The sequence below is a fragment of the Nonomuraea sp. NPDC051191 genome, from assembly GCF_044455665.1.
In the GTDB taxonomy this organism is placed as follows: domain Bacteria; phylum Actinomycetota; class Actinomycetes; order Streptosporangiales; family Streptosporangiaceae; genus Nonomuraea.
Genome location: NZ_JBITEZ010000010.1, coordinates 281174 through 336950 on the forward strand (window position 1 = coordinate 281174; position 55777 = coordinate 336950).

The 55777-nt window shown below is 72.6% G+C and carries 51 protein-coding genes and 1 riboswitch (1 of these 52 only partly in view); of the genes, 29 read left to right on the forward strand and 22 right to left on the reverse strand.

Features of this window, described 5'->3' with window-relative positions:
- Window positions 1-132: 132 nt before the first annotated feature.
- Complete coding sequence (locus ACIA8R_RS28960; protein WP_357704796.1) at window positions 133-477, forward strand: DUF6285 domain-containing protein; 345 nt, start codon at window positions 133-135, stop codon at window positions 475-477.
- A gap of 3 nt (window positions 478-480) precedes the next feature.
- On the opposite strand, the gene mctP is transcribed toward ACIA8R_RS28960, so the two are convergent.
- From mctP to ACIA8R_RS28980, 4 genes are all read right to left on the reverse strand, one after another.
- Window positions 481-2076 carry a monocarboxylate uptake permease MctP gene (mctP, locus tag ACIA8R_RS28965; protein WP_357704798.1) on the reverse strand — a complete coding sequence of 532 codons (1596 nt, stop codon included), beginning with the start codon at window positions 2074-2076 and terminating at the stop codon, window positions 481-483.
- Window positions 2073-2285 (reverse strand): DUF3311 domain-containing protein, encoded by a 213-nt coding sequence (locus ACIA8R_RS28970; RefSeq protein ID WP_357704800.1) that lies wholly within the window; start codon window positions 2283-2285, stop codon window positions 2073-2075. Before ACIA8R_RS28970 ends, mctP begins: the two co-directional genes overlap by 4 nt.
- Window positions 2286-2516: 231 nt before the next feature.
- Entirely contained in the window at window positions 2517-3146 is a 630-nt protein-coding gene (locus ACIA8R_RS28975) for a carboxymuconolactone decarboxylase family protein (RefSeq protein ID WP_357704802.1), read from the reverse strand.
- Window positions 3146-3706, reverse strand: coding sequence for a VOC family protein (locus ACIA8R_RS28980; RefSeq protein ID WP_397041353.1), 561 nt, complete (start codon window positions 3704-3706; stop codon window positions 3146-3148). The genes ACIA8R_RS28975 and ACIA8R_RS28980 overlap by 1 nt, the downstream gene beginning before the upstream one ends.
- Window positions 3707-3754: 48 nt before the next feature.
- Here ACIA8R_RS28980 and ACIA8R_RS28985 point away from each other — a divergent pair, with 48 nt between their 5' ends.
- Window positions 3755-4675, forward strand: coding sequence for an SDR family oxidoreductase (locus ACIA8R_RS28985; protein WP_397041354.1), 921 nt, complete (start codon window positions 3755-3757; stop codon window positions 4673-4675).
- A gap of 74 nt (window positions 4676-4749) precedes the next feature.
- Here the strand turns inward: ACIA8R_RS28985 and ACIA8R_RS28990 are convergent, their stop codons facing one another.
- Window positions 4750-5694 (reverse strand): WYL domain-containing protein, encoded by a 945-nt coding sequence (locus ACIA8R_RS28990; RefSeq protein WP_364088344.1) that lies wholly within the window; start codon window positions 5692-5694, stop codon window positions 4750-4752.
- Entirely contained in the window at window positions 5676-7277 is a 1602-nt protein-coding gene (locus ACIA8R_RS28995) for a CocE/NonD family hydrolase (protein ID WP_364088347.1), read from the reverse strand. Before ACIA8R_RS28995 ends, ACIA8R_RS28990 begins: the two co-directional genes overlap by 19 nt.
- 88 nt (window positions 7278-7365) lie before the next feature.
- On the opposite strand from ACIA8R_RS28995, the gene ACIA8R_RS29000 reads away from it, so the two are divergent.
- On the forward strand, window positions 7366-8166 hold the full coding sequence (locus ACIA8R_RS29000; RefSeq protein WP_357704812.1) for an SGNH/GDSL hydrolase family protein: 801 nt from the start codon (window positions 7366-7368) through the stop codon (window positions 8164-8166).
- An 85-nt stretch (window positions 8167-8251) separates the two neighbouring features.
- Here ACIA8R_RS29000 and ACIA8R_RS29005 read toward each other — a convergent pair whose 3' ends face one another.
- Entirely contained in the window at window positions 8252-11749 is a 3498-nt protein-coding gene (locus ACIA8R_RS29005; RefSeq protein WP_397041355.1) for a S8 family serine peptidase, read from the reverse strand.
- Between the two features lie 138 nt (window positions 11750-11887).
- Window positions 11888-13327, reverse strand: a complete 1440-nt coding sequence (locus ACIA8R_RS29010) for a glycosyltransferase family 39 protein (protein WP_397041356.1) — start codon at window positions 13325-13327, stop codon at window positions 11888-11890.
- Window positions 13328-13566: 239 nt separating this feature from the next.
- On the opposite strand from ACIA8R_RS29010, the gene ACIA8R_RS29015 reads away from it, so the two are divergent.
- From ACIA8R_RS29015 to thyX, 4 genes are all read left to right on the forward strand, one after another.
- Window positions 13567-15693: an anthranilate synthase component I gene (locus ACIA8R_RS29015; RefSeq protein WP_397041357.1), complete on the forward strand. Its 2127-nt coding sequence runs from the start codon at window positions 13567-13569 to the stop codon at window positions 15691-15693.
- Between the two features lie 90 nt (window positions 15694-15783).
- Entirely contained in the window at window positions 15784-16929 is a 1146-nt protein-coding gene (locus tag ACIA8R_RS29020; protein ID WP_357704820.1) for an amidohydrolase family protein, read from the forward strand.
- A 180-nt stretch (window positions 16930-17109) separates the two neighbouring features.
- Entirely contained in the window at window positions 17110-19749 is a 2640-nt protein-coding gene (locus tag ACIA8R_RS29025) for a M4 family metallopeptidase (RefSeq protein WP_397041358.1), read from the forward strand.
- A gap of 133 nt (window positions 19750-19882) precedes the next feature.
- A complete protein-coding gene (gene thyX, locus ACIA8R_RS29030) occupies window positions 19883-20665 on the forward strand; it encodes an FAD-dependent thymidylate synthase (protein ID WP_352350875.1) in 783 nt (260 codons plus the stop codon).
- Between the two features lie 4 nt (window positions 20666-20669).
- Here the strand turns inward: thyX and ACIA8R_RS29035 are convergent, their stop codons facing one another.
- Window positions 20670-20990, reverse strand: coding sequence for a hypothetical protein (locus ACIA8R_RS29035; protein WP_357975558.1), 321 nt, complete (start codon window positions 20988-20990; stop codon window positions 20670-20672).
- Window positions 20991-20993: 3 nt separating this feature from the next.
- The gene (locus ACIA8R_RS29040; protein WP_364088365.1) at window positions 20994-22073 is read right to left on the reverse strand and encodes an exo-alpha-sialidase; all 1080 of its coding nucleotides are present in this window, start codon (window positions 22071-22073) and stop codon (window positions 20994-20996) included.
- Between the two features lie 214 nt (window positions 22074-22287).
- Here ACIA8R_RS29040 and ACIA8R_RS29045 point away from each other — a divergent pair, with 214 nt between their 5' ends.
- Window positions 22288-23058: a helix-turn-helix transcriptional regulator gene (locus ACIA8R_RS29045; RefSeq protein ID WP_364088367.1), complete on the forward strand. Its 771-nt coding sequence runs from the start codon at window positions 22288-22290 to the stop codon at window positions 23056-23058.
- Here the strand turns inward: ACIA8R_RS29045 and ACIA8R_RS29050 are convergent.
- On the reverse strand, window positions 23055-24173 hold the full coding sequence (locus ACIA8R_RS29050) for a globin domain-containing protein (RefSeq protein ID WP_357704829.1): 1119 nt from the start codon (window positions 24171-24173) through the stop codon (window positions 23055-23057). The genes ACIA8R_RS29045 and ACIA8R_RS29050 overlap by 4 nt on opposite strands.
- Window positions 24174-24514: 341 nt before the next feature.
- Between ACIA8R_RS29050 and ACIA8R_RS29055 the strand changes: the two genes are divergently transcribed.
- From ACIA8R_RS29055 to ACIA8R_RS29070, 4 genes are read left to right on the forward strand one after another with little or no spacing between them, the layout of a single operon-like run.
- Window positions 24515-25201 (forward strand): gamma-glutamyl-gamma-aminobutyrate hydrolase family protein, encoded by a 687-nt coding sequence (locus ACIA8R_RS29055; RefSeq protein ID WP_397041359.1) that lies wholly within the window; start codon window positions 24515-24517, stop codon window positions 25199-25201.
- Between the two features lie 9 nt (window positions 25202-25210).
- Window positions 25211-26125 (forward strand): alpha/beta hydrolase, encoded by a 915-nt coding sequence (locus tag ACIA8R_RS29060; RefSeq protein WP_364088372.1) that lies wholly within the window; start codon window positions 25211-25213, stop codon window positions 26123-26125.
- On the forward strand, window positions 26122-26901 hold the full coding sequence (locus ACIA8R_RS29065; RefSeq protein ID WP_397041360.1) for an enoyl-CoA hydratase/isomerase family protein: 780 nt from the start codon (window positions 26122-26124) through the stop codon (window positions 26899-26901). Before ACIA8R_RS29060 ends, ACIA8R_RS29065 begins: the two co-directional genes overlap by 4 nt.
- 43 nt (window positions 26902-26944) lie before the next feature.
- Window positions 26945-27496: a hemerythrin domain-containing protein gene (locus tag ACIA8R_RS29070; protein ID WP_397041361.1), complete on the forward strand. Its 552-nt coding sequence runs from the start codon at window positions 26945-26947 to the stop codon at window positions 27494-27496.
- A gap of 6 nt (window positions 27497-27502) precedes the next feature.
- Here the strand turns inward: ACIA8R_RS29070 and ACIA8R_RS29075 are convergent, their stop codons facing one another.
- Together ACIA8R_RS29075 and ACIA8R_RS29080 are read right to left on the reverse strand one after the other, a co-directional pair.
- Window positions 27503-28684, reverse strand: a complete 1182-nt coding sequence (locus ACIA8R_RS29075; protein ID WP_397041362.1) for an acyl-CoA dehydrogenase family protein — start codon at window positions 28682-28684, stop codon at window positions 27503-27505.
- A 26-nt stretch (window positions 28685-28710) separates the two neighbouring features.
- Window positions 28711-29301 (reverse strand): SAM-dependent methyltransferase, encoded by a 591-nt coding sequence (locus ACIA8R_RS29080; protein ID WP_357704841.1) that lies wholly within the window; start codon window positions 29299-29301, stop codon window positions 28711-28713.
- A gap of 128 nt (window positions 29302-29429) precedes the next feature.
- On the opposite strand from ACIA8R_RS29080, the gene ACIA8R_RS29085 reads away from it, so the two are divergent.
- The 5 genes from ACIA8R_RS29085 (at window position 29430) to ACIA8R_RS29105 (ending at window position 33542) form a co-directional block, all read left to right on the forward strand.
- Window positions 29430-31022, forward strand: coding sequence for a histidine kinase (locus tag ACIA8R_RS29085; protein ID WP_364088382.1), 1593 nt, complete (start codon window positions 29430-29432; stop codon window positions 31020-31022).
- Window positions 31019-31717 (forward strand): response regulator transcription factor, encoded by a 699-nt coding sequence (locus ACIA8R_RS29090; protein WP_364088384.1) that lies wholly within the window; start codon window positions 31019-31021, stop codon window positions 31715-31717. Before ACIA8R_RS29085 ends, ACIA8R_RS29090 begins: the two co-directional genes overlap by 4 nt.
- Window positions 31718-31779: 62 nt before the next feature.
- Window positions 31780-32199, forward strand: a complete 420-nt coding sequence (locus tag ACIA8R_RS29095) for a hypothetical protein (RefSeq protein ID WP_364088386.1) — start codon at window positions 31780-31782, stop codon at window positions 32197-32199.
- 10 nt (window positions 32200-32209) lie between these two features.
- Window positions 32210-32800 carry a phosphoribosylanthranilate isomerase gene (locus tag ACIA8R_RS29100; protein ID WP_397041363.1) on the forward strand — a complete coding sequence of 197 codons (591 nt, stop codon included), beginning with the start codon at window positions 32210-32212 and terminating at the stop codon, window positions 32798-32800.
- Window positions 32793-33542, forward strand: coding sequence for a GNAT family N-acetyltransferase (locus ACIA8R_RS29105; protein ID WP_397041364.1), 750 nt, complete (start codon window positions 32793-32795; stop codon window positions 33540-33542). The genes ACIA8R_RS29100 and ACIA8R_RS29105 overlap by 8 nt, the downstream gene beginning before the upstream one ends.
- Window positions 33543-33567: 25 nt before the next feature.
- Here ACIA8R_RS29105 and ACIA8R_RS29110 read toward each other — a convergent pair whose 3' ends face one another.
- The gene (locus tag ACIA8R_RS29110) at window positions 33568-35202 is read right to left on the reverse strand and encodes a hypothetical protein (protein WP_397041365.1); all 1635 of its coding nucleotides are present in this window, start codon (window positions 35200-35202) and stop codon (window positions 33568-33570) included.
- Window positions 35203-35369: 167 nt separating this feature from the next.
- On the opposite strand from ACIA8R_RS29110, the gene ACIA8R_RS29115 reads away from it, so the two are divergent.
- The 8 genes from ACIA8R_RS29115 to ACIA8R_RS29150 all read left to right on the forward strand — a co-directional run bounded on the left by ACIA8R_RS29115 (window position 35370) and on the right by ACIA8R_RS29150 (window position 45326).
- Window positions 35370-35951, forward strand: a complete 582-nt coding sequence (locus ACIA8R_RS29115) for a CDP-alcohol phosphatidyltransferase family protein (RefSeq protein WP_364088394.1) — start codon at window positions 35370-35372, stop codon at window positions 35949-35951.
- Window positions 35952-35955: 4 nt separating this feature from the next.
- Window positions 35956-38460 (forward strand): mannose-1-phosphate guanyltransferase, encoded by a 2505-nt coding sequence (locus tag ACIA8R_RS29120; protein WP_357704857.1) that lies wholly within the window; start codon window positions 35956-35958, stop codon window positions 38458-38460.
- 262 nt (window positions 38461-38722) lie between these two features.
- The gene (locus tag ACIA8R_RS29125) at window positions 38723-39235 is read left to right on the forward strand and encodes an FHA domain-containing protein (RefSeq protein WP_357704859.1); all 513 of its coding nucleotides are present in this window, start codon (window positions 38723-38725) and stop codon (window positions 39233-39235) included.
- Between the two features lie 23 nt (window positions 39236-39258).
- Window positions 39259-39885 carry a MerR family transcriptional regulator gene (locus ACIA8R_RS29130; protein WP_357704861.1) on the forward strand — a complete coding sequence of 209 codons (627 nt, stop codon included), beginning with the start codon at window positions 39259-39261 and terminating at the stop codon, window positions 39883-39885.
- Window positions 39886-40017: 132 nt separating this feature from the next.
- Window positions 40018-40488: a bifunctional nuclease family protein gene (locus ACIA8R_RS29135; protein ID WP_090771501.1), complete on the forward strand. Its 471-nt coding sequence runs from the start codon at window positions 40018-40020 to the stop codon at window positions 40486-40488.
- A gap of 147 nt (window positions 40489-40635) precedes the next feature.
- Window positions 40636-41256: a MerR family transcriptional regulator gene (locus ACIA8R_RS29140; RefSeq protein WP_357704863.1), complete on the forward strand. Its 621-nt coding sequence runs from the start codon at window positions 40636-40638 to the stop codon at window positions 41254-41256.
- Between the two features lie 48 nt (window positions 41257-41304).
- A riboswitch (glycine riboswitch) is annotated at window positions 41305-41401 on the forward strand.
- 166 nt (window positions 41402-41567) lie between these two features.
- Window positions 41568-44399: an aminomethyl-transferring glycine dehydrogenase gene (gene gcvP, locus ACIA8R_RS29145; RefSeq protein WP_397041366.1), complete on the forward strand. Its 2832-nt coding sequence runs from the start codon at window positions 41568-41570 to the stop codon at window positions 44397-44399.
- Window positions 44400-44525: 126 nt separating this feature from the next.
- The gene (locus ACIA8R_RS29150) at window positions 44526-45326 is read left to right on the forward strand and encodes a hypothetical protein (protein ID WP_357704867.1); all 801 of its coding nucleotides are present in this window, start codon (window positions 44526-44528) and stop codon (window positions 45324-45326) included.
- 21 nt (window positions 45327-45347) lie between these two features.
- Here the strand turns inward: ACIA8R_RS29150 and ACIA8R_RS29155 are convergent, their stop codons facing one another.
- The gene (locus tag ACIA8R_RS29155) at window positions 45348-45704 is read right to left on the reverse strand and encodes a hypothetical protein (RefSeq protein WP_364088401.1); all 357 of its coding nucleotides are present in this window, start codon (window positions 45702-45704) and stop codon (window positions 45348-45350) included.
- An 82-nt stretch (window positions 45705-45786) separates the two neighbouring features.
- Between ACIA8R_RS29155 and ACIA8R_RS29160 the strand changes: the two genes are divergently transcribed.
- Entirely contained in the window at window positions 45787-46422 is a 636-nt protein-coding gene (locus tag ACIA8R_RS29160; protein WP_357704871.1) for an alpha/beta family hydrolase, read from the forward strand.
- Here the strand turns inward: ACIA8R_RS29160 and ACIA8R_RS29165 are convergent.
- Window positions 46379-46576 carry a DUF5999 family protein gene (locus ACIA8R_RS29165; RefSeq protein ID WP_125637444.1) on the reverse strand — a complete coding sequence of 66 codons (198 nt, stop codon included), beginning with the start codon at window positions 46574-46576 and terminating at the stop codon, window positions 46379-46381. The two genes, ACIA8R_RS29160 and ACIA8R_RS29165, sit on opposite strands and share 44 nt — an antisense overlap.
- A gap of 198 nt (window positions 46577-46774) precedes the next feature.
- On the reverse strand, window positions 46775-47335 hold the full coding sequence (locus ACIA8R_RS29170) for a TetR/AcrR family transcriptional regulator C-terminal domain-containing protein (RefSeq protein ID WP_397041367.1): 561 nt from the start codon (window positions 47333-47335) through the stop codon (window positions 46775-46777).
- A gap of 130 nt (window positions 47336-47465) precedes the next feature.
- On the opposite strand from ACIA8R_RS29170, the gene ACIA8R_RS29175 reads away from it, so the two are divergent.
- Complete coding sequence (locus tag ACIA8R_RS29175) at window positions 47466-47843, forward strand: hypothetical protein (RefSeq protein WP_397041368.1); 378 nt, start codon at window positions 47466-47468, stop codon at window positions 47841-47843.
- 162 nt (window positions 47844-48005) lie between these two features.
- On the opposite strand, the gene ACIA8R_RS29180 is transcribed toward ACIA8R_RS29175, so the two are convergent.
- The 3 genes from ACIA8R_RS29180 to ACIA8R_RS29190 form a co-directional block, all read right to left on the reverse strand.
- Window positions 48006-49331, reverse strand: a complete 1326-nt coding sequence (locus ACIA8R_RS29180) for an RNA polymerase sigma factor (RefSeq protein ID WP_364088408.1) — start codon at window positions 49329-49331, stop codon at window positions 48006-48008.
- A gap of 173 nt (window positions 49332-49504) precedes the next feature.
- Window positions 49505-49819 (reverse strand): hypothetical protein, encoded by a 315-nt coding sequence (locus ACIA8R_RS29185; protein ID WP_357704879.1) that lies wholly within the window; start codon window positions 49817-49819, stop codon window positions 49505-49507.
- Window positions 49820-49863: 44 nt separating this feature from the next.
- Complete coding sequence (locus ACIA8R_RS29190) at window positions 49864-51009, reverse strand: AMP-binding protein (protein ID WP_397041369.1); 1146 nt, start codon at window positions 51007-51009, stop codon at window positions 49864-49866.
- An 82-nt stretch (window positions 51010-51091) separates the two neighbouring features.
- Between ACIA8R_RS29190 and ACIA8R_RS29195 the strand changes: the two genes are divergently transcribed.
- Both ACIA8R_RS29195 and menD read left to right on the forward strand, forming a co-directional pair.
- Window positions 51092-51985 (forward strand): o-succinylbenzoate synthase, encoded by an 894-nt coding sequence (locus tag ACIA8R_RS29195; protein ID WP_397041479.1) that lies wholly within the window; start codon window positions 51092-51094, stop codon window positions 51983-51985.
- On the forward strand, window positions 51982-53643 hold the full coding sequence (gene menD / locus ACIA8R_RS29200) for a 2-succinyl-5-enolpyruvyl-6-hydroxy-3-cyclohexene-1-carboxylic-acid synthase (RefSeq protein ID WP_397041370.1): 1662 nt from the start codon (window positions 51982-51984) through the stop codon (window positions 53641-53643). Before ACIA8R_RS29195 ends, menD begins: the two co-directional genes overlap by 4 nt.
- Here menD and ACIA8R_RS29205 read toward each other — a convergent pair.
- Together ACIA8R_RS29205 and ACIA8R_RS29210 are read right to left on the reverse strand one after the other, a co-directional pair.
- Entirely contained in the window at window positions 53633-54526 is an 894-nt protein-coding gene (locus ACIA8R_RS29205) for a 5'-3' exonuclease H3TH domain-containing protein (RefSeq protein WP_357704951.1), read from the reverse strand. The two genes, menD and ACIA8R_RS29205, sit on opposite strands and share 11 nt — an antisense overlap.
- A 10-nt stretch (window positions 54527-54536) precedes the next feature.
- Window positions 54537-55777: the 3' portion of a SpoIIE family protein phosphatase gene (locus ACIA8R_RS29210; protein ID WP_364088419.1), read on the reverse strand. Its footprint extends 7 nt past the window's final position; 1241 of the gene's 1248 nt are visible here — the last part of the coding sequence; the start codon falls outside the window, past its right edge; it ends in the stop codon at window positions 54537-54539.

Consider the following 55777-nt stretch of genomic DNA (forward strand, 5'->3'; position numbering starts at 1 on the left):
CGTCCCGGGGGTGGAGAAAGGTCATCCGGGCGCCGGGGCCTTGACAGGGAGGGCGGTGATCTTTATGCCTGGGCTCACGACAGGCCGTGCGCGGGCGTACGGCTCCGGAGCGAGGTGACGGGAGTGCCGCCGATGGCGCAGCCCCATGACGTGCCCACCGCCGCGCAGCTCGTCGCGGCCGTGCGCGAGTTCCTGCGCGACGACGTGCTGCCCGCGGCCGAGGGGCGGGTGCGCTTCCACACGCGGGTGGCGATCAACGTGCTGGCCATGGTGGAGCGGGAGATCGAGCTGGGCCCGGACCAGGCCGCCGAGCACGCCGCGCGGCTGGCGGCCCTGGGCGTGGCCGACGACGCCGAGCTGGCCGCCGCCGTCCGCGCGGGCCGCTTCGACGGCGACGACGCGCTCACCGCCGCGCTGGTCCAGGCCGTACGGGCCAAGCTGGAGGTGGCCGATCCCGGCTACCTCCAGCGGCCGTGAGCGTCAGTGCGACCCGGCCAGGTCCAGGTCCTTGACGTCCGGGTCGCCCTCGTCGGCGAAGTAGTCGCCGCGCCGGGTGGTGTCCGTGCCGTCGGCCACCTTGGCCGCCCGGAAGATCAGCGTGGCGAGCGCGGCCACGACCAGGTTGACGATGAGCGCGAGGAAGCCCGCGTAGATCGTCATCTTGGTGTCCAGGCCCAGGTTCGCCATGCTGAAGGCCGAGCCGCCGAAGTGCTCCTTGCCCTTGGCCGGGTTGGGGATGAGGTAGAGCATCCACATGCCCGCCGCCAGGCCCAGGGCCCAGCCCGCCATCAGGCCGCCCTTGTGGAACCAGCGCGTGTACAGGCCGAGCGCCACCGACGGCAGCGTCTGCAGGATGATCACGCCGCCGATGAGCTGGAGGTCGATCGAGAACTGCGGGTCCAGCAGGAGGATGCACAGCACCGCGCCGACCTTGACCACGAGCGAGACGACCTTGGAGACCTTGGCCTCCTGGGCGTCGGTGGCCTGCTTGTTGATGTACTCGCGGTAGATGTTGCGGGTGAACAGGTTCGCCGCCGCGATCGACATGATCGCCGCCGGCACCAGCGCGCCGATGCCGATGGCCGCGAACGCCACGCCGGCGAACCAGTCGGGGAAGAGCTGGTCGAACAGGTTCGGCACGATCGTGTTCGGGTCGCCGTCGACCGGCTTGGTGCCGGCCGCGATGGCCATGAAGCCCAGCAGCGCGATCAGGCCGAGCACGAAGCTGTAGGCCGGCAGCGCCGACATGTTGCGCTTGATGACGTTGCGGTTCTTGGAGGCCAGCACGCCGGTGAGGCTGTGCGGGTAGAGGAACAGCGCCAGGGCCGAGCCGAAGGCCAGCGTGACGTACTGGAGCTGGTTGGCGCCGTTGAGCAGGATGCCGTCGCCCGGCGCGGGGGTCTTGTCGAACTTGGCCTGGGCCATGTCGAAGATGTTGCCCCAGCCGCCCAGCTTGGCCGGGATGTAGATGACCGCGGCCAGGATCACGATGTAGATCAGCGCGTCCTTGACGAAGGCGATCAGCGCCGGCGCGCGCAGGCCCGACTGGTAGGTGTAGGCCGCCAGGATCGCGAACGCGATGATGATCGGCAGGTGCCCGGTGATGCCCATCGACTTCAGCACCGCCTCGATGCCGACGAGCTGCAGCGCGATGTACGGCATCGTGGCCACCAGCCCGGTGATGGCGATCAGCAGCGCCAGCGTCGGCGACCCGAAGCGCGCCCGGACGAAGTCGGCGGGCGTGACGAACCCGTGCACGTGCGAGACCGACCACATCCGCGCCAGCACCAGGAACACCAGCGGGTAGACCACCACGGTGTAGGGCAGCGCGTAGAAGCCGAGCGCGCCGGAGCTGAACACCAGCGCGGGCACGGCCACGAACGTGTAGGCGGTGTAGAGGTCGCCGCCGACCAGGAACCAGGTGACCCAGGAGCCGAAGCTGCGGCCGCCCAGGCCCCACTCGTTGAGGCTGGCCAGGTCGGTGGGCCGCCGCCAGCGGGCCGCGACGAAGCCCATGCCGCTGACCAGGACGAACAGCAGCGCGAAGACGACCAGCTCGGTCACGTGCCCGCTCATTTGGTCATCCTGTAGACGATGGTGGTGCAGCCGACGCCGATCACGATGAAGGCGAGCTGCAGCCAGTAGAACAGCGGGAAGCCGAGCAGGCGCGGCTCGTCGGAGTTGAACAGGAACGTCAGCAGCGGCAGCACGATCGGCACGACCAGCAGCCAGTTCCATGGGCTGCGGTCGGTACGCGGCGGCTGCCCGGATTCCCCGGTAGTCATCGACCCTCCGATTGGGGGGATCAGGGGCGGCTTGTTGACCGGCCCCTGACAACGTAGTCAATGGAGGGAGATTAGCTTTCCGGTGGTATTAAACCCAATGTCCGGAACATCACAGTTTGGCCTAAATGTCGAGATCAACTCTCGGCAGGCGAGACCAAAGCCCACCCCTCGCACCCGGCACGTTAAGTCGCCACCGCGTCGCGCGGAACCGGGCGATCGGCGAATGGTCGGCTACTCGCGATGAACGGTCACTTCGTCGGCGATGTCGCGCGTCCCGTAGCCCTCGGGGGCGGGCACCTCGGTGATCGGGTCGGGGCGGTCGTCGAACTCCAGCCGCAGCGCCCGGGCCATGGTGGCGTGCATCTCGTACAGGCAGACGATGTAGGTCAGCTCCAGGATCTGCTCGTCGGGCAGGTGGGCACGCAGCACGGCGAACACCTCGTCGTGCACCCGGCCGCCGTCCAGCACCAGCCCGTCGGTGTAGGCCAGCACCGCCCGTTCCAGCTCGCCGAACCGGTCGCTGACCTGCCAGGAGGCGACCGCCCGCACCTTCTCCTCCGGTACGCCGAGCGCCCTGAGCTGCTTGCAGTGCTGGGAGTAGACGAACTGGCTCTGCCGTGCCCAGCCCGCCCTGGTCTGCCCCAGCTCGCGCAGCACCGGGTCGAGCCGTGACTCGCGGTAGATCTGGAAGCCCTTGACGCAGTGGCGGAAGATCTTGGGGTCGAGGGCGAACACCGTCCACCAGTCGCCCGGCGAGCCGGTCGCGGTCCCCGTGCCGTCGGGGGACAGCAGCCGGTCGTGGAAGAACCGGACGACGGGGTCGGTCACCTCCTCGGGCGGCACCCGGCGCAGGCGCGGCATCAGACGGTCCTGTCGGCGGCCGTCTTGGGCTCGTGCCGGACGTCGCCGGGCCGCCCGTCCGGCCGTCCGTCCGGGTGGGTCCAGGCGGCGAACTCCACCAGGATCCCGTCGGGGTCCTTGAAGTAGATGGACCGGACGAACACGCCCTCGTGCATCTCGGCCGCCACGCCGAACTCGCTGTCGTCGTGGTTGAGCAGCACGCCCACGTCGATCCCCTTGGCCACCAGCCGGTCGCGGTACTCCTCGATGCGTTCGGGCGGCACGTCGAAGGCGATGTGGTTCATCGAGCCGACCGCCGACAGCAGCTCGCCCCGGTCCGGCAGGTTCCTGGGCGCGGAGACCCCGGGCACGCCCTCGGGGGCGTCGGGGAACCAGAAGAAGGCCAGCGCGTTGCCGCCGCCGCAGTCGAAGAAGAAGTGCTGGCCCCAGCCCAGGGGCAGCTCGATCGTCTTGATCAGCGGCATGCCCAGCACGCCGGAGTAGAAGTCGACGGTCTGCTTCATGTCCGAGCAGACCAGGGCGATGTGGTTGACCCCGCGGAGCTCGAATTCGCTGTTCATAGTAATCAACTACTTATCACAGCGTTCATGCGTAAAACATGACAGAGGATGGCGGGTATCCGGGACACGATCGTCAGCGTGATTGTTGTGGTGGCGGGCGCGACCCGCGGAACGGGACGAGGAATGGCGGTCGCCCTCGGGGCGGCCGGGGCGACGGTCTACTGCGCCGGACGCAGTACGCGGGAGCGGCGTTCGGAGATGAACCGTCCGGAGACGATCGAGGAGACCGCCGAGCTGGTGAGCTCGGCGGGCGGGACGGGCATCGCCGTCCCCGTCGACTTCCTGGACCCGGCGCAGGTGGCGGAGCTGGCCGCCCGCGTCGAGCGCGAGCAGGGCCGGCTGGACGTGCTGGTCAACGACGTGTGGGGCGGCGACCACCTGTGGCAGTGGGAGACCCCCGTCTGGAAGCAGGACCAGGACGACGGCCTGCGCCTGCTCAGGCTGGCCGTCGACACCCATCTCGTCAGCGCCCGGCACCTGCTGCCGCTGCTGATCCGGCACGAGGGCGGCCTGGTCGTGGAGATCACCGACGGCACCTGGGAGTTCAACCGGACCCGTTACCGCGGGAACGTCTACTACGACCTGGCCAAGGTGTCGGTCAACCGGCTGGCCTTCGCCTGGTCCCACGAACTGCGCCCGTACGGCGGGACGGCGGTGGCGGTCACGCCGGGGTTCCTGCGTTCGGAGGCGATGCTGGAGGGCTTCGGCGTCACCGAGGAGAACTGGCGCGAGGCCAAGGCGGACGGCGCGTGGATGGTCTCCGAGACCCCCGCCTACGCCGGCCGCGGCGTGGCCGCCCTGGCCCGGGACCCCGACCGGCGGCGGTGGTCGGGATCGTCGGTCACCAGCGGCGAGCTGGCCGAGGCGTACGGGATCACCGACGTGGACGGCAGCCGGCCGCAGGTGTGGCGCTACCTCGACGAGGTCGGCGAGAAGGGCGGCGACGGCACCTGGGAGAACTACCGCTGACGCGCACGGCGCCCCCGGACGGCGATCCCCCTCGGCGCCCGCGGGCGAGCGTCCGGGGGGTCGGCGCCCGCCGGTCAGCGTTCGTAGAGCGCGGCCGTGCGGGCGGCGGCGTCGGCGACCAGGGCGCGCAGCTCGGCGGGCGCCAGCACCTCGGCCTCCGGGCCGAAGCGCAGCACCTGCGTGTAGGCCACCTCCACCGACTCCACGGCCAGCCGCACGGTCCCGTCGGGCCGGAGCGAGGCCAGCGCGTCGTCCAGGGCGGCGGGGTCGGCGACGTACCGCAGCATGCGCCGGCCCGCCGGGGTCAGCCGCAACGTGATCACGTCCCTGAGCAGGGAGCGGCTGAACTCGGCCGCCTGCCCGGCCCAGAACGCGGCCAGGTCGAAGCCGGCCGCCCGCTCGAAGCGCGGCTCGCGCGCCCGGACGTCGCCCATCCGGTCCACCCGGAAGATCAGGAACCGCTCGCCCAGACGGGCCACCAGGTACCAGGCGCCCGCCTTCAGCACCAGCCCGTACGGGTCCAGCTCCCGCGTGCGCTCCTTGTAGACCACCGTGACCGGCAGGTCGTTCCACACGGCCCTGGCCAGCGGCGCCAGGGCCGGGGGCGGCGGCACGTCGGCGGTGTACCAGCCGGGCGCGTCCAGGTGGAAACGCTGCGCGGCCGTGGCAGGCGCGTCGCGCAGCGAGGGGGACAGCGCCGCGGCGGCCTTGAGCCGGGCCGTCGCGGCCACCTCCTGCAACCCCATCTCGCGCAGCGCCGCGGGCACCCCCGACAGGAACAGCGCCTCGGCCTCGGCCCGGTCCAGCCCGGTCAGCCGGGTGCGGTAGCCGTCCAGCAGCCGGTAGCCGCCGCCGCGCCCCCGGTCGGCGTAGACCGGCACGCCCGCCTCCGACAGCGCCAGCACGTCCCGGTGCACCGTGCGCTCGGAGACCTCCAGCTCCTTGGCCAGCTCGGCCGCCGTCATCCCGCCCCTGGCCTGCAACAGCAGGACCAGCGACATCAGCCGCGCGGCGCGCACAGCGGCAGCACCACGGCCGAGGGGCGGGCGGGGGAGTGGAACACCTCGACGTCGGCGGGCGTCATCGGGCCGCCCGCCGCGGCCACCGGCTCGCCGGTGCCCGGGTTGCGGGCGATCGTCGGGTACGCGCCGGCCGCCACGTGCACCCGGATCCGGTGGTCGCGGCGGAACCGGTGCCCGATCGGCCACAACTCCACCCGTACGCGGCGCACGCCGTCGCCGTCCCCGTCGCCGGTTGCCCGCGGGCCCAGCCGCCGCACCCCCTCGCACAGGTTGAGCGAGCGGCCGTCGGGGTGCACATCGCACACCCGGACCACCACGTCCACGTACGGCGTGCTGGAGCGGACGTACACGTCGGCGTGCACCGGGCCGATCATCTCCACGTCCGACTCCAGCGCCGCCGAGCTGTAGACCAGCACGTCGCGCCGGGCCTCCAGACGCCGCTGGTCGCGCGGCCTGGAGTCGGCCAGCAGCACGGGCCCGCCGATCGCCGGCGTGGGATGGGCGGGGTGGTAGCGGAACCGGTCGGTCCCGGCCTCCTCCGGCTCCCGCGTGGCCAGCCCACCGCCGGACCGCAGGTGCCAGCGCTGCTCCCGCATGCCCGGCACCGGCCAGTCGGGGTAGTCGCGCCACTCGCCGGCCCCGGTGACGAAGAGCCGCACCGGGTCCGGGCGCAGACCGGACGGGTCACCCATCAGGTGCGCGCGGAACCAGGCCAGCGCCTCGGCCTTCGAGGGCCGCCCGTGCCGGGAGTCGACGTGGTACCAGGGCCCGATCGTCAGGTACGGCCGCCGCCCGGCCGCCCGCATCGCCGCGTAGTCCTTGAGCTGCCAGGGCAGGAAGACGTCGTACCAGCCGCCGAGCATGGTGACCGCCGCCTCCACCTCGCCGACCTTGGAGGAGAAGTCCCGCTTGTGCCAGTACGGCACGGCCGGATCGGCGTGGTGGGCCAGCAGGTCCTGGAAGAACCGCAGCGGCCGGCCCGCCGAGGCCACGTCCAGCTCGGCCACCGGCCGCCCCGACAACACGGCCCGGCGGGTCACCCTGGGGGCGGTGAGCATCGCGGCCCCGCCGACGAAGCGGCGCGTCATGGTGTCGGTCAGCGTGGTCCAGCTCAGCGTCGACTCCAGCGCGAACGCGCCGCCCACGTACGCGGCGTCCCTGAACTGGGAGGCGGTGATCTGCGTGGCCATGGCCTTGAGCTCGGGCCCGGCCTCGGCGGCGACGGCCCACTGGGCGTAACCGAGGTAGGAGGGGCCGAACATGGCGAACGAGCCGCCGTACCAGGGCTGCTCGCGCAGCCAGGAGATGGTGGCCAGGCCGTCGTCGTGCTCGTCGCCGAGCGGGTCGAGGCTGCCGCCGGAGCCGAAGCCGCCCCGGCAGCTCTGGATCAGCACGTGGAAGCCGTTCCTGGCGAAGCCGCGGCCGTACATCCAGCCGAACAGGCCGCGCCGGCCGTAGGGCGACCGGATCAGCACCGCCGGGGCCGGCCGGCCGTGAGCCGGGGCGTAGTGGTCGGCCAGCAGCGTCACACCGTCGGGCATCGGGACGGGGATGTCCCGCCGGAGCCGCACGCGTCTCATGTCATAACCAGTAACAGATGGGTCCGGATAGGCGGTAGCCGGGGGTTACGGTCGCGTAAGGAGAATCTCCTTGGCAAACTATCCGGTCATGGGACGAATCACCTCGTATGTCGCCCTAGGGGACAGCTTCACCGAAGGACTGGAAGACCCGGCCGAGTACGGCTTCCGCGGCTGGGCCGACCGGCTGGCCGAGCACATCGCGGCCGACAACGCAGAGTCCGGCAACCTCGGGGCCCGGCAGCCCGGCCTGCGGTACGCCAACCTCGCCGTCCGCGGCCGGCTGATCGACCAGATCGTGGCGGAGCAGGTGCCGAAGGCGGTCGAGCTGGGCGCCGACCTGGTCTCGCTGTGCGCCGGGGGCAACGACATCCTGCGGCCGGGCAGCGGGCCCGCGTCCGTGGCCAGGCGGCTGGAACAGGGCGTCAGGACGCTGACCGAGGCGGGCAGCCGGGTGCTCATGTTCACCGGCTTCGACCTGCGGCACGTGCCGGTGATGCGGCTGGCGCACTCCAAGATCGAGGTCTACAACCTGCACATCCACGACATCGCCCGCCGCTACGACGCGCTGCTGGTCGACCTGTGGCCGATGCCGGTCCTGCGCGACCCGCGCGCCTGGAACGCCGACCGCCTGCACCTCAGCCCCGACGGCCACCGCCGGGTGGCGCTGCGGGCCGCCGAGGTGCTCGGCGTGCCGGTGGGCGAGGACTGGCGCGAGGCGTACCCGGTCAGGCGGCCGCCGGTCTGGACGGCCGCCCGCCGCGAGGACCTGCGCTGGGCCAGGACCTACCTCGGCCCGTGGATCGGCAGGCGCATCAACCGGCGCTCCTCGGGCGACGGGGTCCTCCCCAAGCGCCCCGACCTCGCCCCGCTGACGACCGCCGACCACTGACCACTGATCAGGGACGCCCGGCCGAGCCGCCTGAGCGCGGAGACCCGGGGACCCGCCGCACCAGGGACGGCGGGACCCCGGGCGGTCACGGGAGCGCCTTGTCCGGGCGCTCGGAGACGCGCACGCCGCTGACCAGCGTGGCCCCCTGCCGGGCGGCGAAGCGCACGTTGAGCTGACCGTCGGTCACCTTCACCGTGTACTGCCTGGCCACCGCCGTGTACGTGCCCGCCTCCAGCGCCAGGTCCAGCGCCGGGATCGCGAGCTGCCCCTCGACCAGCACGTCGAAGACCCGCTTGCCCATCTGCGTGCTCTTCACCTCGGCGAAGTCCAGCTCCACCGTGTACGTCCCGGCGGGCACGCCGTCGAACCGGTACTCCAGCATGCCCTCCCTGGCCGTCCTGAACAGCTCCTGGTCGGCGGTGCCCGCGATCGTCCTGGACGTGCTCGCCGTCTTGGTCGAGGTCGCCACGTAGCCGTACCCGCCCTGGGCGTAGCGGCGGTCGGGCGTCCAGGCGTCGCCGTCGGCGTCGGTCAGCGCCTTCGAGCCGCCGGCGTCGACGGCCACCTGGAACTTGGGCACCACCACGGTCACCTTGATCTCGATGGCCGGCTGCCGCCCGCTGGCGGACTTGACGACCAGCTTGCCGGTACGCGTCCCGCCGGGCGTCACCCCGGCGCCGGAGACCGTCACCTTCAGCGTCGCCTTCTGGCCCTTGGCCAGCTCGCCCGCCTGCGGCGTGACCGACATCCAGGCGGCGTCGCCGGTCACCGTGTAGGCGGTGGGCGAGCCCAGGTTCGTCAGCTCCAGCGTCCGCGTCCGGGTCGCCCCGGCCGGCATGACCGCGGTCACCTCGGCGGCCGAGGCGCTCACCCGTCCGGTGACCAGAGCGGTGTCGATCCTGGTCAGCGCGCCGGGCGTGACCGTGACGGGCTTGGTGAAGGTCCCGTAGTTCTCCTTGGCCACCACCACGTCGTGGTCGCCCGCCGGGACCTGCCCGAAGAACGACCCGTCCGCGCCGGTCGTGAACGACGCCGCGTCGCCCAGCTTCACCGACGCCCCGGCCAGCGGCTCGCCGTCGTTGGCGTCGGTGACCACGCCGGTCACCAGGCCGTGCCGGCTCGCGGTGAACGTCACGCCCCGGCCGGTGGCCAGCGCGGCCTCCTCGTAGGAGTACAGCAGCGCGTCGGTGCCGGCGGCGTTCTCGATGCCGACCGTGGCGCTGGAGCCCTGGTCGCGCTCGCTCTCGACGTCCTTGTACCGGAAGGAGACCGACCCGTCCTCGCCGAGCAGCGCCGCGAACGACACCCGCTCGCCGGCCTCGCTGTAGAAGGTGACGTTGCGCCACTCCACGACGTACTGGCGGTGCGGGGACGTGCCCACCACGCCGGTGTAGACGCCCGCCTCGGCGTCCACCTTCAGGTCGTCCCAGTACGGGTAGACCGCGTGGTTCGGCGTGCCGGTGCCCGGCAGGCGGCTGTTGCTGCCCGTGGTGACCCGGTCGGCGGCGAAGGTGACGAACCCGTTCGTGCTGATCCACGCCCTGGCCTGCCCGGCGCCGTAGAACGGGATCGCGAACGGCAGCGTCACCTGCACGGCCTCGTCGTCGCCGGTCAGCGCCAGCTTCTCGGTCCCGGCCACGTACGGCTGCGCCGCCGCCCGGCAGGTGTAGCCGAAGCCGTCGCCGCGCAGCGGCAGCTCGACGTCCCTGACCACGTCGCCGTCCACGGCCACCTGCGCGCTCGCCCCGCTGGAGCAGCGCGAGACCGGCGTGACCGTCAGCGTGTACGTCCCGCGCGGCAGCGTCATCGTGTACCGGCCGGAGGCGTCGGTGACCGCGCTCACCGGCGTGCCGCCGGCGGTCACGGTCGCGCCGGGCTCGGGGGCGCCGGCCGTGGTGACCGTGCCGGACAGCGTGCCGGACGGCTGCCGGGTGAGCGTCACGTCCCCGGTGGTGACCTGCTCGGCGGTGACGGTCGCGGTGGCGGTCCCGCGGTCGTAGCCGAACTTCGCGGCCGTGATCGTGTACTCGCCGGGCAGCAGGCGCGGGATCGTGTACGTGCCGTCCTGGCCGGTGACGACCGTGCGCGCGAGCGGCCCGGTGACCTGGAGCGTCACGCCCGGCACCGGCTCGCCGGCCGCCGTGACCGTGCCGCGCAGCTCGCCCAGCCCCTCGTCCGGGGCGGCCTGGACGGCGGCGTAGGCGTCCAGCCGGCCCTCGCCCCAGACGTTGTTGTCGGCCGCGGTGCCGCCGCAGCTCGTGTCGGCCACGTCGATCGCCGTGCGGTCCAGCAGCGGCCGGGTGGCGGCCACGTCGCCCTGCAATCGGGGCGCGGCCGACCAGATCAGCGCCACCGTGGCCGCCACGTGCGGCGAGGCCATCGAGGTGCCGGTGTAGGAGTCGTAGCCGCCGCCCGGAACCGAGGAGCGCACGTTCACGGCCGGGGCCGCGATGTTCGGCTTGATCTCGCCGTCCTGGCCCTCGCCCTTGCTCGACCTGCTGTACAGCGCGTTGTTGACGTCGAAGCCGCCCGCGCTGTAGCTGATCGCGTACTGGCCGGGCGAGCCGCTGGTCCGGCAGGCCGGGCCCTCGTTGCCGTTGGCGAAGGCGGGGAAGATGCCGGCGGCCACCCACGCCTGGACGGTCTCGACGTACCAGGGGTCGAACCCGTTGCCGCCCCAGGAGTTGTTGACGATGTCCGGCGCGAGGTCGGGCCGCGGGTTGCCGCCGGCGAGGTCGGTCGGGGCCAGCACCCACTGGCCCGCGGCCAGCAGCGAGGCGTCCGTGCAGGTGTTGACCTCGCAGCCCTTGGCGGCGATCCAGCGCACGCCGGGCGCCACGCCGATGCCGTTCGCGCCCGCCATCGTGCCCATGACGTGCGTGCCGTGGCCGTTGTTGTCGCACGGCGCGGCCGACGGGCAGATGCGCGCCGGGTCGAACCAGTTGTAGTCGTGGGTGTAGGAGCCGTCGGGGTTCCTGCCCCGGTAGCTCGCGGCCAGGTCCGGGTGGTCGTACTGGACGCCGGAGTCGATCGAGGCGACCACGATGCCCTCGCCCCGGTCGCCCAGCTCGCTCCACACGCGCGGGGCGCCGATCCGGTCGATGTTCCACTCGACCGCGCCCGCCTTGGCCTCGGCCCGGCCGGGCGCGGGCTTGGGCAGCGAGACGACGGTGACCGGGTCGATCCGGTCCACCTCGGGCAGTTCGCTGATCGCCGCGGCCAGCTTGGCGTCCGCGGTCACCCGTACGGCGTCGACGATCCAGTACGAGGTGTAGTCGGCCTTCTGGGAGTCCAGCAGCTTGACCAGCCCGGCCTGCGAGCTCTTCGCCCGCTCGGTCTTGGCCTCGTAGACCAGCTCGGCCTTGGCCCGCTTGGTGGCGGCCCGGCGGGCGGCGGCCAGGTCGGCGCTGCCCTTCATCCGGACCCAGAAGGTGGCCTTGCCGTCCTGGTCCAGGTCGGCCCGGACGGCCTGGGAGATCTTGCCGGGTTCGGGCGCCGCGTGCGCCGGGGCCTGGGGGACGGCCAGGGCGGCGGCGGTGACGATCCCGGTCAGGATCGCACGCCAGGTGAGGGTGTTGCGCACGTGCTCTCCTTCACGACGTTCACGACGGTGAGGAAGAGGTGATCTTTCCGCCTCTGTCGAGAAGGGTGAAGAGATCCTGTCGGGAAAGCAAGGGCGCTGATCCTAACAAGCTCGGAAAAATCCCGAAATGTAATGTGGTCAGCTGAAGTGTCGCCACATCGGCCAGGTGGTGGACCATGGCTGCCGGGGGTCGCGGCACAACCACACCGGCATGCCCTGCTCCTCGTTGTCGACGTCCACGCCGTTGTCCACGCGGGCCTTCTCCTCGCAGGAGCCGAACAGCGCGCGGGCCCGGCCGCCCGCGTTCACCAGGATCGCCACGGTCCCGTCGTCCGGCGGCGGGCCGTACTCCCAGAGCTGGTTCTGGCCGGAGTACACGCGGGTCAGGCCCGCCCGGTCGAGGGCGCCGTACTCGCCGTAGTTGCCCGTGACGACCACCGCGCGGGCCCGTTCGTCCGGCGGCAGCGCCCGCAGCACGCCGCCGACGGCGGCGGCGAAGCCCGGCCAGCCGACCGACTCGCGGGCCACCTCGTTGATCGCCGGGACCGGCGTGCCCGCCAGCTCGCCCACCGGCACGAGCGGCAGCGCGAGCACCGCCGAGGCCAGCGCGTTGACCGCGAGGAAGCCCCACGCCGCGCGCACCCGTCCGGCCCGCGCCCGCGACACGCTCACGCACCCGGCCGCGAACAGCCCCACGATCAGCCCCGCGGTGTAGTCGAAGCGGCCGCCGGTGACCAGCGTCAGCACCGCCGTCACCGGATAGGCCACCGCCACCGCCCGCACCCGCCGGTCGCGCCACAGCCGGACGAACCCCAGCGCCGCGACCACCGACACCACCGGCCCGAACAGCGTGAGCTGCATCGGCACGAACATCACCCGCATCTCGGCGCCCTTGTCCGCGCTGAGCGCGGCGGCCATCGTGAGCTGCGGCCAGCCGTGCGTGGCCTGGTAGAGCAGGTTCGGCGCGGCCAGCACGGCGGCCACCAGCGCCCCGGCCCACAACCACGGGCTCCCCAGCGCCCGCCGCGGCCCGGCGATCAGCAGGCCCGCCGCCAGGCCCAGCACCAGCAGCACGATGAGGTGCTTGTTGTAGGTGGCCAGCCCGATCACCGCGCCCGCCGCGAGCCACCAGCGCGGCTGCCCGCGCAGCAACGTCCTGAGCGCGAACAGGATCGCCGCCGTCCACAGCGGAAGGTCGAAGCTGACCGTCAGCAGCGTGTGCGCCGCGATCAGCGTGTACGCCCCGGTCGCCGCGCCCACGGCGGCCATCGTCTGGGCGAGCCGGTCGCCGCCCAGTTCCCGCGCCACCAGCGCCACCAGCACGACCACGACCGCCGCGGCCAGCGCGGGGAACACCCGCAGCGCCGTCACCGTGTCGCCGAACAGCCCGAGCGCGGCCTTGGCCAGCATCGGCGTCAGGGGCGGCTGGTCGACGTACCCCCAGGCCGGATGGCCGGCCAGGATCCGGAAGTACAGCTCGTCGCGGTGGTAGCCGTACCACGGGCTCAGCGCGAGCGCCGCCCCGGCGGTCAGCACCGCGGTCACCGTCACCGGACGCCACGCCCAGGGCCGCTCCATGAACGCAGAGGCTAGGTCCTTCCTCTCGATCTGTCACTGCCCGAGCGGGATGTCGCGTTGCGCGATCTTGGTCAGGCGGTTAACCTGTGGGCATGCGAAATCGCCCTCAGATCCAGTGGTGGCGCCGCTCCTAGGCGGCGCGTTTTTCGCATTCCTCTCAAAGGACGGCCGCCCCGGATGGCGGCCTTTCTCGTGTCCGCCCCCGGGGCTTCATGATGTGACGTGGTAAGGGGCAGCAAGTGGAGAGCAGCGGATATACCACCGCCGGGGGCGTCGGCGTCGAGCGTGAGGCACGCGATGTCTCCGAGGAGGCGCTGGAAGAGATCGTGACCGCGCTCGGCGAGCGGCGCGGCGGCGCCTTCTCGTCGGGCATGGACTACCCGGGCCGCTACAGCCGATGGGCCTTCGGCTACGTCGACCCCTGCCTGGAACTGGTCGCCAAGGGCCGGGTCATCTCGGCGACGGCGCTCAACGAGCGCGGCAGGGTCGTGCTGCCCGCCGTGGCCTCCTGCCTGCTCGCCGCGGGCAAGCCGGTCAGCGAGCCGACGCCCGACCGCGTCGAGGTGCACGTCCCGGAGTCGGAGGACCTGCTGCCGGAGGAGATGCGCAGCCGCCGGCCCACCGTCTTCACCGCGATCCGCGAGGTCATCGCCGCCTTCGCCGGCGACGACCCCCACCTGGGCCTCTACGGCTCCTTCGGCTACGACCTGGCCTTCCAGTTCGAGCCCATCCGGCAGGAGCTGGCCCGTCCTGACGACCAGCGCGACCTGGTGCTCCACCTGCCCGACCGGATCGTCGTCATCGACCGGCAGCGCGAGACCAGCGTCGAATACCGCTACGAGTTCACCGTCGACGGCGCCACCACCCGCGGCCTTGAGCGCACCGGCTCCTCCGTCCCGCAGGTCGTCCCCGGCGAGCTGCCGAAGGACCCCGAGCGCGGCGAGTACGCCAAGGTCGTGGCCGCGGCCAAGGAGCGGTTCAAGCGCGGCGACCTGTTCGAGGTCGTGCCCGGCCAGGTCTTCCACGCCGTCTGCACCGACCCGTCGGCCTTCTACCGCGGCCTGCGCAACAGCAACCCGGCGCCGTACGAGTTCATCATCAGCCTCGGCGACGGCGAGCACCTGGTGGGCGCCTCGCCGGAGATGTACGTCCGGGTCAGCGGCGACCGCGTCGAGACCTGCCCCATCTCCGGCACCATCGCCCGCGGCAGCAACCCGGTCGAGGACGCCGAGGCCATCCGCACCCTCCTGAGCAGCGTCAAGGAGGAGTCGGAGCTGACCATGTGCACCGACGTCGACCGCAACGACAAGTCGCGCATCTGCGTCCCCGGCACGGTCAGGGTCATCGGCCGCCGCCAGATCGAGCTCTACTCGCGCCTGATCCACACCGTCGACCACATCGAGGGCCGCCTGCGCCCCGAGTTCGACGCCCTCGACGCCTTCCTCACCCACATGTGGGCCGTCACCGTCACCGGCGCCCCCAAGACGTGGGCCATGCAGTTCATCGAGGACCACGAGGCCACCACCCGCCGCTGGTACGGCGGCGCCATCGGCTTCATCGGCTTCGACGGCTCCATGAACACCGGCCTGACCCTGCGCACCGCCCAGATCAAGAACGGCGTGGCCACCGTCAGGGCCGGGGCGACCCTGCTGTTCGACTCCGACCCCGAGGCCGAGGAGCGCGAGACCGAGCTCAAGGCCAGCGCCCTGCTCGGCGCCCTGGCCGCGGTCAACCAGCCCGACGCCGTCCCGCCCGCCGTGGTCAGGGAGCAGCCGGGCGCGGGCATGAAGGTGCTGCTCGTCGACCACGAGGACTCCTTCGTCAACACCCTGGCCGACTACTTCCGCCAGGAGGGGGCCGACGTGGTGACGCTGCGCCACGGCTTCCCGGCCCAGACCATCGACGACGTCGCGCCCGACCTGGTCGTGCTCTCGCCCGGCCCCGGCTGGCCGTCCGACTTCGGCATGGCGGCGCTCATCGACGAGATCTACGCCCGCGACCTGCCCGTCTTCGGCGTGTGCCTGGGCCTGCAGGCCATGGTCGAGCACGCCGGCGGTGCGCTGGAGCTGCTCGACTACCCCGAGCACGGCAAGCGCGGCCAGGTCGCCCGGCTCGGCGGCAGCGCGCTGCTGGACGGGCTGCCCGACGAGTTCACCGCGGCCCGCTACCACTCGCTGCACGCCAAGCGGCCCGGCGTGGTCGGCTTCACCCCGACCGCGCTCACGCCCGACGGCAACGTCATGGCCATCGAGGACGTCGAGCGGCGGCGCTTCGCCGTGCAGTTCCACCCGGAGTCGATCCTCACCCAGGAGGGCGGCGCGGGCGCGAAGATCATCGCGAACGTGCTGCGCCTCACCCGGCGCTGACCCGGCCGGTTCGTCTGGGAACGGGCAGGGTGTTCCTGTCGTAGGTTAAAACGTCCACGGGGGCGTGCGGAGCTCCCCTAGAGTCTCCGCATGCTCCCCGTAGCCCTGCCCGACACGGTGCGTGACGCGCTGCTCGCCCCGCTCGTCGACCACCACTGCCACGGGGTGCACCGGGACGACCTGACCCGGGCCCGGTTCGAGCCGCTGATCAACGCCGGCGGCGCGGCGGCCCCGCCCGGCACCACGCACTTCGACTCGCCGTTCGGCATGGGCCTGCGCCGCTGGTGCGCGCCGCTGCTCGACCTGGAGCCGCACGCGCCCCCGGCGGTCTACCTCGCCCGCCGGGCCGAGCTGGGCGCCGGCGAGGTCAACCGGCGCCTGCTGGCCGGGGCCGGCGTGGTGGCGTTCCTGGTGGACACCGGCGACGAGGACATGGATCTGCTGTCGGCGGCCGAGATGGGCCGCCACGGCGGCGCCGCCGCCGACGAGATCGTGCGCATCGAGCAGATCGAGCAGGACGTCGCCGAGTCGGCGCAGATCGCCGTCGACTACCTCGACGGCCTGGCCGAGGAGCTGTCGGCCAGGGCCGCCAGGGCGGTCGGGCTCAAGACGGTCATCGCCGCGCGCTGCGGGCTCGACCTCGACCCGGCCAGGCCGAGCACCGGCTCGGTCATCGCCGCCGCCAACCGCCGCCTGTCGGACCCCAAGCGCACGCTGACCGACCCGGTGCTGCTGCGCCACCTGCTGTGGAGCGCGATCGACGTGGCCCGCGAGCGGGGGCTGCCGGTGCAGTTCCAGGCCGGGTTCGGCGGGCGCGGCCCCGGTCTGCACCGTACGGACCCGGCCAGGCTCAGCGCCCTCATGGACGCGCTGCAACCCCTCGGCGTGCCGGTCATCCTGCTCCACTGCTACCCCTACCACCGCACCGCCGCCTACCTGGCGGGCGTCTACCCGCACGTCTACGTCGACGTCGGCCTGGCCCTGCCGCACACGGCCGCCGCCTCGGCCCGCGTCATGGACGAGCTGCTGGAGCTGGCGCCCTTCCACAAGCAGTTGTTCAGCTCCGACTGCCACGGCGTGGCCGAGACCGGCTACCTCGGCGCGCTGTACTACCGGCAGGCGCTGGGCGCGGCCCTGCTGGCCAGGCTGGAGGCGGGGGAGTGGAGCCCGTCCGACGCGGCCAGGGTCGCCCACATGATCGGCTCGGGCAACGCCCGCCGGGTGTACCGGCTCTGACCTCGCTCAAGCGGAATGGGCCGGCCCGTCGACGCCGACACAAAAAGTCATTAATTCACGATATTTCCTTCGCTAATCGGAAATTTACATTTCCGGTAATCAAATTGTGATTTGTCTGTTTGTCAATATTGCTGTGATGATCGAGGACGCCAGACCCCCTACGCCACACCTGGAGGTGTCGTGTCCTGGCGTCCCTTCGTTCTCACGGCCGCGGCTCTGTCGCTCGCGCTGGCCGTCCCCGGTGTCGCGGCGGCCGATGATCCGCCGCAGCCGCAGGTCGAGTCCCGGGCCGGCACCCGGGCCCCCGCCGAGGTGAGCGGGCTGGCCGAGCCCGCCGCCGCCGGAGACCCCGTCGCCGCGGCCAAGACCCACCTGGCCGACCCGCGCTACCACCTCGACCCCGCCGACCTGGTGCCGCTGCGCACGGTCGTGAACGGCCAGGACGAGACCGTTAGGTTCGCCCAGCGCTACCGGAACCTGCCCGTCCTCGGCGCCCAGTACCTGGTGCGCTTCCGCACGGACGGCGCAAGCCGCGAGGTGACCGGCGCCGGCGGCCGCTTCCTCACCGAGCTCGACGTGAACCCCACGCCCACGGTCACCCCCGCGCTGGCGGCCAAGCTGGCCCGCTCCCGGCTCGTCCGCGACGACCAGGTGCGCGGCACGATCAAGGCCACGCCCGGCGAACTGCTCGTGGTCCCGCGCGGCAAGGGCGTGCTGGCCTGGCACGTCACGCTCTCCGGCGCCGACGCGGTCAAGAAGCGGCCCGTCCTGCTGGACGCGTACGTGGACGCCCACTCGGGGCAGCCGCTGTTCGCCCTGGACCGGCTGCGCATGGAGGGCCCGGCGGCCGGCAGCGGGCAGACCGCGCACGGCAAGTCCGTCCCGCTCAACGCCTACCAGCGGGCCGACGGCGCCTACGAGCTGCGCGACCGCGCCCGCCCGATGTGGAACGGCACCACCGGCGAGATCCTCACCTACGACGCCGCCGGCGCCGACGTCCAGGACTTCCTCGACCCCGGTGTGCCGGCGGGCACCGAGCTCGCCAAGTCGCCCACGCCCGCCTTCGGCCCCGAGCACACCGAGAGCGGCGCCGTGGACGCCCAGTGGGGCGCGGGCAAGGTCTACGAGTTCTACAAGTCGCTCGGCCGTGACGGGCTCGACGGCAAGGGCGGCACCATGTACTCGGTGGTGAACGTCACCTACTACGGCGGCCCGTTCGAGAACGCCTTCTGGGACGGCACCAAGATGGTCTACGGCGGCGGCGGCGCCGACCTGCACTCCTTCGCCGCCAGCCTCGACGTCGTCGGCCACGAGATGACCCACGGCGTCATCACCCACAGCGCCGACCTGGTCTACCAGGGCCAGTCGGGCGCGATGAACGAGGGCCTGGCCGACTACTTCGGCAACGCCATCCAGACGAGCGCGCTCGGCATCCCCATGAGCGACCCGGACGCCAGCCTGCTCGGCGAGGACCTGTGCAAGAGCCTCCCGCCCGTCCAGTGCGCCACCCGCGACCTCGACGACGACCGGAACGCCGCCGAGGACTACCTCGGCGTCACCGTCGCCGGTGACGCCGGCGGCGTGCACCTCAACTCCACGATCTTCTCCGGCGCGCTGTGGGACGCCAGGGAGAAGCTCGGCGCCGGCTTCGACAAGGTCGTCTACAAGGCGCTGACCGAGTACATGACCCCGCTCGACGACTTCGCCGACGGCCGCCGCGCCGTCGAGTCGGCCGCCCGCGCCGCCGGGCTGCCCGCGCGTGACCGGCTCGCGATCGCGCTGGCCTTCGAGCGACACGGCATCAGGCCGGGCTGGGAGCGGCTGATCCGCACCGACAGCCGCGTCGTCATCGACGGGCTCACCGACGCCATCGACCCGCCCGCCCTGGCCGGCGACCGGTACGTCGTCACCGACAACACCCCCGAGGCGAGCGGCCCGACCTCCATCCGGACCGGACGCGTCAGCGGCGGCCGCGCCACCGTCGTGTCCGACGACGGCCGCTGGGACTGGACGCCTGCCACCGACGGCAGGCGCGCGGTCTGGGTCGCCCTCGACCCCGCGGCGGGCGTCATGCAGATCCGCAGCCGCCCGCTGGACGCCTCGGCGCCCTCCACCGTCCTGCACGAGAGCACCGGCTACGTCTACTCCGTCGTGGTCTCCGGTGACGCCGTGGCTTGGTCCGGCGAGGACCCGGCGACCGGCGAGACCGAGCTGTGGCTCAAGCGCGGGAACGCCGCCCCGGTCAACCTCACCGCGGACAAGGGCGTGGGCGGGTACATGCCGTCCGTCAGCGGCGGCAGGCTCGTCTACGTCCGGGTGAGCTTCGGCACCGGCGGCACGCACAGCACGCCCGTCGTGCACGACCTGGCGACCGGAAACGAGGTCGTGGTGCCCGAGGTGCCGCCGACCCGCACGATCCCGTCGATGTCGATCTACCCGGCGCTGACCGCCAAGCACGTCGTCTGGCTCTACGACGCCGACCGCGACGGCCGCATGGGCATCATGCGTGCCGCCCTGGACGGCACCGGCAGCACGCCGGTCGTGGCGGACGGGCCGCAGGCGCCGTACCCGAACTGGCTCGACGCGAGCGAGTCGCGGGTGACCGTCGGCCTGCAGCCGGAGGGGACCACGCTGGAGAACGCGAACCTGCCCAAGATCTACCAGGTGGCGGTCACCGGCGGAGCCCTGGAGCGCTACTCCTGCAACCGGGGTGAGCAGTCGCTGTTCGCCGCCGGCTCGGCGGGCCGCGTCCTGTGGATCGACGGGACCGCCGGCGACACCGACCTCGTGACCCGCGACAGGCCCGCACACCGCTGCTGACCTGCCACGGGTGTCCGCTCGGCGCCCGCCGTGCCTCCGGAGGGGGACGGCGGGCGCCGAGTCGCGCGCAGCCCCGCGAGCTGGTTTGCTTGAGCCCGTCACAAACCACAGAACCCGAGCGGGGGGCTCCCATATGCGCAGTGTCGAACCCGAGGTCTTCATCGTCGCCCGTCCCGAGCTTGACTACGACGAGCTGGCCCGTTACCTGGGCGAGGTCGGCGGCGAGAGCTGGCTGGAGCGGCTCGACCGCGGCGACCTCGACGCCCAGAACCTCGCCGAGTTCGCCGGCCGGCTCTGCTACCGGTCCTTCGAGCCCGGCCTCAACCCCAACGTGGTGCGCATCAGGGAGAACCAGGACGACTACCTGCGCAACATCCTGGCCAGCGCGCACGGCTCGGTCCTCGAACACGTCAGCTTCAGCTTCGTGCTGCACAACGTCAGCCGCGTCCTGACGCACGAGCTGGTGCGCCACCGGCCCGGCGTGGCCATCTCCCAGGAGTCGCTGCGCTTCGTCCGGCTCGACGAGCTGCCGTTCTGGTTCCCCGAGTGGGCCCAGCAGGACCCCGAGCTGATGAAGCGGGCCACGGCCGTGCTGGAGCAGCTGGAGCAGTTCCAGCTCTGGATGGCCGGGCACTTCGGGCTCGACGAGGAGGGCGTGCCGTTCTCGGAGAAGAAGCACCGCACCTCGTTCATGCGCAGGTTCGCCCCCGAGGGGCTGGCCACCGGCCTGGTCTGGACGGCCAACGTGCGCACGCTGCGGCACACGATCGAGGCCCGCACCGCCGTCGGCGCGGAGGAGGAGATCCGCCTGCTGTTCCAGCGCATCGGCGAGCTGATGCGCAAGGAGGCGCCCGCCCTGTTCGGCGACTACGTCGTCGAGGACGGGGCCTGGGTCCCGGGGTGGCGCAAGGTCTGAGGCGTCAGGCGAGGGCGGGCAGTACGTAGACCTCGGCGCCCGGCGGCAGGGCACAGTCCAGGTCGCCGAGCCCGCGGGCGTTCTCCCCGCACACGATCATGCTGATGTGCCGGCGGATGCGGCCGTAGTCGTCGCGCAGCCGCTCCTCCAGCAGCGGATGGGTGCGCCGGAGCATGTCGAGCGCCGAGCCGAGCGTGGGCGGGGAGTCGCGGTCGGCGCCGACCGCGAACACCTTCACCTCGGTGCGCCCGCTCACCCACCGCCGCAGCGAGCTGGGCAGCACGAACACGACCATCGTCACGGGCTTGGTGAATGACCTGGCCATCGGTCAGAGCACCGCCGCACGCACGCTCAGCACGTCGGGCAGGTGGCGGGCGACCTGCGACCAGCTCTCGCCGTCGTCGCGCGAGCAGTAGACCTCGCCGTCGCGGGTGCCGAAGAACAGCCCGGCGGGGGAGGCGGTCATCGCGTCGCGCAGCACGGTGGCGTGGACCGGGCCCTCGGGCAGACCGTCGCCCAGCTCCTGCCAGGTGGCGCCGGCGTCCTGGCTGCGGCAGACCCGGTAGCGGTGGCCGACCGGGGTGCGGTCGATGTCGGCCGTCAGCGGCAGCACGAAGATCGTGTCGGGGCGGGTGGGGTGGACCACGATGGGGAAGCCGAAGTCGGAGGGCAGGGCCGAGCCGATGTCGTGCCAGCTCCCGCCGAAGTCGTCGCTGCGGTAGACGCCGAAGTGGTGCTGCAGGTAGAGCCGGTCGGGCCGGGCGGGGTCGAGGCAGACCTTGTGCACGCACTGCCCGAACTCGGGGTACTGCTGCCCCTCCGGCAGGAACGGCGCGCGGATGCCCTGGTTGGCCGCCTCCCACGACATGCCGCCGTCGCGGGTGCGGTAGAAGCCGGCGGCCGAGACCGCGATGCCCATGACCTCGGGGTCGGTGGGGTGGGGGACGATCGTGTGCAGGCACAGCCCGCCGCCGCCCGGCCGCCACTGCGGCCGGTGCGGGTGGTCCCACAGGCCCTCGACCAGGCGGTAGGTGACGCCGTGGTCCTCGGAGCGGAACAGCGCGGCCGGCTCGACGCCGGCCCACACCACGCCCGGCTCCGACGGCGAGGGCGTGAGCTGCCACACCCGGGCCAGCGTCGTGTCGGTCTTGTCGGGGAAGGCGATGGGCGGCTGAGGCGCCTCGCCCCAGGACTCGCCGAGATCATCGGAATACATCACGGACGGACCGAAATGGCCGTATTCGATGCCGGCCAGCAGCCGGGGTGCGGGCCCCCGGGTGTCGATGGCCACCGAGGGCACCGCGACCGTGGAGAACCGGATCGGCTCGATCTCGAACGGGCCGCCGCCCGCCGAGCGGGCGAGGAACAGGCCCTTGCGGGTGCCGATCGCGAGGACTGCGTCAGTCATAGCATCGCTCCCATGTTCGCTTCCCGCCATCGTGCCACGCGGGCGGCGGCGGTGCCGAGCACTGGGAGATTTGCCGCACGCCGACCGTCCCGCCGCCGGTGGACGACGGGAACAGGACGGGCATTACCCGGCAGGTAATCGTGACGCTTCCCCTGTCGCCAGTAGGTTTTCCGGCATGGGAGCACTTGCGATACAAGAAGAGACATTTGGTGATTTGTTGCGTTCGTGGCGGCAGCGGCGGCGGGTGAGCCAGCTCGACCTGGCCATCGAGGCGGACGTCTCCTCCCGGCACGTCAGCTTCCTGGAGACCGGCCGCGCCCGGCCGAGCCGCGAGATGGTGATGAGACTGGCCGAGGAGCTGGACGTGCCGCTGCGCCACCGCAACAGGATGCTGGTCGCGGCCGGGTTCGCGCCGGTCTTCCCCGAGCGCGAGGTGCGCGCCCCGGAGATGGCCGTCGTCCGCCAGGCGCTGGACAAGATCCTGGCCGGGCACGAGCCCTACCCGGCGCTGGTCGTGGACGCGGCGTGGAACCTGGTGGCGGCCAACTCGGCGGCCGCCATGTTCATGGCCGGCGTGCCCGCCGAGCTGCTGGCCGAGCCGGTCAACGTGATGCGGCTGTCGCTGCACCCCGACGCGATGGGCGGCAGGCTGCTGAACCTGGCCGAGGTCCGCGCCTACCTCCTGCACCAGCTGCGCAGGCAGGCCGAGGCGTCGGCCGACGGCCGCCTGGCCGAGCTGCACGACGAGCTGGCCGCCTACACCTACCCCGGCGTCAACCTCAACGTGGCCCACGTGCCCGGCCCCGGCGACATCCTGCTGCCGCTGCGCATCGCCGACGGCGACCGCGTGCTGTCGATGTTCACCACCATCGCCACCTTCGGCACGCCCATGGACGTGACGGTCTCGGAGCTGGCCATCGAGACGTTCTGGCCGGCCGACGAGGAGACCGCCGCCGCCTTCCGCCGCGACCCGGCGGCCTCCTAGCGCTCACCGGGGACGACGTCGCGGTGGATGCGCGACAGCGGCACGCCGTCGGCCTGGAGGCGGCGCACGGTCGCGTCCACCATGCCACTCGGGCCGCAGACGTAGGCGTCGTGCTCGGACCAGGAGTGGAAGCGTCCCATCACCTCCGACAGCCGGCCGCGCATCCCGGTGTAGGAGGGGTCGCCGGAGACCACCGGCAGCACCTGCAACCAGGGGAAGGACGCCTGCATCGCCAGCAGGTCGGGCAGGTCGTACAGCTCGTCCACGGTGTGCGCGCCGTGCAGCAGGTGGATCCGCGGACGTAGGCCCGAGGCGATGACGTGCTCGACGATCGCCTTCAGCGGCGCCAGCCCGGTGCCGCCGGCCACGCACAGCAGGTCGCGGGCGCTGTGCTCGCGCGGTGTCATCGTGCCCATCGGCGGCCCGAGCATGACCGTGTCGCCGATCCTGGTGTGCCTGGTCAGCGCCGTGGACACCCAGCCGCCCGGCACCGAGCGCACGTGCAGCCTGACCGTGTTGTCCGGGCGCGGCGCGTTGGCGATCGAGAACGTGCGCCACACCCGCGGCCACCGCGCGGTCTGCACGGTGACGTACTGACCGGCCGTGTACGGCAGCGGCTGCGCGGGCAGCAGCGTGACCACCGCGATGTCGGGACGCCGCAGCTCGTGGTCGACGACCTCGGCCGGCCACCAGGCCGGGGAGACCCCCGCCTCGGAGTCGGCCGCCTCGATCATCAGATTGGCCGCCGCCGTGTACGCCGACACCCAGGCCGCCTCGATCTCGTCGTTCCACACCTCGGCGGCGAAGCGCCGGATCGTGGCCAGCAGGGCGTTGCCGACGGCCGTGTAGTGCTCGGCGACCACGCCGTACTTGCGATGGTCCCTGCCGAGCTGCCCCAGATAGGCGGCCAGGCCGTCCGGGCTGTCCAGGCTCCACACGATCCGGGTCAGCGCGCCGAACAGCCGGTCGCGCTGGACGTCCATCGCGGGCGGGAACATCCCTCGCAGGTGCGGGCTCGCGGCGAACAGCCGTCCGTAGAAGTACGCGGTCGCCTTGTCGGCCACGGGCTCGACGAGTGAGAAGCTCTCCTTCACCAGTCGCGGATTCAACGACATGCACTCAACCCCACGCTATTGGGCCGGACACTCGATTCCGGCCGCCTCCTCCACCTCCTGGCAGCTCCGGGTCGTGAACGCGCGGCGTGCCCCGGCACTTCCGGCGCGCTCGAAAATGAGCCTTACACCACCTCTGATGCGTCGCAACCGATTCACCCGAAATGCGGTATGGGGTTTTCTGGCGAAGAAAACGAATAAAAGTGATTTTCGCATTTTGTTTCCGCTGTTTCCCGCCGCGCGACGGAGGCGTAGCATCCCGCCATGGCGGTCCTCCACCCCAGGCGGGTGACCTGGGAAGGCACGCGCACCCGCCGGCCCTGACCCCGCCCCTGGAGATCCGCATGTCCCGACCGCTGATCGGCATCACCGCCTACCTGGAGGCCGCCCGCTGGGGCGACTGGGTACGCGAGGCCGTGCTGTCACCGCCCTCCTACGCCAAGGCGATCGAGCGGGCCGGCGGCGCGCCCGTGGTGCTGCCGCCGCTGGGCCCCCGAAGCATCGGCGACTACGTCGGCGGCCTGTCCGGCGTCCTGCTGGCCGGGGGCGTCGACCTCGGCGCCGGCACCTACGGCGGCGAGCCGGACGAACGCGCCCCCGAGCCGCAGACCCACCGCGACCGGTTCGAGCTGGCCCTGGCCGGGGCCGCGATCCGGGCCGACCTGCCGATCCTGGCGATCGCGCGCGGCATGCACGTCCTGAACGTCGCCCAGGGCGGCACGCTGATCCCGTGGCTGCCCGAGGTGCTCGGCCACGACCGGCACGGCCAGCCAGGCGGGGTCCACGACCTCCGGGTGAGCGTGTCCAGCAGGCTCGGCAAGGCCGTCGGCGAGCACGTCAGGACCGTCGCGCCGCACCGGCAGTCCGTCCGCCGGCTGGGCGGCGGCCTGCTCGCGGTGGCCTGGGCCGAGGACCAGATCGTCGAGGGCGTCGAGCTGCAGGGCCACCGGTTCGCCGTCGGCCTCCAGTGGCATCCCGAACGCGGCGGGGACAATCGGCTCTTCGCTGCGTTCGTCGAGGCGGCCCGCTAGGCTGCGCTCATGCCGCTGCACCCCCAGGCGCGGGACTACGTCGCCCTCTACCCGTCGGACCTCAACGCCGACCTGGCCACGCTCGACCTGGCCACCATCCAGGAGATGCGCGCGCACGACGGCTTCGCGGCCCAGCGGGGCCCCCTGACCACGCTCCCGTTCGTCCGCGACGAGCTCGCCGGCGACGTGCCGATCCGCATCTACCGCGCCGACCCCGGCGACGGCCTGCTGCCCGTCGTGGTCTACTTCCACGGCGGCGGCTGGGTCTTCGGCAGCGTCAGGCGCAACGACGCCCTCGGCCGCGACCTGGCCCTGCGCACCGGCGCCGTGGTCGTCTCCGCCGACTACCGGCTGGCCCCCGAACACGCCTTCCCGGCCGCCGCCGACGACGCCTGGACCGTCGTGCGCGACGTCTTCGCCAGGCCCGCCTTCTACCAGAGCAACGGCAGCGTGGCCGTCGTCGGCGACAGCGCGGGCGGCAACCTGGCCGCCGTCGCCGCCTGGCGGGCCGCCGGGTCCGGCATCCGGCTGGCCCACCAGGCGCTGGTCTACCCGGTGCTCGACGCCGCCATGGACACCCCGAGCTACCACGCCTACGCCAAGGGCTTCGGGCTCGACGCCGCCGAGATGGCCTGGTTCGCCGAGCGCTACGCCTCCGGCGCCGACCCGGCCGACCCGCTGCTGAGCCCGCTGCGCATCGCCGACCTGACCGGCCTGCCGCCCGCCACCATCCTGACCGCCGAGTGCGACGTGCTCAGGGACGAGGGTGAGCACTACGCCCGCCGCCTGGCCGACGCCGGCGTGCCGGTGGAGGCGCGCAGGTTCGACGGCGCCGTCCACGGCTTCTTCGGCCTGCCCGGCCTGTTCGACCAGGCGACCGAGGCCAGGCAGTACATCGCCGACCGTCTGCGGGAGCACCTGTGACCTTCGACAAGCTCAAGCTCGACACCCCGGCCGAGGGCGTGCTGCGCGTCACGATCAGCGAGCCCGGCCGGCTCAACGCCGTCGACATGACCGGCCACCGCGAGCTGAGCGAGATCTGGCGCGAGGCCGACCGCGACGACTCCGTCAGGGCGATCGTCGTCCGGGGCGAGGGCACCGCGTTCTCGGCCGGCGGCGACCTGTCGATGATCGAGGAGATGACCCGCGACCACGCCACCCGCATGCGGGTGTTCACCGAGGCCCGCGACATCGTCTACAACGTGCTCAACTGCTCCAAGCCGATCGTCTCGGCCGTCCAGGGCCCCGCCGTGGGCGCCGGGCTCGCGGTGGCGCTGCTGGCCGACGTCTCGGTCGCCGGCCGCACCGCCCGGATCATCGACGGCCACACCCGGCTCGGCGTCGCCGCCGGCGACCACGCCGCGATCATCTGGCCGCTGCTGTGCGGCATGGCCAAGGCCAAGTACCACCTGCTGCTGTGCGAGCCCGTCACCGGCGAGCAGGCCGAGCGCATGGGCCTGGTCAGCCTGTGCGTCGACGACGACCAGGTGCACGACAAGGCGATGGAGATCGCGGTCCGCCTGGCCCAGGGCTCCCAGGAGGCCATCCGGCTGACCAAGTACTCGCTCAACAACTGGCTGCGCCTGGCCGGCCCGTCCTTCGACGCCTCGCTGGCGATGGAGTTCCTCGGCTTCACCGGCCCCGACGTGGTCGAGGGCGTGCGCGCGGTGCGCGAGAAGCGGCCGCCGTCGTTCGGCTGAGCGGGCGCGTGTGCTTGTCCGGGCCTCGGGTAGGCGCACCCTCATGACGGACAACGATGTGGTCGACCTGCTGGTGCGCCAGCACGAGCAGATCAGGAGCCAGTTCACGGAGGTCGAGAACGCTGCCCCCGAGGACAAAGCAGCGGCTTTCCAGAGGCTGGTGCGCCTGCTGGCCGTCCACGAGACAGCGGAGGAGGAGATCGTCCACCCGTACGCGCGCCGCCACGTCGACGACGGCGACGACCTGGTGGACGAGCGCCTGGCCGAGGAGAACGCGGCCAAGGACATGCTCACCCTGATGGAGCGGGCGGGCGTCGACGACCCGCAGTTCGCGGCCGACCTGGCCACGCTGCGCAAGGCCGTCGTCGAGCACGCCGAGGCCGAGGAACGCGAGGAGTTCCCCAGGCTGAGGCAGGCCGCCGGCGAGAAGGAGCTGCGCGCGATGGCGCTCGGGGTCAAGGCCGCCGAGGCGATCGCGCCCACGCATCCGCACGCCGGCGTCGAGACCGCGCCGGAGAACCTGCTGGCGGGCCCGCCCGCCGCGATCATGGACAGGGCCCGTGACGTGATCCGCAAAGCGACGGGCAGGGCCTGAGGGCCGTCAGAAACTCCGGGGCAACCCGAGCACCTGTGTCGCGAGGTAGTTGAGCAGAAGCTCCTCGGTCACGGGTGCCACCCTTCCGATACGGGCGTCGGCCAGCAGCCTGGCCACCGGGTACTCCAGCGAGTACGCCATGCCGCCGTGCGTCTGGAACGCGGCGTCGGCCGCCTCCCACGCGGCCTGGGAGGCGGTCAGCTTGGCGATGTTGGCCTCGGTGCCGCACGGCAGCCGCCGGTCGAAGGACCAGGCCGCCTTGTACAGCATCAGCCGCGCCAGCTCGATCTTGGCCTTGACCTGCGCCAGCGGGAACGCGATGGCCTGGTTGGCGCCGATCGGGCGGCCGAACACCTCGCGTTCCTTGGCGTAGCCGACCGCCACCCGCAGCGCCACCTCGGCGCCGCCGAGCGCGGAGGCGGCCAGCAGCACCCGCTCGGGGTTGAGGATGTCCCACAGCACGGCCGCGCCGCCGTCCACCTCGCCGACCACGTTCGCGGCGGGCACCCGCAGGTCGTCGAGGAAGACCATGTTGGACGGCGTGGTGTTCGCGCCCATCTTGGGGATAGGCCGGTAGGAGAGCTGCCCGGCGGCGACCGCCTCGGGCACGTTCACCAGGAACACCGTCAGCCCGTGGGTGCGCGGTTTGGCCTCCGACGCCGGGACCGTCCTGGTCACCAGCAACATCCAGGTGGCCCGCTGCACGCCGGTGATCCAGATCTTCTGGCCGTTGACCACGTAGTCGCCGCCGTCGCGGCGGGCCGAGGTGGTGATCGCCAGGGAGTTGGAGCCGGCGTCCGGCTCGGTCAGGGCGAAGCACGTCTCGATCTCGCCCGTGGCCAGCCGGGGCAGCAGCTCGGCCCGCTGCTCGGCGGTGCCGTGCCGGGCCAGGGTGAGCGCGCCGAAACCGGGGGTCAGCACGTACGTGAAGGCCGAGCCGCCCGCCGCGCCCGAGCTCGCCAGCGTCTCGGTGGCCACCGCGAGCTCCAGCAGCCCCTGCCCGCCCCCGCCGTGCTCCTCCGGCACGGCCAGGCCCAGCCAGCCGCCCTTGGCGAGGTCGGCCCAGACCTCCTCCGGCCAGCGTTTGTCGCTCTCGCACCGCTGCCAGTAGTCGAGGTCGTAGCGGGCGCAGATCTCGGCGACACCGCGCTGGACGGCCTGGGCGCTCTCGGGAAGGGTGAAATCCATCACGCCATCGTAGAAGTTCGTTCTGTTCAGGGTCGAGGTCTGCGGGCGTGGAAGACGAAGGCCGGCGGCGTGTTGCGCCACACCGTACGTCCGGGCACGACCTCCTCGAACCGCTCGGCCAGCAACGCCCGGAACCGGCGGGCCGAGCTGAGCGGGATGGCGTGGATGTAGGAGAAGGTGGTGAAGGCCGCGCCGGGGCTCATCACCGACGTCACCGCGTCCAGCAGCTCGTGCTGCAGCCCCGTGGGGAAGGCCGCCCACGGCAGCCCGCTCACCACCACGTCGGCGTGGCTCAGCCCGCGCCCGCTCAGCAGCTCACCCAGGCGCGCCGCGTCGGCGTGGGCCACGTCCACGCCGGGGAAACGCTCGGCGAGCAGCGCCGCGAGCCGCCCGTTCACCTCGACGGCCAGGTGGTGGCCACGCCCGCCGAGCCGCTGCTGGATCTCCGCGGTGAACGGGCCGGTGCCGGGGCCGAGCTCCACCACGGTCGGCTCGCCGCGCTCCGGGACCGGCGCGCAGACGGCCGAGGCCAGCCGGCGCGAACTCGGGGCGACGGCGCCGATCACGGCGGGGGCGCGCAGGAACTGGCCGAGGAACATTGCGGTGTCGTTGGACATGGCCTCGAACGTATAGGGAAGATCACCCCTTGTGCTCCCTCCTTTGGACGAACCGGCGGCCACTAGGAGGAGACGGGGTCCTCCGCGCGGAGGATCAGCTATCGGTCGAGGGTGGATAGCGTGAGCCCATGCGTTGGCGTGGTGTGCCGCTCGATGTCCTGCTCGCGGTATCAGGTGTGGGCCTGGACCTGTTGACGACGGCCCACGCGGGCGACACCGCGTACCTGCCGGCGGCGATGAACATCCCCATGGCCCTCCTGGTGGGCCTGCCCATGGGGATGGTACGGCGATGGCCGCTGCCCGTCACCCTCTACCTGGCCCTCTTCCTCGTCCTCAGCGACCAGCTCGGCTCCTACACCTCCAACACCGCGCAGATCCTCATCTGCGTCGCGCTCGGCGTGGTCGGCTTCCGCGTCGCCTGGAAGCCCGCCCTGCTCGGCGTGGGCGCCACCGTCCTGGCCACCGCGGTCAACATCGCCGACCCCGGCATCGCGCTGACCGGCAACACCTGGATCTACTCGGTGCTGCTGCCCGTCTTCCCCACCGTGCTCGGCGCCTACCTGCGCGGCTCGGCCGAGCGGCTGGAGGAGCGCGACGTCACGCCCGACGCGCTGCTGGCCGCCGGCGGCGTGGCGATCACCGTGCTCAGCACCTGGACCTCCTGGCACAGCGGAGCCCTTCCGGTGTGGGTGATCGGCCTGCTCGCCGTGGTCGGCGGGCTGTCGCTGGGCGTGGCCAGGCGCCTGCCCGGCCTGGTCCTCCTGCTGCAGGCCGTGCTGCTGATCGCCGCCGACAGCTATCTCAACGACGCCGTCAACACCTGCCTGATCCTCACGCTCATCGCTATCGGCGTGTTCGCGATGCGCGTGGCCTCCTGGGCCTGGACGGCGGCCGCGTACCTGACCGGCTGCCTGCTGTCGGCCATCGCCGTGGTCGGGGACGGCACCGAGATCACCCCGGTCCGCGTCGGCGTGCTGATGACGCTGGTGGCCACGCCCATCGCCATCGGCCGCTACCTGGGCATGCGGCGTGCCGCCGCCGCCGCCGAACGCCTGCGCGCCGAGGAGTCGGCACGGCTCGCGGTCGCCCAGGTGCGCGCCGACCAGCTCGCCGAGCGCGAGCGCATCGCCCGCGACGTGCACGACATCGTGGCCCACCACGTCGGCGCCATGGTGCTGCGCGCCAGCGCCGCCCGTTACACTGCGCCCGACGGGCCGGTCGCCGACGCGCTGTCCGACATCCGCGAGACCGGCCACCAGGTGCTCCAGGACCTGCGCGACCTGCTCGACCTGCTGCGCGACCCCGACCGTGGCCCCGACCTGCTGGCCAACCCCGCCGACGTGGTCCGCGAATCCGCCGAACGCATGGCCGCCGCCGGGCTCGTCGTCGACCTCGACCTCGACCCGGCCAGCGACCGCGCCCCGCTCATCGCCCGCGCCTCCGCCGCGCGCATCGTCCAGGAAGGTCTCACCAACGTGCTCAAACACGCCGGACCCGGCACCCGGGTCCGGGTCATCGTGGCCCCCGCCGAGGAAGGGTTGTCCATCGAGATCCGCAACGGCCGCCCGCCCACCGTCATCGAGCGCCTGCCCTCCTCCGGCCGCGGCCTGGCGGGCATGCGCGAGCGCGTGCGCGCCCTCGGGGGCACCCTCAGCGCGGGCCCCGACGGCGACGGCGGCTGGCTGCTGCTGGCCAGCCTGCCCGCCAGGAGCGCCGCGTGATCCGCGTGCTGGTGGCCGACGACCAGGCGCTGGTCCGCGCGGGCGTGCGCATGTTGCTGCAGGCCGCGGGCGACATGGAGGTCGTGGGCGAGGCCGAGGACGGCGCCGAGGCCGTCCGCCTGGCCGAACGCCACGTGCCCGACGTCATCCTCATGGACCTGCGCATGCCCCGCGTCGACGGCCTGGAGGCGACCAGGCGGGTGCTGGCGGCCCGCCCGGCGGCCCGCGTCGTCGTGCTCACCACGTTCGCCGAGGACGCCGACGTGCACGCCGCCCTGCGCGCCGGGGCCGTCGGCTTCCTGGTCAAGGACGACGAGCCGGAACGCATGGTCGACGCCGTGCGCAGGGCGTCCGCGGGGGAGCAGCTGCTGGCCCCCTCGGTGCTGCGCCGGGTCGTCGAACGCTTCCTCGCCTCCGAGGAGCAGGCCGCCGTGCCGCCGCCGTCCGGGCTGACCGAACGCGAGCTGGAGGTGCTCGCCCTGGTCGGCACCGGCCTGTCCAACGCCGAGATCGCCGAGCAGCTGCACGTCGGCGTCACCACCGTCAAGACGCACATCGCCGCCGCCATGGACAAGCTCGGCCTGCGCAACCGCATCCAGGCCGCCGTGGTCGCCCACCGCGCCGGTCTCGTGGACGCCGCCTTCCGCCCGGTCCGTCCGCCACGTGGGGGACCGGGGGGTCATCCCGCAGGCTGACGACCCTGTGGGGCCGCCCTCGACACGATGTGGGTCCTTCGTTCGCAGAAAGGATGCACATCATGGGGGAGACTCAGGTCATGCCGCGCCCCGGCACGACACGACAGGTGCCGGCGGGGCTGCTGTACAGCCTGCGCGTCGTCATCATCGCCCAGGCCGCCGCGCTGCTCGTGGCCGCCTCGTTCGCCGGACAGGCCGTGGCGGCGGGCGGCGGCGCGCTGGCCGAGACGCACGTCATGGCGGGCATGGTCGTCCACCTGGTGGCGCTCGTGCAGATCGTGCTGGCCGTCCTGGTCTGGCGGCCGGGCCGCGGCGCCGGCTGGCCGGTGTGGGCCAGCGTCGCACTGCTCGTCGTCGGCCTCCTCCAGCACTTCACCTGGTCCTGGCTGGGCGCCCACGTGCCCAACGGGGTGCTGCTGTTCGGCCTCATCGGTGCGCTGCTGATCTGGTCCTGGTCGCCGTCGGCGTCCCGGCGCCGCTAAGGTCTGTGGTGTGTATGTGAAGATCTGCGGGTTGAGCGAGCCCGAGCACGTCGAGGCCGCCGTCGAGGCCGGCGCCGACGCCATCGGGTTCGTGCTCACCCGGAGCCCGCGCAGGGTGACGCCGGAGCGGGCGGCCGAGCTGGCCGCGGCGATCCCGGCCCATGTGCTCACCGTGGGCGTATTCCGGGGGGAGGCCCCTGAGACGGTCCGGGCCGCGGCGCTGGCCTCGGGCGTGCGCGCCGTCCAGCTGCACGGCAACCACCCCCACGCCGACTTCACCGCGCTGAAAGACCTCGGCCGCCCGCTCGTGCGCGCCGTCGACGCCGCGGCCGACCTGCGGTGCGGCGCCCACGACGAAGACCTGCTCATCGTCGACGCCCCGCGCCCCGGCTCGGGGGAGCCGTGGGACTGGGCGGCGGTGCGCGGCCGCCCGTCCGGCCGGTGGATGCTGGCCGGCGGGCTCGACCCGTCGAACGTGGCCGAGGCCGTCGAGGCTGCCGGCCCGTGGGGGGTCGACGTGTCCAGCGGCGTCGAGACCGCGCCGGGGGTCAAGGACTCCGCCCTGATCAGGGCCTTCCTCCGGGCCGCCTGCGGTGGCTGACGAGCTGTCGCGGGCCCTGGGCTTCGTGCACGACTTCGCCCGCCGCAAGGCGCCCGTCGTCACGCCGGTCCCGGGCGGGTTCGCGGTGCTCGACGAGCGTTACCCGATGTCGCACGACGACAACAGGCTGATCGTCTGGAGCGGCGCCCCCGGGCCGGTGCTCGCGGCGGCCGACGAGCGGCTCGCCGGGCTCGGCCACCGGCTGGTGTGCGTCGACGACGACCGGCTGGGGCAGGAGTTCCGGCCCGCGTTCGGCGCCGCCGGCTACCAGCACGAGACGAACGTCGTCATGGCCTTCCACGGCCCCCGCCCCGCCGCGCCCGCCGCCGCCACCGAGCGGCTCGACCTGGCCGAGCTGGTGCCCGTGCTGCGCGAGGAGTGGCGCGAGTCGCTGCCGCAGGCGGAGGAGGGCGTAGTCGAAGGGCTCGCCGCGCGCGCCGCGGCCCGCCCGGCCGGCGCCGACCTGGTCGAGTTCCACGCCGTACGCGCCCCCGACGGGCAGGTCGCCGCCCGGGCCGACCTCTACGTCCACGAGGGCGTCGCCCAGATCGAGAACGTCTACACCGGCGAGCGCCACCGGGGCCGGGGCTTCGCCCGCACGCTGCTGACCGCGCTGCTCGCCGCCACGGCCGGCGCCGAGCTGACGTTCCTGGTCGCCGACGCCGACGACTGGCCGCGCGAGTTCTACGGCCGGCTCGGCTTCGTCCCCGTGGGCCACACCCACGCCTTCCTGCGCACCTGACCCTTCCGCGAAGCCGGCGGCCCGGTCAGGCGCCCACCGAGCGGGCCAGGGCCACCGCGGCGGGGCCCAGCAGGGCCAGCACGGCTCCCGACAGCGCGTGCACGACCGTGTACGCCAGCAGCGGCGTCCCGTTCCCCGACATCCGCCGCACCGCGCCCAGGACGGTCGTCAGGCCATGCTGCCCGGTCACCGCGCCGAGCACCAGCGGCGGCGGCAACATCATCAGCTTGGCCCCCATGGCCAGCGAGATCACCACGGGCACCGCGGCCGTGGCGACCGCGCCGAGCGCCACCTGCCAGGCGTGCCGCCCCACCAGCTCCACCGCCGCCGGCCCCGCCGACAGCCCGAGAGCCGCCACGAACACGCCGAGCGACACCTCGCCCACCACCCGGGCCGCGCCCGCGTCGTACTGCCCGAAGCGGGCCCGTCCCGCCCGCGCCCGGCCGAACACCAGCCCGGCCACCAGGCAGCCGACCGACACCGTGAGGCCGCCCGCCACCCCCGCCACGAGCCCGGCGACGAGCCCGGCGGCCAGGTAGACGACGTCGGCCCGGCGTCCGGCGTCCGTCCGCGCCCCGAGCCAGGCGGCCGCCCGGTCCACGTCCCGTTTCATCCCGGTCACCCGCACCACGTCACCGGCGCACAGCTCCGTGCCCGGCCGGACCGGCAACCGGCACCCCACCCGCGTCACCTCGCACACGTGCAGGTCCTGCACCCCCTGGCCGGACAGCCCGGCGCGCAGGTCCCGCACGGTCGCCGGCGGCCGGCCGGCGAGCGTCACGTCGGCCACCTCCAGGTCCAGGTCGAGCTCCCGTCCGCCGGGCACCTCGGGCCCGACCACCGCGCCCGCGTTGACGACGTCCTGCCGCACGCCGACGACCACGACCTCGTCGTCCCGCTGCAGCAGCGTGTCCGGGCCGAACGGGATCGGCCGGCCGTTCCTGCGCAGCCGCTCCACCGAGACGCGGGTGCCCATCGCGATCTCCGCCTGCCCGACGGTCCTGCCCTCGCCGGTGGTGACCTGGTGGGCCTTGCCCAGCACCGCCGGCGGCGGCGTCTCCTCCGCGCCGTCCAGCCGCCGCCACAGCGCCGCGGCCTCCTCGCCGGGGTCGAACCGCAGCACCGCGGGCGCGGCCCGGCCGGTCAGCAGCGCGATCGTGACCAGGGCGAAGAGATAGGACAGGACGTACGCGGGCCCGAGCGCGGCCTGCGCGACCCCGGCGGCCTGCAGGGCGTCGGCCGACGTCCCCAGCGCCACCGGCCCGGCCGCCGCCCCCGCGATCAGCCCGGCCGTGGTGCCCGGATCCAGCCCGAACGCGTCGGCCACGAGCGCCGTGACCGCCAGCGCCCCCACGACCTCGGCGACCGTGAACCACAGGTACCGCAGGTTGCGCCCGGCGAACGCCGCGAAGAAGGCGGGCCCGAGGGTGTAGCCGAGGGTGAAGGCGAAGATCGCGAAGGCGATCACGCGCACCTGCTGGTGGACCGTGACGCCGCCGGTCAGCAGCCCGACGGCCAGCGCCGCGGCCAGCGTCCCGGCCACGCCTCCGAGCGCCACCCCGCGGAACCTGATCCGGCCCAGGGCGAACCCGAGGGCCAGGCAGAGGAACAAGGCGATCTCCGGCGCGCCCCGCAGCACGCCGGACTCCCAGGGCCACATCCGATCCCCCCAAGCCAGGCCGGCACCGCGGGGGGATCGATCACCCAGCCTTTTCCCGCCGTCACAAGCCGCGAAACGCCCACTCCTCCCGCCCCGCCCTCCCCGCGTGCGGGGAATGGTCGCTGGTGGGGCGTCTGTGCCGGAGTTCCACGCAGTAGGGTCTCTGCGTGAGCGAAACTTCCGCCGAGGACCGGATCTGGACGGTTCCCAACCTGCTGAGCTTCCTGCGCCTCCTGGGCGTCCCCGTGTTCCTCTGGCTGGTCCTGGGCCCCCGGGCGGACGGGTGGGCCATCGGCATCCTCGTCGTGGCCGGGTTCACCGACTGGCTCGACGGCAAGATCGCTCGCGCGTTCAACCAGACCAGCAAGCTCGGCCGGGTGATCGATCCGGCCGCCGACAAGCTGTACGTCTTCGCCACCATCCTGGCGCTGCTGCTGCGGGAGGTCATCCCGTGGTGGCTGGTGGCCGTCATCGTGGCGCGGGAGGTCTTCGTCGCCTGTTCGTTCCCCGTACTACGCAAACACGGCTATAAGGCACTTCAGGTGCATTTCCTGGGCAAGGCCGCCATGTTCAACCTCATGTACGCCTTCCCGCTGCTCTTCCTCGCCTCCCACACCGGGTGGTATGCCGAAATAGCACGAATTGCCGGGTGGGCCTTCGCGCTGTGGGGCACGGGCCTGTATTGGTGGGCAGGGATCCTGTACGTGGTGCAGGTGCGCCAACTCGTAACCGCGACCACGAAGGAGTGATCGGGTGAAGGCGGTCGTCATGGCGGGCGGGGAGGGTACTCGGCTGCGTCCGATGACCGCCAACCAGCCCAAGCCCCTGCTTCCCGTGGTCAACCGCCCGATCATGGAACACGTCCTGCGCCTGCTCAAACGGCACGGCATCACCGAGACGGTCGTCACCCTCCAGTTCCTGGCCGCCCTCGTGCGCAACTACTTCGGCGACGGCGACGAGCTGGGCATGAACCTCCAGTACGCCACCGAGGACCTGCCTCTGGGCACCGCGGGCAGCGTCAAGAACGCCGCCGACCGCCTCCGCGACGACCGCTTCCTGGTCATCTCCGGCGACGCCCTCACAGATATCGACTTATCCGACATGATCCGTTTTCATCGCGAAAATTCGGCTCTTGTCACCATCGGCCTGAAACGCGTCCCCAACCCGCTCGAATTCGGGATCATCATCCTCGACGAGAACGGGCGCGTGCAGCGTTTCCTGGAGAAGCCCACCTGGGGCCAGGTCTTCTCCGACACCGTCAACACCGGCATCTACGTCATGGAGCCCGAGGTCCTCGACGCCGTGGCCGACGGCGAACCGGTCGACTGGTCATCAGACGTCTTCCCCGCCCTCCTGGAACGCGGCGCCCCCATCTACGGCTACGTCGCCGACGGCTACTGGGAGGACGTCGGCACCCACGCCAGCTACCTCAAGGCCCAGGCCGACGCCCTGTCCGGCCGGGTCCGCCTCGACATCGGCGGCTTCGAGCTCTCCCCGGGCGTCTGGGTGGCCGACTCGGCCACGGTCGACCCCGACGCCGTCCTGAAGGGCCCGCTGCTGATCGGCGACTACGCCAAGGTGGAGGCGGGCGCCGAACTGCGCGAGTTCACCGTGCTCGGCAACAACGCGGTCGTGCGTGAGGGCGCCTTCCTGCACCGCGCGGTCGTCCACGACAACGTCTACCTCGGCCCCGGCGCCCACCTGCGCGGCTGTGTGATCGGCAAGAGCACCGACGTCATGGGCGGCGCCCGCGTCGAGGAGGACGCCGTCATCGGCGACGAATGCGTCATCGAGGCCGAGGCGTACGTCTCCAGCGGCGTCAAGGTCTACCCGTTCAAGACCATCGAGGCCGGCGCGGTCGTCAACACCAGCGTCATCTGGGAGTCGCGCGGCCAGCGCAACCTGTTCGGCCCCCGCGGCGTCAGCGGCCTGGTGAACGTCGAGATCACCGCCGAGCTGTGCGTCCGGCTGGCCGGCGCCTACGCCACCACTCTGCGCAAGGGCGCCTACGTCGTCACCTCCCGCGACTGCTCCCTGGCCGCCAGGGCGCTCAAACGGGCCGTGATCGGCGCGCTGACCGCCGCCGCGATCAACGTCCTGGACCTGGAGGCCGCGCCGCTGCCGGTGGCCCGCTTCCACACCGCCCGCGAATCGGCCGCCGGCGGCATCGCCCTGCGCACCACGCCGGGCGACCCGCAGAGCGCCGACATCGTCATCATGGACGATCGCGGCGCCGACCTGCCCCCGGCCGCCCAGCGCAAGCTGGAGCGCGTCTTCTCCCGCCAGGAGTACCGGCGGGCCTTCCCCGGCGAGATCGCCGAGCTGCACTACCCGGCCAGGGCCGTCGAGGGCTACACGCACGAGCTGATGCGGGCCATCGGCGTGACCGGCGTCAAGGACATGAAAGTCGTGGTCGACTGCGCCGGCGGCACCTCCTCCCTGGTGATGCCCACGCTGCTCAGCCGGGCCGGCGTCGAGGTGCTCACCGTCAACGCCCGCCTGGACGACGTCTCGCCCACCGAGACGCTGGCCGAGCGCCGACGGGGCCTGCAACGCCTGTCGGAGCTGGTCAGCTCCTCGCGAGCGGCCTTCGGCGTGCGCTTCGACCCGGTCGGCGAACGCATCGCGCTGGTGGACGAGACCGGCCAGCTCATCAGCGAGGAACGTGCCCTGCTCGTCGTGCTGGACCTGGTGGCGGCCGAGCGCAGGGGCGGCCGGGTGGCCCTGCCGGTCACCACCACGCGCGTCGCCGAGCAGGTCTGCCGCTTCCACGGCGTGCAGGTGCAGTGGACCTCGACCGCCCTGGACGCCCTGACCTCCGCCGCCCAGGGCCCCGACATGATCTTCGCGGCGGACGGGCGCGGCGGGTTCGTCGTGCCGGAGTTCAGCCCGGCCATCGACGGCCTGGCCGCGTTCATGCGCCTGCTGGGGCTGGTGGCCCGCACCCGGCTGTCGCTCAGCCAGATCGACGCCAGGATCCCCGAGGTCAAACTGCTCCGGCGGAGCGTCCCCACCCAGTGGGCGGCCAAGGGCGCGGTCATGCGCTCGGTCATCGAGGCGGCCGAGGCCGAGCCCGGCGGCTGGCGCGTGGACACCACCGACGGCGTGCGGGTCGCCCGCGACGACGGCTCGTGGGTGCTGATCCTGCCCGCCGCCGCCGAGCCCGTCACCGACCTGTGGGCCGAGGCCCCCGACATGGACGGCGCCCAGGCGTTGCTCGAACGCTGGGCCCGCGTGGTCGAACAGGCAGCCGTCTGATCACGTAGAGTAGCGAAAAACCCTTCGCGCGCGATGTGCGCGCGGAGTGCCGCAAGATCGTAATGTAGAAACGCGCGGCGGCATGGACCACGGGGTGGGGGCGGCGGTAACTTTGTCAGCGTCCGAACCAACAGTCCAGCGCCCCGCCTTGACCTTTGCCGCTGATCAGCGTAAGTTGCGGCATTCGCAAACTTGAAGAGCGAAGGCAGGCGCGTCCCCAGCACCGTCGCCGCGTCTTCGCGGTAGGAGGCCGAGCCGATCGATGCCGAGCGTCTACTGCACGCAGTGCGGGCACGCCAACCCCGAGGATGCCCGTTTCTGTTCCCGCTGTGGGTCACCGCTGACCAGACCCGAGGTCGCCGGGGACACCACATCGACGATCTCGGTCGCGGGAATCGAGGCGTACGAGGCTGAGACAGGCGACATGCTCCTGGCCGAACGGGCGCTGGTCGAACAGCTCCCGCCCGGCACGGCGTTGCTCTCGGTGACCAGGGGGCCCAACCAGGGGAGCCGGTTCCGGCTCGACAAGGACCTCACCACGACCGGGCGCCACCCGGAGAGCGACATCTTCCTCGACGACATCACCGTCTCCCGCCGCCACGTCGAGTTCTACCGCCACCGCGGCGGCCAGTTCTCCGTGCGCGACGTCGGCAGCCTCAACGGCACCTACGTCAACCGAGAGCGCATCGAGGAGGTCCCCCTGCACTCCGGAGACGAGGTGCAGATCGGCAAGTTCCGCCTCGTCTTCCTGATGAGGGTCAACGCCGGCGCATGAGCTCACAGGCGGCACGCTCGCACATGAGCATCGGGGAGGTGCTCGCCCTGCTGCAGGGCGAGTTCCCCGACGTCACCGTGTCCAAGATCCGTTTCCTGGAGGGTGAGGGGCTCATCGAGCCCGAGCGCAGCCCCTCGGGCTACCGCAAGTTCACCCACCTCCACGTCGAGCAACTGCGTTTCATCCTGACCGAGCAGCGTGACCACTACCTGCCGCTGCGGGTGATCAAGGACAGGATGGCGGAGAGCTTCGGCCTTCCGCGCGCGGTGCAGCAGACGCAGGAGATCCGGTTCGACCGGGCCGAGCTGCTGGAAGCCGCCGGCATCGACGAGGAGACCCTCGCCGAGCTGGAGGACTACGGCCTGCTCGCCCCCGTGGCCAGGCGCTACGACGAGGAGGCGCTGAAGGTCGCGCGCAGCGTCGGCGCCCTGGCCCGCTTCGGCCTGCACGCCCGCCACCTGCGCGCGGTCAAGGCCGCCGCCGAGCGGGAGTGCGGCCTGGTCGAGCAGACCGTCGCGCCCATACTCAAGCGGCGCGCCCCCGGAGCCATCGGCGAGGCCGACGAGGCGGCCAGGGAGCTGTCCCAGCTCCTGCTCGACCTGCACGCCTCTCTGGTGCGCAGCGGGGTCAGGTCTGTCCTGGGCCGCTGAGGGCACAGAGCTGGAAGGCCGGGGCACATTCCAGGCCTGCCGGGTGTTACGTTGAAATGCATAAGCGTGTAGCAGAAGCGACCCAGTCAACAGCTGTGCCGGGCGACCGGCCGGTCGAATACGGAGCAGCCCGTGTTGCAGATGGAGGTCGTGGGCGTTCGAGTTGAGATGCCCACAAATCAGCCGATCGTCTTGCTCAAGGAGGCACACGGGGAACGGTTCCTTCCGATCTGGATCGGCATGACCGAGGCGACCGCGATCGCCCTGGCGCAGGCCGAGGAGCCGCCGCCCCGGCCGCTCACTCACGACCTGTTCAGGGACGTGCTGAGCGCGCTCGGCGTCGGGCTGCGCGCGGTCAACATCGTGGCCCTGCGTGACGGTATCTTCTTCGCCGACCTTGTGTTCTCCAACGGCGTGGAGGTGAGCGCCAGGCCGTCCGACTCGATCGCCCTGGCCCTGCGCACCGGCGCCCGCATCTTCGCCAGCGAAGAGGTGGTCCAGGAGGCCGGTGTGATCATCCCGGACGACCAGGAGGACGAGGTGGAGAAGTTCAGGGAGTTCCTTGACACGATCACTCCCGAGGACTTCGGCAGGGCGGGGTAGGTATTTCAGTGCATTTACGCTTCACGACGCGCCGAGCCGGATCGTTGACTGAGCATGGTCACGGTCCTACGGTGCAAGTGAAACCCGTGGTCGCCCTTTACGAACCCCCAGATCAGGCCGCGGGATGAGAGAAAGCCGGAGGTCCGCGTGGCGGTCAGCAGCGGCGAGGGAAAGACGGCCGGCCAGGAAGATCCGGTGCGGCGCGAGAGCGCGCGGCAGCGTGCCGGAGAGCAGGGCCTGCTCTTCGACGAGCAGCCCACGACGCTGCCCGCCGACATCGGATACCGCGGGCCCACGGCCTGCTCGGCGGCCGGCATCACCTACAGGCAGCTCGACTACTGGGCGCGTACCGGCCTGGTGGAGCCCACGATAAGAGCCGCGCACGGCTCGGGTTCGCAGCGGCTCTACAGCTTCCGCGACATCCTGGTGCTCAAGGTCGTCAAGCGGCTGCTCGACACGGGCGTGTCGTTGCAGCAGATCCGCACCGCGGTGCAGCACCTGCGTGACCGCGGGGTCGCCGACCTCGCGCAGATCACGCTCATGAGCGACGGAGTCAGCGTCTACGAGTGCACCTCGGCCGACGAGGTGATCGATCTCCTCCAGGGCGGGCAGGGCGTGTTCGGCATCGCGCTCGGCCGGGTCTGGCGCGAGGTCGAGGGCTCCCTCGCGGAGCTGCCGGGGGAACGGGCGGCGGTCGAGGACAGCGTCCCGGCCGACCATCCCACTGACGAGCTCGCCAAGCGGCGTCGCGCACGCCGCACGGGGTGAGCTGAACCGCTGAACACACCGTAGTAATCTAGGACAGAGTAAGGCTGACGACCCCGTGCGGGAGAGTCCCTGGGCCTCGGTCCTGGGGCGCCGAAGGAGCAACCCTCCCCGGAATCTCTCAGGCATCCCGTACCGCTCGGGCGAGGCAACTCTGGAAAGCAGGTGCGTCCGCCAGGCGCACCTCACCGACGGTGCAAGCCCCACGGCGGGGTGAAGCTCTCAGGTCGCGATGACGTCGCGCTGACAGAGGGGGAGATCCGGCACTCGCCCGCGCCCCGGCGCCGGTCTCCACGCCTCAGGAGGCAACCTCCATGACCGACCTGTCCGCTCCGCCGTTCTCGTCCCGGCACATCGGCCCATCGGAGTCCGAGCAGCAGCGCATGCTCGAGGCCGTGGGCTTCGAGTCCGTCGGCGATCTGGTGGCCGTGGCCGTCCCCGAGGCCATCAGGGCCAAGGACCGGCTCCAGCTCCCGCCCGCCGCGAGCGAGACCGAGGCCATCGCCGAGCTGCGCGAGCTGGCCTCCCGCAACCGGGTGCTGACCTCCATGATCGGACTGGGCTACTACGACACCGTCACGCCCGCCGTCATCCGGCGCAACCTGCTGGAGAACCCGGGCTGGTACACCGCCTACACGCCGTACCAGCCGGAGATCTCGCAGGGCCGCCTGGAGGCGCTGCTGAACTTCCAGACGGTCGTCTCCGACCTGACCGGCCTCGACGTCGCCGGCGCCTCCCTGCTGGACGAGAGCACCGCCGCGGCCGAGGCTATGACGCTGGCCCGCCGGGCGGGCAGGTCCAGGAGCGACGTGTTCGTCGTCGACGCCGACACGCTGCCCCAGACCAAGGCCGTGCTGGCCACCCGCGCCGAGCCGCTCGGCATCACGCTGGTCGAGCACGACCTCGACGGTGACCTGCCCGAGTGCTTCGGCGTGCTGGTGCAGTACCCGGGCGCCTCGGGCCGCCTGCGCGACTTCCGCGACGTGGCCGCCAGGGCGCACGAGGCGGGCGCGCTCGTCGTGGCCGCCGCCGACCTGCTGGCCCTCACGCTCGTGGCCGCCCCCGGCGAGCTGGGCGCCGACATCGCCGTCGGCTCCTCCCAGCGCTTCGGCGTCTCCTTCGGCTTCGGCGGGCCGCACGCGGCCTACATGTCCGTACGCGAGGGCCTGCAGCGGCAGATGCCCGGCCGCCTGGTCGGCGTGTCGGTCGACGTCGACGGCGACCCCGCCTACCGGCTGGCCCTGCAGACCCGCGAGCAGCACATCCGCCGCGAGAAGGCCACCAGCAACATCTGCACCGCCCAGGTCCTGCTGGCCGTGATCGCCGGCATGTACGCCGTCTACCACGGCCCCGAGGGCCTGCGCCGGATCGCCCGGCGGGTGCACCGGCACGCCGTCGCGCTGGCCGGCGGGCTGCGCGAGGCCGGCCTGGAGGTCGTGCACGGAGAGTTCTTCGACACCGTGCTCGTCCGCGTGCCCGGCCGGGCCGCCGAGGTGGTCGCCGCCGCCGCCGAGCGGGGCGTCAACCTGTGGCAGGCCGGTGACGACCACGTCTCCGTCGCCTGTGACGAGAAGACCGGCGCGGCCGAGCTGGTCAAGGTGTGGGCCGCCTTCGGCGTCGAGCGCGCGGACGCGGACGTGGACCTGGCGGCTGACGCGCTGCCGGCCGACCTGGTGCGCGAGTCGGACTTCCTGACCCACCCGGTCTTCCACAGCCACCGCTCCGAGACCGCGATGCTGCGCTACCTGCGCAGGCTCCAGGACAAGGACATCGCGCTCGACCGTTCGATGATCCCGCTCGGCTCCTGCACGATGAAGCTGAACGCGACCACCGAGATGGAGCCGATCACCTGGCCGGAGTTCGCGGGCGTGCACCCGTACGCGCCGGAGGCCCAGACCGAGGGCTACCGGGACCTCATCGGCACGCTGGAGGGCTGGCTGGCCGAGGTGACCGGCTACGACGCGGTCTCCATCCAGCCGAACGCGGGCTCCCAGGGCGAGTTCGCCGGCCTGCTGGCCATCCGCGCCTACCACCTGGCCAACGGCGACACCGAGCGCGACGTGTGCCTGATCCCGTCCTCGGCGCACGGCACGAACGCGGCCAGCGCCGTCATGGCGGGCATGCGGGTCGTGGTCGTGGCCTGCGACAGCGACGGGAACGTCGACCTGGCCGACCTCGACGCCAAGATCGCCAAGCACCGCGAGCGGCTGGCCGCGATCATGGTGACGTACCCGTCCACGCACGGCGTGTACGAGGAGTCGATCACCGAGGTCTGCGCCAAGGTGCACGAGGCCGGCGGCCAGGTCTACGTCGACGGCGCCAACCTCAACGCCCTGGTGGGCCTGGCCAAGCCCGGCGAGTTCGGCGCCGACGTGTCCCACCTCAACCTGCACAAGACGTTCTGCATCCCGCACGGCGGCGGCGGCCCCGGCGTCGGTCCGGTCGCGGTCCGCGGCCACCTGGCGGCCTACCTGCCCGGCCACCCGCTGCGCGACGGCGGCCCGGTCGGCCCGGTCTCGGCCGCCCCGTACGGCTCGGCGGGCATCCTGCCGATCTCGTGGGCGTACGTGCGCATGATGGGCGCCGAGGGCCTCACGGCGGCCACCGAGCAGGCCATCCTGTCGGCCAACTACCTGGCCAGGCGGCTGGCCCCGCACTACCCGGTGCTCTACACCGGCCGCGGCGGCCTGGTGGCGCACGAGTGCATCGTGGACCTGCGCCAGATCACCAAGGAGACCGGCGTCACCGTCGACGACGTGGCCAAGCGCCTGATCGACTACGGTTTCCACGCGCCCACCATGTCGTTCCCGGTGGCCGGCACGCTGATGATCGAGCCGACCGAGAGCGAGGACCTGAACGAGCTCGACCGGTTCGTGGACGCCATGATCGCCATCCGCGGCGAGATCGCCAAGGTGGCCTCCGGCGACTACGACAAGACCGACAACCCGCTGCGCAACGCGCCGCACACGGCCGAGTCGGTCACCGCCGACGAGTGGCCGCACCCGTACTCGCGGACCGAGGCGGCCTACCCGCTGGCCTCGCTGCGCGAGGGCAAGTACTGGGTGCCGGTGCGCCGCATCGACCAGGCGTACGGCGACCGCAACCTGGTGTGCTCCTGCCCGCCTCTTGAGGCGTACGAGGACTGATCCCGCAAGCGGGTCCCCGCCCGGGGGCCCGCTTCCGGCACGGCCCAGTCCCACACCGTCAAGTGAGCAGACATGATCGCGACGAGCCGTTAGGCTCGTTGCGATCCGTCGCCCGAAGGAGCTCTCTTGACGTTCTCAGAGCTGGAGACCCCGCCTCTCGACACCGCCCGCCGCCTGGCCGAGGGCGGCGACCTCGACGGTGCGGCGGCGATACTGACCGAGCTGGTCGCCGACCCCGACAGCCCCGACCGGGCCCAGGCGGCCGTGGGGCTTGCCGTGGTGCTCGACGAACGCGGCGACACCGACGCCGCCCGCGCCGCGGCCCGCACCGCGCTGGCCACCGGCCATCCCGAGTACGCCGCCCAGGCCGCCTGCCACCTGGCCCAGGGCTTCGAGCGTGAGGGCCGCGACGACCAGGCCAGGGCCGCCTGGCAGGCCGTGCTCGGCGTCGGCACGCCGGCCTACGTGCCGCTGGCCCACCTCGCGCTGGCCCGGCTGGCCGGCAGCCCGCAGGAGGCCGACAAGGAGCTGCGCGCCGCCTTCGACGCGGGCATCGACGTGGGCGACGCCGAGGCCACCGCGCACGCGGCCCGCCAGCTCGCCGAGACGCTGCTGGAGCACGGCGATCCGGGCGAGGCGGCCGGCCTGCTGCTGGACGCGCTGGAGTTCGCCCCGGCGCGGGAGCTGCCGGGGCTGCGGGTGCTGCTCGGCATCGCGCACCTGGAGCTGGCCTGCGCGGAGTTCGCCGAGGCCGTCGAGAGCGGGGCCGACCCCCAGACGGGAGCGCTGGCCATCGAGCTGCTGGCCCGCACGCTGCCGCTGCGCGGGCGCACCGAGGATGCCGGCCAGGTGTGGACCTACGGCCTCGAACACGAGGACGAGACCATGGCCGCCGAGGTCCGGCTGCGCTTCCACCGCGACGCCTGACCCCGGCCCCCCTGAGGGCTCTCAGCCGCGCCGCATGATGGCCACGGCGGCGGCCACGTTGATGGCGACGATGGCCAGCCACGTGATGGTCAGGCCCACCAGGCCCGAGTTGCCGACCGCGATGGCGGTCAGCGGGATGCCGAGGCCCATCGAGCCCAGCGCGATGGGGATCATGGCGGCGCCGTTGCCCTGCCGCTGCCGGGGCTTGACCGGGGCCACGCCGTGACCGCCCAGCTCGGCCTGGACGCGGGCGGCGATGGTGGCGTCGAGCCGTTCGACGAAGGACTCGACGAGCGCGGCCTCGTAGTCGGGGCCGAGGTCGCGGCGGGCGTCGAGGGTGGCCTGCAGGTCATCGCGGATGGGGCGCATCTCTGGCATGAGAACCATCATGGCGGTTGTGCGGCGCGCCGTCATCGTACCTGGGGGCCAACGGCGCATCCTCCCCAGGTACGGTGCTGCCATGGAGATCATGACTCCGCGGGGGCCGGCGCTGGTGCAGGTCGAGGAGGCGGCCGAGCCGCGGCTGCTGCTGGTGCTGACCCACGGCTCGGCCGGGGGAGTGGACGCGCCCGATCTGCTGGCCGTCCGCGACGCCGCGCTCGGGGCGGGGGCCACCGTGGCCAGGGTGTCGCAGGCGTTCCGGGTCGCGGGGGCGCGGGCGCCGGGCTCGGCGGCCAGGCAGGACGAGGCCTGGGAGATCGTGCTGGGCGAGCTGCGCGCCAGGTGGCCGGGGCTGCCGCTGGTGCAGGGCGGCCGGAGCAACGGCGCCCGGGTGGCCTGCCGTACGGCCTCGGCGGTGGGCGCGGCGGCGGTGGTGGCGCTGGCCTTCCCTCTGCACCCGCCGGGCAAGCCGGAGCGTTCCAGGGCCGAGGAGCTGCGCGGGGCCGGGGTGGACGTGCTGGTGGTCAACGGGGACCGGGATCCGTTCGGAGTGCCGGATCCCGCCGACTGCGCCCGGCTGGTGGTGCTGCCGGGCGAGGGCCACGACCTGAAGCGGGACCCCGCCCGGGTGGGCGAGGTCGTGGCCCGGTGGATCGGTGGTTACGCCGCCGTCAGGCGGCGCCCACCAGGGGGTCGGGCCGGTGCGGCGCGATGACGGTGCCGCTGGGCAGGAGCTCCCCGGTGTCCTCGAACAGGACGACGCCGTTGCAGAGAAGGCTCCACCCCTGCTCGGGGTGGCATGCGAGGGTGCGTGCTGCCTCGCGGTCCGGCGCCTCGGCAGACGGACAGGCCGGGTCGTGCGGGCACATCGGCGTGCCTCCGATATCTCGTGGGTGCTCCCGGGAGAGGGACGGGAGCGGCTCGGGTTTGTTGTTCTGGCAAGTGTGCGACGTGCGTCACACGGTCCGACATAGCCCGTTCGGACTGTTACAGGAGGATCCCCCGGTCGTGTGACCTTCGACACAGCGTGCCTTATGCAGGATAACGGGCCAAGCACGACACGCGCACTACGTTTGCAACCCCTTGAGCAAAGCGTCGAGCCCTCTTTCGAAGTCCACATCAGCCCTTTCGTCCCGCCTGACCCATTCATCAACTTCTGGGTCAGCCCATCCTGATTGCTGGACTTCGACCGCCACGCTGCCGAACACGAACGCCCGCAGCGCCCGTACGGCCTCCGGGGCGTCGCCCAGGCCTCCGTCGGCGAGCTGTTCGGTCTGCTCCCTGATGGCGACGGCGGTGGCGCCCTTGGGAGGCTTGGTCAGGGCCAGCGCGAGCACGCCCGGATGCTCGCGCAGCAGCTCCCGGCCCGCCCGGCACCACGCCCTGGCCGTCTCCTGCCAGGTGGCCGCCTGCTCCACCTGCACCGACGTGACGTGCTCGGCCAGCGCGTCCATCAGCGCCTCCTTGCCGCGGGGCAGGTGGTGGTAGATGGCCATGGCCTCCACCTCCAGGGCGTCGCCCAGCCGGCGCATGGTGAGCCGGCGCAGCCCCTGGCTGTCGGCGATGTGGAGTGCGGCCTCGATGATGCGCTCGCGGGAGAGTGGGACGGGAGGTCTCTTTGCGGGCATGGTGATCATCTTACTGGGCGGCCCCGCCCGTCGCCCGGTGTTCGGAGGCGGTGTCGGACGGCGTACCCTTGTGGGTTGAACAGCAAAGACTGCGTGAAGGGCAGGGTCGATGGCGTTTTTCCGTCCGCGGGTGAGCCGTGAGGCCGAGGTTCGCTACCACGCGGACCAGGAGATCTCCAAGGGCTTCCCGCAGCTGCTTGACAAGGCCAGGCAGGCCGAGGCGATCGTGCGCGACCTGCGGGCCGCCGCGGCCGACGAGATCGAGCTGCTGGCGGCGGGCCGGGCGTTCGACGTCGCGCTGACCGAGGCGCTGCGGGCCGCGGAGGCCGGGCAGCGGGCCACGTTCGGCGTGCGGTCCTACGACGACCGCATCGCGCGCCGCAAGGCCAAGGCCACGCCCCCCGGGGCCCTGTGGACGGCCGAGGTCGACCGGCTGCGCACGCTGCGCGAGGAGAACCGCATGTGGGGCATCCCGGGCGTGCCCCGGCCGGTGCCCGCCACCGCCTGAGCACAGGCACACGAAGAGCCCCGGCGCCTCGCGCGCCGGGGCTCTTCGTGCGTTCCGGATCTCTCGGCGGGAACCCGGGGCCTTGAGCAGAGCCCGGCGTCATGCCGGGGCTCTGTGTACGGCCCGGCGCTCTGTGGGCAGGGCGCCGGGGGCGGTCGTGGGTCAGCTGGCCCAGTCGAGCAGGGGGCGGGTGTTGCTCGGGTGGCGCAGCTTGGACAGCGACTCCTTCTCCAGCTGGCGGATGCGCTCGCGGGTCAGGCCGAGGTGCTTGCCGATCTCGTCCAGGGTGTGCGGCTTGCCGTCCACCAGGCCGAACCGCAGGGCCATGATCTTCGCCTCGCGCGGTGAGAGGTTGTCGAGCACGCCGCGCAGCTGGTCGCCCAGCAGCTGGCGGTCGACGATCTCCGACGCCTCCGGCGAGTCGACGTCCTCGATGAGGTCGCCGATCGTGGTCTCGCCGTCCTCGCCGATGGTCGCGTTCAGCGAGATCGGCTGGCGGCTGGTGCGCAGCAGCTCCTCGATCTGGTCCGGCGTCCTGTCGAGCTCGACGGCCAGCTCCTCGGGCGTGGGCTCGCGGCCCAGCCTCTGGTGCATGTCACGCTCGACCCGCGACAGCTTGGAGAGCATCTCCAGCACGTGCACGGGCAGCCGGATCGTCCGGGCGGAGTCGGCGAAGCCGCGCTGGATGGCCTGCCGGATCCACCACATGGCGTAGGTGGAGAACTTGAAGCCCTTGGTGTAGTCGAACTTCTCCACGGCCCTGATCAGCCCCAGGTTGCCCTCCTGGACGACGTCCAGCAGGGACATGCCGCGGTCGGTGTACTTCTTGGCCACCGAGACCACCAGCCGCAGGTTGGCCTCCAGCATGTGGTCCTTGGCCTGCCGGCCGTCCTCGATGACCAGGTGCAGGTCGTCGCGTACGGACGACGGCACGTCGGGGTCGGAGTCCAGCTTGTACTCGGCGTACAGGCCGGCCTCGATCCGGCGGGCCAGCTCGACCTCCTGGGCGGCGGTGAGCAGCGTCCGGCGGCCGATCGACTTCAGGTACGTGTGCACCGAGTCGCCCATGACGGACTGGTTGTCGTCCAGGTCATTGGCGTCGTTCTCGATCTCGACGTCCTCGGCGGTCAGTTCGAGGTCGTCGGGGGCCACGTCCTCCTCGTGCTCCGGCTTGCCGTCCGCCGGGTTTTTTGCCTCGGCGGCGGTGCGGCCGGTAGCCTTTGCCCCAGAAGCCTTCCTCGGCTTCGGAGCGCTCTTCTGGGTGGTCTTCTTGGCAGCGGTCTTGGCCAGGGACGGCTCGTTCTCGGCGGCCAGGCTCACACCGGCCTCCGACAGCTCGCGCAGGATCGTGCGGCCTTCAGAGGGGCTGATGCCGGCCTCGGCGAACGCGTCACGCAGCTCCGCCAGAGAAAGGTGACCCTGGGCTCGCCCTCGTTCAATGAGCTGGTCGAGAGACGCGGGCGGGGTCGCCACGGCGGTTCTGGGCATGAGGACACCTCCTCCGTACGGAGTCGAAGCGATCAGGCAGTTTGTGGTGGGGCGGTGGTCACTCCGCACGGCGCACCAGTATCAATAACGCCATTCATCGCTATTTGTTCCCGGGGTGATGAAAAAGGGGCGGAACGCCCGCAGGGCGCGCCACCCCTCGGGAAGGCGGAAACCTACTCCGCCACCTCGAAGCTTCCGGTCGCCTCGGGCATGGGCATCGGCTCGGCCTCCTCCATGCGGTTGCCGGTCCAGTAGTCGATGACCTCGCGCGGGTCGGGGTTGACCTCCGTGGAGACCACGATGCCCTCGGTGCGGTCGGGCGCGGGGACCGGCCGGCCGGTCGGCGGCGCCTGCTCGATCTCGGCCTGGGTCTTCCTCGCGACCGCGTCGAGCCTGCCCGCCGAGGCGGCCGCCGCGACCGACGCGCCACCGACGACGATCACGCCGACGACGATCACGGACGCCCACATCTTGCGGGTCTGGTTCATGAAGGCTCCCTTCCTTCTCCCCGTTATGACGCAGCCGCGGCGCGTCAGGTTCCTGTACGCAGCCGTACGAGATCGGTCTTGCCGTTGGGCAGCAGCGGCAGGCGGGGGAGAAGGCGCAGGCCGCGCGGGGCGGCGTGGGCGGGCAGCCGGTCGCGGCAGAAGGCGCGCAGCTCGGCCAGCGTGGGCGGCGCGGCCGGGTCGGACGGCACCACGAACGCGGTGACCGCCTCACCCCACTCCGGGTCTGGCAGGCCGGCCACGGCCACGTCGGCGATCTCGGGGTGCGCGCCGAGCACCGCGGTCACCACGGCGGCCACGACCTTCTCGCCGCCGGTGTTGACGACGTCGTCGGCCCGGCCGAGGACGCGCAGCCGGCCGTCGCTCAGCTCGCCGAGGTCGGAGGTGACGAACCAGTCGCCGTCGAGCGGCGTCTGGCCGGCGAAGCGGTAGCCGGAGAAGAGCACCGGCCCGGCGATCCTGATCAGGCCGTCCTCGCCGATTTTGAGATCTACATCGTAAAGGGGCTCGCCGTCGTAGACGCAGCCGCCGCACGTCTCGCTCATCCCGTACGTGGTGACCACCCGCGCGCCGAGCTCCACGGCCCGCTCGACCAGCCCCGACCGGGGCGCCGCGCCGCCGAGCAGGATCGTGCGGAACACCGACAGGTCCGCGCCCGCCTCGACCAGCCGGTGGAGCTGCGTCGGCACCAGGGAGACGTGGTCGGCGCCGGAGGACAGCACGGCCCGCGTGTCGAAGGCGGGGTGGATGATCGGCTCACTGCCCGACAGCAGGGCGCGGACCAGCACCTGCAGCCCCGAGACGTGGGAGACGGGCAGGCAGCACAACCACCGGTCGCCCTCGCCGGCCCCGATCCTGCTCAGCGACGCCGACGCCGAGGCGCGCAGCGCGGACGCCGACAACTGCACGCCCTTGGGGACGCCGGTGCTGCCGCTGGTGGCGATCACGACCGCCACGTCGTCCGGGACGCCGGCGCCGCCGGGCCGCGGCTCGCCGTCGACGTGCGTGGGGCGCAGCGCCTGGAGGACCTGGTGCTCGTGGCCCGGCTGGAGCGGCAGGACGGCGGGGCCGTCGCCGGAGAGCGCGTCGCGGATCGCGGTGAAAAGGCCGGGTCCCGGAGGCTGCACAATGGCATGCAGCGGACGGTCCGGATGCGACGGGTTCCTCCACATGCTCGTAAGGTTAATGGCGACAGGTCGGACACAGGTGCAGGGTAGGGTCGTGACGCGTTCTCCCGTGGTCTTCCGGATTCCGATGCGGACGCGGTTTCGCGGGCAGACCGTCAGAGAAGGCGTGCTGCTGCACGGCCCGGCGGGCTGGGGGGAGTTCTCCCCGTTCCCCGAGTACGGCCCGCGCGAGTGCGCCCGCTGGCTGGCGTGCGCCCGCGAGGCCGCCTTCGAGGGGTGGCCGGAGCCGGTGCGCGACCGCGTCCCGGTCAACGCCACCGTCCCCGCGGTCGACGCCGAGCAGGCCCATGAGCTGGTGAGACGCTCGGGCTGCGGCACGGCGAAGGTCAAGGTGGCCGAGCGCGGCCAGACGTTCGCCGACGACCTGGCCAGGGTGGAGGCGGTGCGCGACGCGCTGGGGCCGTCCGGGCTGCTGAGGGTCGACGTCAACGGCGCCTGGGAGGTCGACGAGGCCGTCACCCGGCTCAAGCGCCTCGACCGGTTCGGCCTGGAGTACGCCGAGCAGCCGTGCGCGACGCTGGAGGAGCTGGCGGCGGTGCGCAGGGCGGTCGACGTGCCGATCGCGGCCGACGAGTCGATCCGGCGCGCCGAGGACCCGCTGCGGGTCAGGGCGGCCGAGGCGGCCGACATCGCGGTGGTCAAGGTGCAGCCGCTGGGCGGGGTGCGCGCCGCGCTGCGGGTGGTGGAGGCCTGCGGGCTGCCGGCCGTGGTCTCCAGCGCCGTGGAGACGTCCGTGGGGCTGGCGGCGGGGGTCGCGCTGGCGGCGGCGCTGCCGTCGCTGCCGTACGCGTGCGGGCTCGGCACGATGTCGCTGCTGACGGGCGACGTGGTGGAGGACTCGCTGACGCCCGTGGACGGCTGGCTCCCGGTACGACGCCCGTCGGTGAATTTTCAGCATTTGTCGGAATTTGAGATTGACTCTCCCCAGTGGCTTCGCCGGATGCAGGAGGCGTCACGTTGAATCCCGCAACCGCGCTGGCCACGGTGCTCGTGGACGAGCTGGTGCGCTGTGGCCTGACCGACGTGGTGCTCGCGCCCGGCTCGCGCTCGGCCCCCCTCGCCCTGGCGCTGCACGCCGAGTCGCGGGTGCGCCTGCACGTGCGCGTCGACGAGCGCTCGGCCTCCTTCCTGGCGCTCGGCCTGGCCAAGCGCTCCGAGCGGCCGGTGGCGCTGATCTGCTCCTCCGGCACGGCCGCGGCCAACTTCCACCCGGCGGTGATCGAGGCGAACGAGTCGGGCGTGCCGCTGCTCGTCCTGACCGCCGACCGCCCGCCCGAGCTGCGCGGCACCGGCGCCAACCAGACGATCGACCAGGTCAAGCTGTACGGCACCGCCACCCGCTGGTTCGCCGAGGTCGGCGTGCCCGAAGACCGTCCCGGCATGGTCGCCTACTGGCGTTCGCTGGCCTGCCGCGCCTACCAGCGCGCCTCCGGCCCGGCCAACCCCGGCCCGGTGCACCTCAACATGGCCTTCAGGGAGCCGCTGATCCCCGACGGCGACACGAGCTGGTCCGAGCCGCTCGACGGCGGCGCGAACGGCCCCTGGGTGCGGGCCCGCGTCGCGCCCCCGCCCATCGCCCTGCACATCCCGCCCACCCGGCGCGGCGTGCTCGTCGTCGGCGACGGCGCGGCCAACGTCCGGCGGTACGTGGCCGCCGCCGGCATGGCGGGCTGGCCGGTGCTCTCGGAGCCCAACGGCGGCGCCCGCTACGGCGACCACTCCATCTCCAGCTACCACTACCTGCTCGGCACCCCCGAGTTCGCCGACTCCCACCGCCCCGACGTGGTCGTCACGCTGGGCCGCCCCGGACTGTCGCGCCCGCTGCTGTCGTGGCTGAAGCGGGCCGAGGAGCACATCGTGGTCGCCCCCGACCTCGACCGCTGGCCCGACCCGACCAGATCGGCCACGCAGGTCGCGCAGGCCGTGGAGATCCCGGTCGCCTCCGGCGACGACAGCTGGCTGCACGCCTGGCGGCAGGCCGACGCGGCCGTCCGGGCGGGCCTCGACGCCGTCCTGGACGTCTCCGGCACCACCGAGCCGCGCCTGGCCCGCGACCTGGTCGACGCGCTGCCCAACGGCGCGCTGCTGTTCTGCGGCTCCTCGATGCCGATCAGGGACCTCGACCAGACCATGCGGCCGCGGCGCGGGATCAGGCTGATGGCCAACCGGGGCGCCTCCGGCATCGACGGGCTGGTGTCCACGGCCATGGGGGCCGCGCTGGCGCACAACGGGCCCTCGTACGCGCTGCTCGGCGACCTGTCGTTCCTGCACGACCAGAACGGGCTGATCCTCGGCCCGCGCGAGCCCCGGCCCGACCTGTGCCTGGTCGTCGTCAACAACGACGGCGGCGGCATCTTCTCGCTGCTGCCGCAGGCGACGGTGCGCGACTCGTTCGAGCGGGTCTTCGGCACGCCGCACGGCGTGGACCTGGCCTACGCCGCCGCCGCGACCGGGACGCCGTACACGCTGCTCGGGGACGTCGGCGACCTGCCCAAGGCGATGCGCGGCGAGGGGCCGCGGGTGGTGGAGGTGCGCACCGACCGCGAGGAGAACGCGGCCGTGCACGGCCGCCTGCGCGAGGCGGCCCAGGACGCCGTGCGGGAGTTCCTCAACTCCTGAGCGCCTCCAGCAGGCGGTTGAGCGGGCTGTCGAGCCCGTAGCGGTCGGCCAGGGCCACCAGGGCCTCCGGGTCGCGCGGCTTGTCCGGCAACGTCAGGTCGGCGGCGGGCAGCGGCGCCTCGGAGGCCACCTCGACCACGGCCGGCGCGGCGTCGAGGTAGTCGCGGGCGGCGGCCAGGCGGTTGCGGCTGCCGGCCGGGAACCCCTCGGTGACGCCGGAGTCGAGCGCCTCCAGCAGCGCGGCGAGCGAGCCGAACCGGGTGATCAGGGCCGCCGCCGTCTTCTCGCCGACGCCGGGCACGCCGGGCAGGCCGTCGCTGGGGTCGCCGCGCAGGGTGGCGAAGTCGGCGTAGGCGCGGCCGGGGATGCCGTACTTGGCGGTGACGAACGCCTCGTCCACGAACTGCAGGTTGCGGATGCCGCGCGCGGTGTACAGGACGCGGACCGGGCGCGAGTCGTCGACGAGCTGGAACAGGTCGCGGTCGCCGGTGACGATCTCGACGGCGCCCTCGGCCTGGTGGGTGAGGGTGCCGATCACGTCGTCGGCCTCGAAGCCGGGCGACTCGGGACGGGCGATGCCCACGGCGTCGAGGACCTCGTTGATCACGGCGATCTGCGGCACCAGCGCTTCGGGCACCTCCTCGGCGTCGCCGTGGGCCACCCGGTGCGCCTTGTACGTCGGGATCGCCGCCACCCTGAAGGCGGGCCGCCAGTCGGCGTCCATGGTCGCGGCGAGCGCGGCCGGGGAGTGCCGGCGGACCAGGGTGGCGATCATGTCGATGAGGCCGCGCACCGCGTTGACCGGGGAGCCGTCGGGCGCCTTGATCGACTCCGGGATGCCGTAGAAGGCGCGGAAGTAGAGGGACGGTGTGTCCAGAAGCATGAGCACCCGTCTATGGTCGCACTCCCGCCGCCCTCCCGTCCGGCTCCGGGACGGCGACGGCCAGCAGGCACGCGTCGTCCTCGGGGTTGGGCCCGCCGATGTCGGCCAGGAGGCGGTCGAGCCCGGCCTCCAGGTCGTGGGCGGACAGACCGGCGGCGGCGGCCAGGACCAGCTCCCGGCCGACGTCGATGTCGCGGGTGCGCCGCTCGACCAGCCCGTCGGTGAACATCAGCAGCAGGTCGCCGGGCCGCAGCCGGGTGTGGGCCAGCTCGTAGGGCCGCCCGGAGACCGCACCGAGCAGCACGCCCCGCGGCCTGCCCAGCGGGGTCGCCCGGCCGTCGCGCACCAGGATGGGGTCGAGGTTGCCCGCCTGGCCCCAGGTGAACAGCAGCGTGCCGGGGTCGAGGTGGCCGATGACGGCCGTGGCGGTGGTGTCCTTGAGCTGGTGGAGCACCAGGTCGTTGAGCCAGGACAGCAGGCGGTCGGCGGGCCGGCCGGTCATGGTCAGGCCGACGAGCGCGTGGCGCAGGTGGGCCATGTGGGCGATGGCGGGCAGGCCGTGGCCCGACACGTCGCCGATGGCCAGCAGCAGGCGGCCGTCGGGCGTGGTCGCGGCCTCGAACCAGTCGCCGCCTAGGCTCGCGGTCTTCTCGGCCGGCACGTAGCGGACGGCGATCCTGGCCCCCGGCAGGTCGAGGCAGCCGGTGGGCGCGGGCAGGATCGCCTCGCGCAGCGCCAGCATCACGTTGCGCTCCTCGGCCGCCTGCTCGCGGGCCTCCAGGAGCTGGCGGCGCGACTCCGACATCATGCGCTCGGCCCTGCGGCGGCCGGTGATGTCCTGGATGACGCCGTGCATGCCGACCGGGCCGCCGGCGGACATCAGCGGTTCGAGCACGACGCGCAGGTCGCGCAGCTCGCCCGTGCCGCGCCGGACGCGGAACTCCGCGTGCACGGCCTCGACGCCCTCCACCACCTGCCACAGCAGCCGGTCGAGCGCGTCGAGGTCGGCGGGCTCGACCATGACGGCCAGGTCGGGAAGGGACAGCGGCCCCTCCTCGCGGTCCCTTCCGAAGATCGCGTAGACCTGGTCGGACCAGAGCGCCGCCCCGGTGCGCAGGTTCCACTCGGCCCAGCCCATGTTGCCCAGCCGCTCGGCGTGGGCGAGCCGGACGGCCAGCAGCTCAGCGCCGGCCCCGCGCGCCCGCCCGTGCGGCGCTCCCTGCCTGACCAGCTCTGCCGCGCCTGCGAAGT

Excerpts from the sequence above, each read along its gene's own strand:
- ACIA8R_RS29130 (WP_357704861.1), top strand. The coding sequence starts at position 39,259 with ATGAGCATCGGGGAGGTGCTCGCCCTGCTGCAGGGCGAGTTCCCCGAC.
- ACIA8R_RS29155 (WP_364088401.1), bottom strand. The coding sequence starts at position 45,704 with ATGCCAGAGATGCGCCCCATCCGCGATGACCTGCAGGCCACCCTCGAC.
- ACIA8R_RS29040 (WP_364088365.1), bottom strand. The coding sequence starts at position 22,073 with ATGACTGACGCAGTCCTCGCGATCGGCACCCGCAAGGGCCTGTTCCTC.
- ACIA8R_RS29070 (WP_397041361.1), top strand. The coding sequence starts at position 26,945 with ATGACGGACAACGATGTGGTCGACCTGCTGGTGCGCCAGCACGAGCAG.
- ACIA8R_RS29060 (WP_364088372.1), top strand. The coding sequence starts at position 25,211 with ATGCCGCTGCACCCCCAGGCGCGGGACTACGTCGCCCTCTACCCGTCG.
- ACIA8R_RS28975 (WP_357704802.1), bottom strand. The coding sequence starts at position 3,146 with ATGCCGCGCCTGCGCCGGGTGCCGCCCGAGGAGGTGACCGACCCCGTC.
- ACIA8R_RS29205 (WP_357704951.1), bottom strand. The coding sequence starts at position 54,526 with ATGCTTCTGGACACACCGTCCCTCTACTTCCGCGCCTTCTACGGCATC.
- ACIA8R_RS29020 (WP_357704820.1), top strand. The coding sequence starts at position 15,784 with ATGCTCCCCGTAGCCCTGCCCGACACGGTGCGTGACGCGCTGCTCGCC.
- ACIA8R_RS29185 (WP_357704879.1), bottom strand. The coding sequence starts at position 49,819 with ATGAACCAGACCCGCAAGATGTGGGCGTCCGTGATCGTCGTCGGCGTG.
- ACIA8R_RS29050 (WP_357704829.1), bottom strand. The coding sequence starts at position 24,173 with ATGTCGTTGAATCCGCGACTGGTGAAGGAGAGCTTCTCACTCGTCGAG.
- ACIA8R_RS29170 (WP_397041367.1), bottom strand. The coding sequence starts at position 47,335 with ATGCCCGCAAAGAGACCTCCCGTCCCACTCTCCCGCGAGCGCATCATC.
- ACIA8R_RS29035 (WP_357975558.1), bottom strand. The coding sequence starts at position 20,990 with ATGGCCAGGTCATTCACCAAGCCCGTGACGATGGTCGTGTTCGTGCTG.
- ACIA8R_RS28995 (WP_364088347.1), bottom strand. The coding sequence starts at position 7,277 with ATGAGACGCGTGCGGCTCCGGCGGGACATCCCCGTCCCGATGCCCGAC.
- ACIA8R_RS28960 (WP_357704796.1), top strand. The coding sequence starts at position 133 with ATGGCGCAGCCCCATGACGTGCCCACCGCCGCGCAGCTCGTCGCGGCC.
- ACIA8R_RS28970 (WP_357704800.1), bottom strand. The coding sequence starts at position 2,285 with ATGACTACCGGGGAATCCGGGCAGCCGCCGCGTACCGACCGCAGCCCA.
- ACIA8R_RS28985 (WP_397041354.1), top strand. The coding sequence starts at position 3,755 with ATGGCGGGTATCCGGGACACGATCGTCAGCGTGATTGTTGTGGTGGCG.
- ACIA8R_RS29085 (WP_364088382.1), top strand. The coding sequence starts at position 29,430 with ATGCGTTGGCGTGGTGTGCCGCTCGATGTCCTGCTCGCGGTATCAGGT.
- ACIA8R_RS29125 (WP_357704859.1), top strand. The coding sequence starts at position 38,723 with ATGCCGAGCGTCTACTGCACGCAGTGCGGGCACGCCAACCCCGAGGAT.
- thyX (WP_352350875.1), top strand. The coding sequence starts at position 19,883 with ATGCGCAGTGTCGAACCCGAGGTCTTCATCGTCGCCCGTCCCGAGCTT.
- ACIA8R_RS29095 (WP_364088386.1), top strand. The coding sequence starts at position 31,780 with ATGGGGGAGACTCAGGTCATGCCGCGCCCCGGCACGACACGACAGGTG.
- ACIA8R_RS29000 (WP_357704812.1), top strand. The coding sequence starts at position 7,366 with ATGGGACGAATCACCTCGTATGTCGCCCTAGGGGACAGCTTCACCGAA.
- ACIA8R_RS29160 (WP_357704871.1), top strand. The coding sequence starts at position 45,787 with ATGGAGATCATGACTCCGCGGGGGCCGGCGCTGGTGCAGGTCGAGGAG.
- ACIA8R_RS29195 (WP_397041479.1), top strand. The coding sequence starts at position 51,092 with ATGCGGACGCGGTTTCGCGGGCAGACCGTCAGAGAAGGCGTGCTGCTG.
- ACIA8R_RS29165 (WP_125637444.1), bottom strand. The coding sequence starts at position 46,576 with ATGTGCCCGCACGACCCGGCCTGTCCGTCTGCCGAGGCGCCGGACCGC.
- ACIA8R_RS29110 (WP_397041365.1), bottom strand. The coding sequence starts at position 35,202 with ATGTGGCCCTGGGAGTCCGGCGTGCTGCGGGGCGCGCCGGAGATCGCC.
- ACIA8R_RS29080 (WP_357704841.1), bottom strand. The coding sequence starts at position 29,301 with ATGTCCAACGACACCGCAATGTTCCTCGGCCAGTTCCTGCGCGCCCCC.
- ACIA8R_RS29075 (WP_397041362.1), bottom strand. The coding sequence starts at position 28,684 with ATGGATTTCACCCTTCCCGAGAGCGCCCAGGCCGTCCAGCGCGGTGTC.
- ACIA8R_RS29180 (WP_364088408.1), bottom strand. The coding sequence starts at position 49,331 with ATGCCCAGAACCGCCGTGGCGACCCCGCCCGCGTCTCTCGACCAGCTC.
- ACIA8R_RS28980 (WP_397041353.1), bottom strand. The coding sequence starts at position 3,706 with ATGAACAGCGAATTCGAGCTCCGCGGGGTCAACCACATCGCCCTGGTC.
- ACIA8R_RS29190 (WP_397041369.1), bottom strand. The coding sequence starts at position 51,009 with ATGTGGAGGAACCCGTCGCATCCGGACCGTCCGCTGCATGCCATTGTG.
- ACIA8R_RS29010 (WP_397041356.1), bottom strand. The coding sequence starts at position 13,327 with ATGGAGCGGCCCTGGGCGTGGCGTCCGGTGACGGTGACCGCGGTGCTG.
- gcvP (WP_397041366.1), top strand. The coding sequence starts at position 41,568 with ATGACCGACCTGTCCGCTCCGCCGTTCTCGTCCCGGCACATCGGCCCA.
- mctP (WP_357704798.1), bottom strand. The coding sequence starts at position 2,076 with ATGAGCGGGCACGTGACCGAGCTGGTCGTCTTCGCGCTGCTGTTCGTC.
- ACIA8R_RS29055 (WP_397041359.1), top strand. The coding sequence starts at position 24,515 with ATGTCCCGACCGCTGATCGGCATCACCGCCTACCTGGAGGCCGCCCGC.